The 50,625-nt window shown below is 54.5% G+C and carries 36 protein-coding genes, 1 tRNA gene and 1 pseudogene; 6 read left to right on the top strand and 32 right to left on the bottom strand.

Translation table 11 applies throughout. From position 1 onward, the window contains the following. Positions 1-272 precede the first annotated feature (272 nt). The gene (locus tag ABJM11_RS16445) at positions 273-713 is read left to right on the top strand and encodes a hypothetical protein (RefSeq protein WP_348292703.1); all 441 of its coding nucleotides are present in this window, start codon (positions 273-275) and stop codon (positions 711-713) included. A 195-nt stretch (positions 714-908) separates the two neighbouring features. Next, complete coding sequence (locus ABJM11_RS16440) at positions 909-2,060, top strand: tyrosine-type recombinase/integrase (RefSeq protein WP_348292702.1); 1,152 nt, start codon at positions 909-911, stop codon at positions 2,058-2,060. A 171-nt stretch (positions 2,061-2,231) separates the two neighbouring features. Here ABJM11_RS16440 and ABJM11_RS16435 read toward each other — a convergent pair whose 3' ends face one another. The 22 genes from ABJM11_RS16435 to ABJM11_RS16330 form a co-directional block, all read right to left on the bottom strand. Beyond that, positions 2,232-6,788: a chemotaxis protein CheB gene (locus tag ABJM11_RS16435; protein WP_348292701.1), complete on the bottom strand. Its 4,557-nt coding sequence runs from the start codon at positions 6,786-6,788 to the stop codon at positions 2,232-2,234. Between the two features lie 239 nt (positions 6,789-7,027). Next, a complete protein-coding gene (locus ABJM11_RS16430) occupies positions 7,028-7,393 on the bottom strand; it encodes a MerR family transcriptional regulator (protein ID WP_348292699.1) in 366 nt (121 codons plus the stop codon). Continuing rightward, entirely contained in the window at positions 7,374-7,676 is a 303-nt protein-coding gene (gene ihfA / locus ABJM11_RS16425) for an integration host factor subunit alpha (protein WP_007151838.1), read from the bottom strand. The genes ABJM11_RS16430 and ihfA overlap by 20 nt, the downstream gene beginning before the upstream one ends. Positions 7,677-7,679: 3 nt before the next feature. Next, the gene (gene pheT, locus ABJM11_RS16420; protein ID WP_348292697.1) at positions 7,680-10,052 is read right to left on the bottom strand and encodes a phenylalanine--tRNA ligase subunit beta; all 2,373 of its coding nucleotides are present in this window, start codon (positions 10,050-10,052) and stop codon (positions 7,680-7,682) included. Positions 10,053-10,111: 59 nt separating this feature from the next. After that, positions 10,112-11,110, bottom strand: a complete 999-nt coding sequence (gene pheS / locus ABJM11_RS16415) for a phenylalanine--tRNA ligase subunit alpha (RefSeq protein ID WP_348292696.1) — start codon at positions 11,108-11,110, stop codon at positions 10,112-10,114. A 138-nt stretch (positions 11,111-11,248) separates the two neighbouring features. Next, positions 11,249-11,602 (bottom strand): 50S ribosomal protein L20, encoded by a 354-nt coding sequence (gene rplT, locus ABJM11_RS16410; RefSeq protein ID WP_027831417.1) that lies wholly within the window; start codon positions 11,600-11,602, stop codon positions 11,249-11,251. Positions 11,603-11,652: 50 nt separating this feature from the next. Continuing rightward, positions 11,653-11,844, bottom strand: coding sequence for a 50S ribosomal protein L35 (rpmI, locus tag ABJM11_RS16405; RefSeq protein ID WP_114613684.1), 192 nt, complete (start codon positions 11,842-11,844; stop codon positions 11,653-11,655). 92 nt (positions 11,845-11,936) lie between these two features. Continuing rightward, positions 11,937-12,482 carry a translation initiation factor IF-3 gene (gene infC, locus ABJM11_RS16400; protein ID WP_150993986.1) on the bottom strand — a complete coding sequence of 182 codons (546 nt, stop codon included), beginning with the start codon at positions 12,480-12,482 and terminating at the stop codon, positions 11,937-11,939. Further along, a complete protein-coding gene (gene thrS / locus ABJM11_RS16395) occupies positions 12,479-14,404 on the bottom strand; it encodes a threonine--tRNA ligase (RefSeq protein ID WP_348292693.1) in 1,926 nt (641 codons plus the stop codon). Before thrS ends, infC begins: the two co-directional genes overlap by 4 nt. 144 nt (positions 14,405-14,548) lie before the next feature. Beyond that, on the bottom strand, positions 14,549-17,146 hold the full coding sequence (locus ABJM11_RS16390) for a TRAP transporter permease (protein WP_348292692.1): 2,598 nt from the start codon (positions 17,144-17,146) through the stop codon (positions 14,549-14,551). 84 nt (positions 17,147-17,230) lie between these two features. Continuing rightward, positions 17,231-18,214 carry a TAXI family TRAP transporter solute-binding subunit gene (locus ABJM11_RS16385; protein WP_348292691.1) on the bottom strand — a complete coding sequence of 328 codons (984 nt, stop codon included), beginning with the start codon at positions 18,212-18,214 and terminating at the stop codon, positions 17,231-17,233. A gap of 188 nt (positions 18,215-18,402) precedes the next feature. Then, entirely contained in the window at positions 18,403-20,787 is a 2,385-nt protein-coding gene (locus ABJM11_RS16380) for an MMPL family transporter (RefSeq protein WP_348292689.1), read from the bottom strand. Between the two features lie 46 nt (positions 20,788-20,833). Beyond that, positions 20,834-21,982 carry a YCF48-related protein gene (locus ABJM11_RS16375; RefSeq protein WP_348292688.1) on the bottom strand — a complete coding sequence of 383 codons (1,149 nt, stop codon included), beginning with the start codon at positions 21,980-21,982 and terminating at the stop codon, positions 20,834-20,836. A 154-nt stretch (positions 21,983-22,136) separates the two neighbouring features. Beyond that, positions 22,137-23,525, bottom strand: coding sequence for a DUF1329 domain-containing protein (locus ABJM11_RS16370; RefSeq protein WP_348292687.1), 1,389 nt, complete (start codon positions 23,523-23,525; stop codon positions 22,137-22,139). A 176-nt stretch (positions 23,526-23,701) separates the two neighbouring features. Beyond that, positions 23,702-26,359, bottom strand: a complete 2,658-nt coding sequence (gene pepN / locus ABJM11_RS16365) for an aminopeptidase N (protein ID WP_348292685.1) — start codon at positions 26,357-26,359, stop codon at positions 23,702-23,704. A gap of 30 nt (positions 26,360-26,389) precedes the next feature. Beyond that, positions 26,390-27,193: a DUF2797 domain-containing protein gene (locus ABJM11_RS16360; RefSeq protein WP_407070005.1), complete on the bottom strand. Its 804-nt coding sequence runs from the start codon at positions 27,191-27,193 to the stop codon at positions 26,390-26,392. A 35-nt stretch (positions 27,194-27,228) separates the two neighbouring features. After that, positions 27,229-27,528, bottom strand: a complete 300-nt coding sequence (locus ABJM11_RS16355; protein ID WP_348292683.1) for a DUF1315 family protein — start codon at positions 27,526-27,528, stop codon at positions 27,229-27,231. A 148-nt stretch (positions 27,529-27,676) separates the two neighbouring features. Continuing rightward, a complete protein-coding gene (locus ABJM11_RS16350) occupies positions 27,677-28,552 on the bottom strand; it encodes a rhomboid family intramembrane serine protease (RefSeq protein WP_348292681.1) in 876 nt (291 codons plus the stop codon). A gap of 3 nt (positions 28,553-28,555) precedes the next feature. After that, on the bottom strand, positions 28,556-29,569 hold the full coding sequence (locus ABJM11_RS16345; protein ID WP_348292679.1) for a metallophosphoesterase: 1,014 nt from the start codon (positions 29,567-29,569) through the stop codon (positions 28,556-28,558). Positions 29,570-29,573: 4 nt separating this feature from the next. After that, complete coding sequence (locus tag ABJM11_RS16340) at positions 29,574-30,458, bottom strand: NAD(+) kinase (RefSeq protein WP_137437754.1); 885 nt, start codon at positions 30,456-30,458, stop codon at positions 29,574-29,576. 131 nt (positions 30,459-30,589) lie between these two features. Then, complete coding sequence (locus ABJM11_RS16335; RefSeq protein WP_348292677.1) at positions 30,590-31,840, bottom strand: DNA repair protein; 1,251 nt, start codon at positions 31,838-31,840, stop codon at positions 30,590-30,592. 221 nt (positions 31,841-32,061) lie between these two features. Beyond that, entirely contained in the window at positions 32,062-34,128 is a 2,067-nt protein-coding gene (locus ABJM11_RS16330) for an NADPH-dependent 2,4-dienoyl-CoA reductase (protein WP_348292675.1), read from the bottom strand. 132 nt (positions 34,129-34,260) lie between these two features. Between ABJM11_RS16330 and ABJM11_RS16325 the strand changes: the two genes are divergently transcribed. Continuing rightward, positions 34,261-35,319, top strand: coding sequence for an AraC family transcriptional regulator (locus ABJM11_RS16325; protein ID WP_348292674.1), 1,059 nt, complete (start codon positions 34,261-34,263; stop codon positions 35,317-35,319). A 203-nt stretch (positions 35,320-35,522) separates the two neighbouring features. Here ABJM11_RS16325 and ABJM11_RS16320 read toward each other — a convergent pair. Both ABJM11_RS16320 and ABJM11_RS16315 read right to left on the bottom strand, forming a co-directional pair. Next, positions 35,523-35,599 (bottom strand) — tRNA-Asp (locus tag ABJM11_RS16320). A gap of 125 nt (positions 35,600-35,724) precedes the next feature. After that, entirely contained in the window at positions 35,725-36,756 is a 1,032-nt protein-coding gene (locus ABJM11_RS16315; protein WP_348292672.1) for an AraC family transcriptional regulator, read from the bottom strand. Positions 36,757-36,918: 162 nt separating this feature from the next. Here ABJM11_RS16315 and ABJM11_RS16310 point away from each other — a divergent pair, with 162 nt between their 5' ends. Further along, entirely contained in the window at positions 36,919-37,794 is an 876-nt protein-coding gene (locus ABJM11_RS16310) for a MaoC/PaaZ C-terminal domain-containing protein (RefSeq protein WP_348292670.1), read from the top strand. Positions 37,795-37,798: 4 nt separating this feature from the next. On the opposite strand, the gene ABJM11_RS16305 is transcribed toward ABJM11_RS16310, so the two are convergent. The 3 genes from ABJM11_RS16305 to ABJM11_RS16295 are packed head-to-tail and all read right to left on the bottom strand — an operon-like array spanning position 37,799 to position 42,507. Further along, positions 37,799-39,388 (bottom strand): response regulator, encoded by a 1,590-nt coding sequence (locus ABJM11_RS16305; protein ID WP_348292669.1) that lies wholly within the window; start codon positions 39,386-39,388, stop codon positions 37,799-37,801. Between the two features lie 45 nt (positions 39,389-39,433). Then, on the bottom strand, positions 39,434-40,060 hold the full coding sequence (gene fixJ, locus ABJM11_RS16300) for a response regulator FixJ (RefSeq protein WP_348292667.1): 627 nt from the start codon (positions 40,058-40,060) through the stop codon (positions 39,434-39,436). 38 nt (positions 40,061-40,098) lie between these two features. Then, positions 40,099-42,507, bottom strand: coding sequence for an ATP-binding protein (locus ABJM11_RS16295; protein WP_348292665.1), 2,409 nt, complete (start codon positions 42,505-42,507; stop codon positions 40,099-40,101). Positions 42,508-42,674: 167 nt separating this feature from the next. Here ABJM11_RS16295 and ABJM11_RS16290 point away from each other — a divergent pair, with 167 nt between their 5' ends. Both ABJM11_RS16290 and ABJM11_RS16285 read left to right on the top strand, forming a co-directional pair. Then, positions 42,675-42,959: a hypothetical protein gene (locus tag ABJM11_RS16290; protein WP_348292664.1), complete on the top strand. Its 285-nt coding sequence runs from the start codon at positions 42,675-42,677 to the stop codon at positions 42,957-42,959. A gap of 179 nt (positions 42,960-43,138) precedes the next feature. Continuing rightward, positions 43,139-43,516, top strand: coding sequence for a PilZ domain-containing protein (locus ABJM11_RS16285; protein ID WP_348292663.1), 378 nt, complete (start codon positions 43,139-43,141; stop codon positions 43,514-43,516). 7 nt (positions 43,517-43,523) lie between these two features. Here the strand turns inward: ABJM11_RS16285 and ABJM11_RS16280 are convergent, their stop codons facing one another. The 5 genes and pseudogenes from ABJM11_RS16280 to ABJM11_RS16260 form a co-directional block, all read right to left on the bottom strand. Beyond that, the gene (locus ABJM11_RS16280; RefSeq protein WP_348292661.1) at positions 43,524-43,991 is read right to left on the bottom strand and encodes a flavodoxin family protein; all 468 of its coding nucleotides are present in this window, start codon (positions 43,989-43,991) and stop codon (positions 43,524-43,526) included. A 32-nt stretch (positions 43,992-44,023) separates the two neighbouring features. Next, positions 44,024-44,461 (bottom strand): annotated as a pseudogene (locus tag ABJM11_RS16275) (DNA recombination/repair protein RecA); the annotation flags it as partial. A 129-nt stretch (positions 44,462-44,590) separates the two neighbouring features. Further along, on the bottom strand, positions 44,591-46,120 hold the full coding sequence (locus tag ABJM11_RS16270; RefSeq protein WP_278349913.1) for a hypothetical protein: 1,530 nt from the start codon (positions 46,118-46,120) through the stop codon (positions 44,591-44,593). A 218-nt stretch (positions 46,121-46,338) separates the two neighbouring features. Beyond that, positions 46,339-48,219, bottom strand: coding sequence for a UvrD-helicase domain-containing protein (locus tag ABJM11_RS16265; RefSeq protein WP_278349912.1), 1,881 nt, complete (start codon positions 48,217-48,219; stop codon positions 46,339-46,341). Further along, the gene (locus ABJM11_RS16260) at positions 48,220-50,175 is read right to left on the bottom strand and encodes an ATP-dependent endonuclease (RefSeq protein WP_278349911.1); all 1,956 of its coding nucleotides are present in this window, start codon (positions 50,173-50,175) and stop codon (positions 48,220-48,222) included. Between the last annotated feature and the right edge of the window lie 450 nt (positions 50,176-50,625).

Below are 50,625 nucleotides of genomic sequence, written 5' to 3'. Positions count from 1 at the left end.
GACTCAATGGGGGAAAGGGGGCCGTGTGTCCGGACAACAGGAATTGATCGATTATTGATCAGTCACGGCCGCCAATGAGCGGTAATGGCGGTAACCCGCACAGTCTGCGAGACTTGCTGGGGACCTATGAGAAATCCGGGCTAGGGGGACCATTTACATTAATCTATTCAACATGGTCTCCTTAATTATTTTCTTGGTCGAATATTTATATATAGTAAAATATCTACTATGGATTAGAAGTAAAGTTGCAATATAAATCTATAGAGGTATTTATGCTAGAAAATTCTTATGCAATCTACTCTGACAACCCCTATTTGAGGGAAATGGCAGAGCGGATATTAAAAAACAAGCTTAATCAAACTATTTTTTCAGTAGAGTTCACCGGTCCTGTCATTGAGCTTTACGCGGAGAACGACAACCCAAAAAAAAGAAGTCATATATTCATTAGGTCAGACGCCAATGTAAAACTGACCGATCTTATAAAATTAAATTGTAAAATAATTAGATTGTCAGATGAAAGTTTGCCTCAGCAATCGATTATAAAAAATTCGGCTCACCTCAATATCACTGGAATTAATAACTATAGGCTTTGCACCTACGCACTTTCATTAGCAATCAGGATAATTGAAAGCAATCAGGAAATAAAAAAAGCACTAAATCTAATATTATTGCCAAATGCTGGAGATGGAACAAATGAACAAATCAATAAATGACGTCCTCAATGAGTCAACTATCTCCATTGACCTGGAAGCCCTGGATTGGCTTCCACACCAGCGAATCTGCGAAATTCTCGGAAAAGGCCCCCACTGGGCCAAAGGCAAGATCAAAGATGGCAAGTGGAAAGCAGGAGAGCAATACGTCCACGATCCGGACGGAAATATTTGGGTTTCGATCAAAGGAGTAAAAACATGGCTGCTAAACAGTTTCCGACCGGCATACGACCCCACGGCTCCGGCATTAAAATCCGATTCACCTGGAACGGCAGCCGCTTGGAGCCAATCTGGCCGAGGAAACCGACCAAGACCAACGTCGTCCAGGCAGCCCGTTTACGAGCTGAAATCACGAACAAAGCCAAATTCGGAACACTGACATGGATCGAACTTGCGGAGCATTTTCCGCAGTTCGATCAACCCCAGTATCTGGTTAGCGATGTACCCCTCTTCAGCGAATATGCACAACTTTATCTGGATACCGCCTCAATAGGCGATAACACACGGAACACATATAGAAAGGCTCTCATGAAGTACTGGCAACCCCTATACGCGACTCGTCCCATCGATTCATTTTCTGTGTCAGAGCTCAAACAAGACGTTGCTGAAATCGAATGGAGTTCAATGAAAACCAGAAATAACTGTCTAACACCGCTGCGCAGGGTGTTTGAGCTGGCGGTCGATGACGAAGTCATTGACCGGAATCCTGCCGAAAAGCTCAAAAACATGAGACATCAGAAGCCTGAGGTAGACCCCTTCAGCAGCGAGGAGGCTCAACAGATTATTGATTACCTCTACAACAGGCATGGAGACAGCGGGGAGCGAATCTATGCCATTTACGCTCAGTTCGCATTCTGGACAGGGATGCGAACTTCTGAAATGCTTGCCCTCACTTGGAACGACATTGATTGGAACCGGGGCGTCGCCATGGTAAATAAAGCCAGGATTCGAGGCCAACTCAATAAACAAACGAAAACCAAACGCAGTCGTGAGGTCTTTTTGAATGACCATGCACTTGCTGCCCTGGAAGAGGCTAAGGCGCTGACCTATCAGTTTGGAGAACAAATTTTCAGGAGCCCGCGGACCGGCGAATCATGGCTTACAGACAAACCGCCCAGAGTCGTGTTCACGGCGGCTCTGAAGGCGTTAAGGATAAGACATAGGCGAACCTATAACACCCGACATACCTACGCCACACATTGCCTCATGGCTGGGATGAACCCATCTTTCGTAGCAAGCCAACTAGGCCATAGCGTCATAGTTCTGCTGACGACCTATTCGCGTTGGTTACACGGGGAGGAGAGTTCTCGGGAAATGGAGAAATTAAAGGTCGTGAATGAGAAGCGATGATGTCCCAATATTTGTCCCAATTACACCCCAGAGCCACACGCAACCGCACCTAACCATTTGATTTACCGTGCGAGAAAGGACGACATAGAGGATAAAGTAAATTCAAATCCTACCGTCCCGACCAAATCCTCGAATAAAGCCCGGCACCAATTGGTCCGGGCTTTATTTTTTTCAGGCCGGCGTATCCAGGAGGGCCATTTCCAGGATTGCCGCTTCCCGCACTGGCCGGCCCAGATGGAAACCTTGCAGCGTACTACAGGACATCTGATTTAAAACCCTGTGCGCTTCCTCGGTTTCGATACCTTCCGCAACCGTTTCAAAGCCCATGGATTTCAGCATCTGCATGAGCGCTGCCATTTTTTTCTGTTTATCAGAATTGCACTCCACTTCCCTGAAGAGCTTTCCATCCAGCTTTACTTTCGAGACATAGCCAATTTCGGTCAGGTAACTGAAATTTGAATATCCCGCACCGAAGTCATCTATCGCCAGCTGGACGGACTTGGAAGTAAGATACGCGAGCGACTCGTCAAGCTCTTCGGTACGCACGAGCAGCGCCTCCTCCGTCACTTCCACAGTCAACCAGTCGATCACGTCGTACTCGTCCAGAATTTTATGCATCCCATACCGGGGGTCATGGAGCTTCGACAGATTCTGGGGGTGGATGTTGATAGAGATTTGCACGTTTTTCATCCGCTCGTCCGCACTGACCCAGGCGTTGCGTTGTTCAATGGCCCGAGTCAGCACCCAGCAGTCCAGGCTTTCCTGAAGATGAGCGATTTCCGCCGCCTTGAGAATAGGCCCTGGCCCCAGTTCACCCAGCTCCGGATGACTCCACCGAATCAGGGCCTCTACACCCAACAGCTGTCTGTCACCCCCATTACGGAAATACGGCTGAAAAACGAAATGAAGCCCGTTGTCGACGCCTTGTTGAAGCGTGGTTTTCAGTTCGTACTCAACCCTAAGCTGCTCCAGCATTTCATCACTGCGCCCGGGATCAACAAAACTGAACTTCGCACGGCCAGTCTGCTTCGCCCGGTACATTGCAATGTCTGCATTACGGAGCAGAATATCCTGTCGCTCACCATCCTCAGGGTATATCGCGATACCAATACTTGAGGAGATGAACAGTTTCTCCCCGACAATCTCGATCGGATTCTTCAGGCTTTCCAGAATGCGGGCGGCAAACGTCTGGGCACACTCCATCTCCTCCAGTTCGTCCATGATCACCACAAACTCATCCCCGCTTATCCGCGCAAAGAAGTCACAATCACGGATCAGTTGCTGCAGAGTGGCCGCAAAATGCTTGAGTATGGAATCTCCTACCGCGTGGCCAAGAGAATCATTGATCCGCTTGAACTTGTCTATGTCCAGAAACAGCAGTGCGAACCGGGTGCCAGCACGAGCATGCCGCAGCACCGTATCGGTCAGGTGATCGTTAAGATGCAAGCGATTGGGCAGCCCTGTCAGCTCGTCGAACATGGCCATCTCGTGGAGTTCTTCCTCCCGGACCTTGAGTTCTGCTATGTCGTTGCACACGAAAACCCAGCGAACCGATCCGTCCAGATCATCATAGAGCGGGCTCACCGACACATAGTGTGGCTCGATGGCGCCGGCGTTAACGAACAGAAGCTCCCCACGCCATTTGCCATCGCGTTCGGCCATTTGCCAGATTGTATCCAGCGAAAGCTCCTTGTCGGTGGGATGGAAAAAACTCTCGATATCAAAGGGTGCGGAGTCAGACGCCGGCCTCAGTGAGTCGGACAATGCCCGGTTGAGGAAAACCAGTTGCTTTTTATCATCAAACACCGCGATTTTCTCGTGGGTATTGTTGAAAACCTCTTCGGCCAGGGCCATTTGCTTCTGCCGGTACACCATGTCCGAGACATCGCTCTGGATGCCAAGGTAGTGGGTAAGCTTGCCCTCGCTGGTCACCGGCGCCACGCTGAGCCGATTCCAGAACGGCGTACCGTCCTTTTTGTAATTAAGGATCAACTCCCTGCAAGCGCCCTGCTCTTTGATGCAGGACCTGATCGAATCGACAGTTCCAGGGGCGGTATCAGGCCCCTGCAGAAACCGGCAGTTCCGCCCCAGTGCCTCTTCGCGGGCGTACCCTGTCATTTCCGTAAACGCCCGGTTGACGTACAAGATGGGCATGTCTCCGGACTGGGCATCGACGATGATAATGCCCTGATCGGCAGCCTCCATGGCACGGGCCTGCAGAGAGTTGTCGCGCAGCGCCTGCTGCAGGGAGTCATAAAGCTTCAGCAGTTCGGTGTTGTCCCAGAACAGCAGAATAACGCCGCTGAGTTCACCGCTCTCGCTACGATAACTGTTCACGGAAAGCTCGAAGCTGCGCTCACTTCCCTTGATCTGTACGAATTCCGCGCGTTGACTTTTAAATGCCCGGTCAATCAACAGCTTGAGGTTTGGCAACTCCAGCCTGGGCTCCATCTGATCCACCGGTTTTCCCACGCTTTTTTCGTCAAACGCAAATATCTCCGTGGCCGCCGGATTGAAATGTAACACCTTGAGGTCGGCATCCAGCGCCAGCAGCGGATGCGGCAAGCTTCGCTGAAGGTTGCTCAGATCCGCGTGCAGCGCAGCAATTTCGCTCGCCTTGACCTGGATTTCCTGATTGACCGTGGTCAGTTCCTCATTGGTCGACTGCAGTTCCTCGTTGGAGGTTTCCAGCTCCTCATTGGTAGAATGCAGCTCCTCGTTGGCGGACTGAAGTTCTTCGTTCACCGCCTGCAGCTCCTCATTGGAGGTTTCCAGCTCCTCGATCACGGTCTGCAGGTGCTCTCTCATACCGGTCAGCTCAAACTGCAGCTGCTCCACCTGATCGTCGGCCTGTTCCACCGGAATCGGCGGCGTATCGCCTTTGCTGGCCGTCAAATCATAGCGAACCAGATACAGGAACTCCTGCTCGCCCTGCTCAGATAACGGGATCACTTCAAAGTGGAAAAGATGCCCCTCGTGGGCAATCGGCCGGGATTTCTGCACCGAACCGTCTTTACGGGCCTTGAATAGAAGGCTTTTCAGCTCTACCTGAAGACTGCCGTGGACAATATTCTGCAGATTCAGGCTTGCCTTGCCCTTGCTTATTCTGGTGATTTCCCGAAGATCACCGTAGATGAACTTGATATCCATGGCGGCGTCGACCACGAACGCATTTTTCGTAACGTGCCGGGAGATGGCCCGGTTCACCCTGTCACTCAGGGTCTCATAGTTGTTGCCTGCGCGCTCCTCCGCAACAGGGGGCCGTGAGTGCACCGACCGGTTACTCAGTTTGTAACGGCGGTAGATCTCGCTGCCAACGTCATCGTTACGAATCAGCACCCGGCTATCGGTGGAGGAACTTTCGAAGAGTTCACTGCCCGGCAGGGATTCTGATTTGCCCAGAAACAGATAACCTCCGGGGCGCAGAGCGTAATGGAACGTAGCCTGGATTTGCTTCTGAAGTTCCGCTTTCATATAAATCAGAACGTTTCTGCAACTCACCAGATCCATACGCAGAAATGCGGGGTCGCCGACCAGATTCTGCCGCGCGAAAGTCACCATCTCACGAATGTGTTTCTTGACCTGGCAGCCATCACTGGCGGGGGTAAAGTACTTCTCGAGCCGGTCTTTGGACAGGTCCTTGACCGACACTGCCTCGTAGCGCCCGCGTCGGGCTATGGTGAGTGCCGGGATATCGATATCGGTGGCAAAGATCTGAACGTTGTAATCAAAAATATCCGCTCCCAGGGTCTCGTGCAGAAGCATTGCAATCGAGTACGCCTCTTCCCCCGTGGCACAGCCTGCCACCCAGATGCGGATTTCATCACCTGGCCGTTTGTGCTCTACAATATTTTTGAGAGTCCGCCCCAGCTTCTCGAACGATTCGCCATCCCGGAAAAAGGCCGTTACGGAAATCAGCAGATCCTGATAGAGGTGTTGCAACTCAGCCGGGTGCGCCCTGACGAACGTCTCGTACTCCAGCCAGCTTGACGTCTCCGTAGCAACCATACGGCGCTGTATCCGGCGCTGAAGCGTATTTTCCTTGTACTCGGTGAAGTCGACGCCGGTTTCCTGTGAGAGCAGGTCGAGAATACCCACCAGTGCCTCGTTTTTGCCGCCCCGTTCCAACTGCTCTGCAGGTAACTCCGTTTGTGTGGCCAACCTCACCACTTGCCTGGCGATGTCGTTTACCGTCAACACTCTATCGACACAGGCGGTCTCGATGGCTGCTCGCGGCATGCCATCGTACTTCGCTTCCGCCGGGTCCTGGGCGAAGGTAAACCCTTCATACGCTTTTATGACCCGACACCCCTGCGCGCCATCACTCCCGGTACCCGAAAGCACAACGCCAACTGCGCGGGTGGAATAGGCTTCAGCCAGCGATACAAACAACTCATTGGCCGACGGCTTGGGCACGCCGTGTTGCTCTGTGACAGTCAGTCTGACCCGGTGGTCCTGAACCGTGGCATTATGGCCAGGAGGGATCACATACGCAGTGCCAACCTCAACCGGCGCACCGTCTATCGCACTCCGCACCCGGAGCTTTGTCTCCCGCGACAAAAGCTTGGTCAGCATGCTTTCATGATCCGGTGACAGGTGTTGGGCGATGATGAGAGACAGCGCTGCTGACGCATCCAGTTGTTTGAGCAGTTGTTTGAGCGCATCAAGGCCGCCGGCCGATGCGGCAATCCCGACAACCAGTGGATCAGGGGTAGTCTCGGCGGTCATAATTCCAGTCCGTGTTGGTTTGCTAGTGAGATTTCAGCGAAACAAGCAATCGCGCTCAAGCCACTAGCTACAACCGTGATCGCTAACAAGTCAGAGAACTGCGTCTTTCAACGTCAGTCCCATATAGCATGCTACTTTCATCCAATCCGTTAATGGGAACAAGGCCTATTACTGAATAGTCACAAGACATAAAAAAACCGAAGGCGTACCTTCGGCTTTATCTGGCCCCATTGTTTGAGTCAGCGCACCGGCGCGTTCAACACGTCCAGGACATCTTCGAGTTCGGTAATCATCTGACGAATCAATTGCTTATACTGCGAGGTGTCGTCTTTAACCTCATGACTACTGAGCTTCTGCTTCGCACCGCCGATGGTATAGCCCTGATCGTAAAGCAGGCTTCGAATTTGACGAATGGTAATAACATCGGCACGTTGATAATAACGACGGTTACCACGTCGCTTGACCGGCGACAACTGGGGAAACTCCTGCTCCCAGTACCTGAGAACGTGCGCCTTTACCGCGCAGAGTTCGGCCACCTCACCAATGGTAAAGTAACGTTTACCCGGTATCGTGGGTAATTCGTTGTTATGACTGGGTTCCAGCATACGCTTCTACTTTCTGTTTCAGTTTTTGTCCTGGGCGAAACGTAACTACACGCCGTGCACTGATGGGAATTTCCTCACCAGTCTTCGGGTTCCGTCCCGGCCGCTGCTTCTTGTCACGCAGGTCAAAGTTGCCGAATCCGGACAGTTTGACCTGTTCATTATGGCTGAGAGCGCCCCTGATCTCGTCGAAAAAAGCTTCTACCATTTCCTTGGCTTCGCGTTTGTTGAGCCCCAATTCTTCGTACAAGCGCTCCGCCATTTCCGCTTTCGTCAAAGCCGCCATCTGTTAACTCCTCAGTGTTGCCCCCAACTCTTCCTGCAATGCCTCGATGACACCGTTGAAGAGTGAATGCACCTCTTCTTCATTTAGTGTGCGCTCAGGATGCTGCCAGAACAGGCTGAGGGCAAGGCTGCGATTACCTTCGCCCAGGCTTTCACCTTCATAGACATCAAACGCACGCAACGCTGTGAGGTGCTCGCCAGCGTGCTTTTCAGCGACACGCTCAACGTCTGCGAACCCCACATCGCTTCCGATAATGATAGCCAAATCTCGCCGAACTTCAGGGAATTTTGAAATATCTTTGAAATTAGGCACATATCCAGAAACGATCGAATTCAAGAATAGCTCAAACATCAGAATCGTGCCATTAAGTTCCAGTTTTTTCTGAACTTGTGGGTGCAACGTGCCCAGCCAGCCTACATGTTCCCCGCCCCGCAGCAATTCCGCGGTCTGGCCCGGATGCAGGGCGGGGTGGTGGCTGGCAAGGAACTGCACTTCGATCCCGAGAAGACGGAAGAGGCTCTCCATTTCTCCTTTTACATCAAAGAAATCGGCATTTCTGCGACCATTCGCCCAGTTTTCGGGGAACTGAGTGCCAACCACCACACCGGCAAGCATGGGCTGCTGATCGATCCGATCGCCCTCTTTCACAAACCTGAGGCCGGTTTCGAATAGCCGAATCCGTGGTTGCTGCCGATTCTGGTTGTGTGCCACTGTTTTCAGCAATCCGCTCCACAGGGTGGTGCGCATAACCGACAGATCGGCGGAAATGGGGTTCGCAAGAGCGATGCCTTCCCGCTCCGGGTCGACCAGACTCTGGACCTTCGGATCCACAAAGCTGTAGGTGATCGCTTCCTGATAACCACAGGACACAAAGTAATCCTGGACGGCAGACACCGGGCGAACCGCTTCTTCCTGAGGCCGTAGGCCGAGAGACCCTGTGGGCTCTGTCACGGGGAGATTGTTGTACCCGAAGATTCGACCAATCTCTTCAATCAGGTCTTCTTCGATACTGATATCCGGGCGGAAGCTGGGAACATGCACCCGCCAGCCATTTTTCAGGAGCTTATCGATATGAAGTCCCAGCCGCGTCAGAATTTCCTCAACCGTGGTCCGGTCGATTTCGAGCCCCAACACATCAGCAACGCGCTGCTCCCGCAAATCTACCGTGCGGTCTTCCGGCAAGTCCTTCTTGCTGACAACTTCAACAACCTCACCGGGATCGCCACCGACGATGGTCATCAGCAATGCCGTGGCACGCTCCATGGCATCACGGGCGAGCTCGTAGTCCACGCCTCGTTCAAAGCGATGTGAGGCGTCGGTATGAAGACCATAATGGCGAGCCTTGCCGGCCAGGGTAATCGGGTCGAAGTAGGCAGCTTCCAGAATAAGGTCCCGGGTTTTCTCGCTGACACCGGAATGCTCCCCACCCATCACACCGGCAATGGCAATGGGTTTGGCGTGATCCGCAATGACCAGAGTCTCGCTGGTGAGCTCCACTTCCTGCCCGTCAAGCAATACCAGCTTTTCATCCGGCTTTGCCATGCGAACGACAATACCACCCTCAATCTCGTCCCGGTCAAACGCATGCAGGGGCTGACCCAGCTCAAGCATCACATAATTGGTCACATCCACCGCGGCGTCGATAGAGCGAATACCGGAGCGGCGCAGCTTCTCCTGCATCCACAGTGGAGATTCCACGCTCAGGTTCACATTGCGCAGAATCCGGCCCAGGTATCTGGGGCAACCTTCGGGTGCTTTAACGACAATCTCTGGCACCTCAGAGTGCACCGCTTCAACAGGGGCGATCTCCGGGCCTTCAACCACCAGGCTGTTTAACACACCGACTTCCCGGGCGATCCCTTTGATGGAAAGGCAGTCACTGCGGTTCGGTGTCAGATCCACATCGATCGTAACATCGTTCAGCTTGAGAAAATCAGCAAGTTCCTGGCCTACAGGGGCATCCTCGGGCAGCTCCATCAGGCCATCATGGTTTTCCGAGAGGCCCAGCTCGGCTTCCGAACACAGCATGCCTTCCGATGCCTGCCCACGGAGCTTCGCTTTCTTGATCCTGAAGTCACCCGGCAACACGGCGCCTACCACGGCAAAGGGCACCTTGAGTCCATCCCGGACATTGGGGGCACCACAAACCACCTGCACCGTCTGGTTTCCATCACTAACCTGACAGACCCTGAGTTTGTCTGCATCCGGATGGGGCGCTACGGAGACGACTTCACCCACCACAATGCCGCTGAATTTGCCGGCTACAGGCTCGAATCCATCCACCTCCAGTCCCGCCATGGTGATCTGGTCCATCAATGCCTGGGTGTCGTTCGCCGGATTGACCCATTCCCGTAGCCACTGCTCACTGAATTTCATGGTATCTGCCTTGTCCTGGTGCGGTTTTGCCTGTTAATTCGATTGCCCTGATGATGCGCTCAACGGAACTGCCGCAAAAAACGGAGGTCGTTCTCGAAGAACATACGCAGGTCACTCACGCCATAGCGAAGCATGGCCAGACGCTCGACGCCCAGTCCGAACGCAAAGCCACGATACTCCTCGGCATCGATACCGCAATACTCGAAGACTTTGGGGTGAACCATGCCGCAACCCATCACTTCCAGCCACTTGATGCTGCCATCTTCTTCACGCCCCCACTCGATATCCACTTCCGCGGACGGCTCTGTGAAGGGGAAATAGGAGGGACGGAAGCGCACTTCCAGGTCCCGCTCGAAGAACACTCTCAGGAACTCCTCAACGGTGCTCTTCAGATCGGCAAAACTGACGTCTTTTTCCACCAACAGCCCTTCAACCTGGTGAAACATGGGCGTGTGGGTCATATCTGAATCGCAGCGATAGACACGCCCGGGACAGATCATGCGAAACGGTGGCTTGCCATCCTCCATTGTCCGGATCTGCACCGGGGAAGTATGCGTCCGCAACAGAGTGCCCGGATTAAAATAGAAGGTGTCGTGCATGGCGCGGGCCGGGTGGTGCCCCGGAATATTCAGAGCCTCGAAGTTGTGATAATCGTCTTCGATTTCGGGCCCCTGCTCCACGGTATAGCCAGCGCGGGAGAAGAACTGTTCGATACGCTGCAGGGTTCTGGTAACCGGGTGCAGCCCGCCCAGGTCCTGGCCGCGGCCAGGCAAGGTTACATCAATGGATTCACTGGCCAACTTCTGCTCAATGGCGGCTCGCTCGAGGTCCGTACGGCGGGTGTTGATCGCCTGCTCCACCTGCCCCTTGGCTTCATTGATTTTCTGGCCGGCAGCCGGGCGCTCTTCCGCAGACAGCTTGCCCAGTGTCTTTGCCTGTTGGGTGATCACACCCTTCTTGCCAAGGTATTCAACACGAATCTGGTCCAGCGCCTGCAAGCTGTCTGCGCTGTCGACTGCCGCCAGACCGTCCTGAACGAGTTGATCCAGGTTTTCCATTGACCCTGCTCCAATCCAGAAATGGAATCGCTCTAAACAAAAATAGGGGAAGAGCGCGCCCTTCCCCTATCAGAAAGCGTCCTCATGAACCCATGGAGACGCCTGAATCGATCGGTAACCGATGAAAGAGCTAAGCGATCACAGAGACGCTTTTGCCTTCTCAACTACAGCGGTAAACGCCTGCTGTTCGTTCATGGCCAGGTCAGCCAGAACTTTGCGATCGATCTCAACATTGGCCTTTTTCAGACCTGCAATCAGACGGCTGTAGGACAGACCGTTGGCACGGGCGCCGGCATTGATACGGGCGATCCACAGTGCACGGAATGAACGCTTGCGATTGCGGCGGTCACGGTAAGCATACTGACCGGCCTTGATCACCGCCTGCTTGGCTACACGATAAACGCGGCTACGCGCTCCGTAGTAACCCTTGGCCTGATTCATGATCTTCTTGTGACGACGACGTGCTACCACGCCACGTTTTACACGAGCCATACTTTAATCCTTCTACCTTTAAACCTTTACAGGAGTGGTTAGCGGCTGAATCAGCACGCCGTCATACGCTTGATGGAAGCCACATCGGCCTTGGCAATCAGCTTGGTACCGCGGAGCTGACGCTTACGCTTGGGGCTCTTCTTGGTCAAGATATGACTGGTGAAGGACTGCTTGTGCTTGAAGCCGGTGGCGGTTTTCTTGAACCGCTTGGTGGCCCCGCTTTTGGTTTTCATCTTGGACATTTTTAAAACTCCGCATTCTGTTTTTAAGTGATATCAATGTGTCCCTGAACGACAAATCCCCCGCGACCGCGGGGGATCTCACCGGATCAGGTTCACTTCTTCTTGCGGGGAGCCACAACCATGGTCATCTGGCGGCCTTCCATTTTCGGCCGCTGTTCTACCTGGGCAATCTCTTCAATATCCGCTTCGATCCTGTTCATGAGCTTCATACCGATTTCCTGGTGTGCCATCTCACGCCCACGGAAGCGAATAGTGAGTTTGCCGCGGTCCCCGTTTTCAAGGAAACGTACCAGGTTGCGTAGTTTGACCTGATAATCCCCTTCTTCAGTTCCTGGACGGAACTTAAGCTCTTTGACCTGGGTCTGCTTCTGCTTTTTCTTCGCAGCAGCCTTGGCCTTCTTCTCATCGAAGATTTTCTTGCCGTAGTCCATTATCTTACAGACGATCGGATCGGAATCCGTAACCTGAACCAGGTCAAGAGACGCTTCTTCGGCCTGCTTGAGTGCATCTTCGATCGATACGACACCGACCTGATTGCCTTCGGCATCGATCAGACGGACTTCCGTTGCGTCAATATTCTCATTGATCGGCGCTTTTGGTGTACGCCCACCCCGATTCGCTCGCTGTTTAATAATCAGATCTCCGTTTTGGTTCTGCCTTTACGATTGATTTCATCAGCCATCAGCTGCTCAAACGCGTCCAGCGATAAAGTCCCTAAATCTTCGCCTTTACGGGTTCTCACCGCAACGGCGTTGTTCTCGACTTCTTTGTCACCGACAACCACAAGGAAAGGGACTTTGTTAATAGTATGCTCGCGGATTTTAAAGCCGATCTTCTCGTTTCTCAAGTCGGCATTAACCCTATAGCCAAGGGAATCCCATTTTTTTGCCAGATTCTGGCAATAATCCCGCTGATTGTCGGTAATATTGAGCACCGCAATCTGCGTTGGGGCCAGCCAGGTCGGGAACGCACCCTCGTATTCTTCAATCAGAATACCGATAAACCGCTCAAACGACCCCAGAACCGCTCTGTGCAGCATCACGGGCGTCTTACGCTCGGAGTTGTCCGCTACATATTGCGCGCCCAGACGTCCCGGCATGGAAAAATCGACCTGAATGGTACCACACTGCCATACCCGGCCGATGCAGTCTTTCAGGGAAAACTCGATTTTCGGGCCATAAAAGGCGCCTTCGCCCGGCAACAGCTCCCAGTCAACACCCTCGCGATTCAGTGCCTCTTCCAGGGCGGCTTCCGCCTTGTCCCAGACTTCATCGGACCCAACTCGCTTTTCCGGACGGGTTGAGAGCTTGTAGAGAATCTCGGTAAATCCGAAATCTTTGTATATCTCGTGGAGCATCTGGATGAAGTCAGACACTTCCTGCTGAATCGCATCTTCTTCGCAGAAAATGTGGGCGTCGTCCTGGGTAAATCCACGCACACGCATCAGGCCGTGCAACGCACCAGAGGCCTCGTTGCGGTGGCAGGAGCCGAACTCCGCCAGCCTGAGGGGCAGATCCTTGTAGCTCTTCAGGCCCTGGTTGAACACCTGAACATGGCAAGGACAGTTCATGGGCTTGATGGCGTAATCGTGCTTCTCGGACTCCGTGGTAAACATGTCATCCTTGAACTTGTCCCAGTGCCCGGACTTTTCCCACAGTGAGCGGGAGACTACCTGCGGCGTCTTGATTTCCTGGTAGCCATGCTCATGCTGTTTGCGGCGCATGTACTGCTCGATTTCCTGGTACAGGGACCAGCCATCAGGATGCCAGAACACCATGCCTGGTGCTTCTTCCTGCATGTGGAACAGGCTCAATTTCTTACCGATCTTGCGGTGGTCCCGCTTCTCCGCCTCTTCCAGGCGATGGAGGTAGGCCTTCAGGTCTTTCTTGTTGCCCCAGGCAGTACCGTACACACGCTGCAGCTGCTCGTTGCTCGTGTCACCACGCCAATAGGCACCAGCCACCTTGGTCAGCTTGAATGCCTTGAGCTTGCCGGTGCTGGGCACATGAGGGCCACGACACAGGTCGATAAAGTCGCCCTGGCGGTAAAACGACAGATCTTCATCGCCGGGAATGTCCTCAATGATGCGTACTTTGTATTCCTCCCCCATGTCATCAAACAGGCGCACCGCTTCGGCACGGGACATCACCGAGCGAGACACCGGAATATCCTGTTTTGCCAGCTCTTCCATGCGCTTTTCGATCCGGCCCAGGTCTTCGTTGGTAAACGGCCGGTCGAACTTGAAATCGTAATAGAACCCGTTATCCACAACCGGGCCGATGGTCACCTGGGCGGAAGGAAACAATTCCTTAACAGCCATGGCCAACAGATGAGCCGTGGAGTGACGGATAATATCAACGCCGTCGTCATCCCGCTCGGTAACAATGGCGAGATCGACGTCGTCGTCGATGGGGAAGCTGGTATCAACCAGCTTGCCGTTAACACGGCCGGCGATGGCGGCCTTGGCGAGACCCGCTCCGATGTCGGCGGCAACATCATGAACGGTGACTGATTCGGCAAAACTGCGGTGGCTGCCATCAGGCAGGGTTACTACTGGCATAGTTAGCTCCTTGAGTCCCAGAGGTGATCCGTACCAAAGACCACTTGTTGACGGTTGGCCGCGACACAAACCGCGGACCGTTGCGGGCAGGAGTTTAACAGAAAAAAACCCGGCAGGTTAATGCCGGGTTTCCACATAAGGCGATCAGCCGTAAGCACTGGCCTCTTCCGGCGATCGTCGTCGTAATTGACCAAAGGCCACAAGCCCCAGCAGGATGAGAGCAGGAATGAACATCAGCTCTTTTGGCGGGCGCTCAAGCTCAACCTGCACTGAGTCAATCGTCCAGCCAAAGCTGATACCGGCGTCCTCAGCCGCACTACCATAACCGACGAAGTCCACCACCATGGCATCTTCCTGAGGGGACAGCTCCAGGCCGGCGCTTTCAAGCCTCGCCTCGGGCGACTCACCGGCTGGCAGCTCCAGACTCAGGTAAGTAGACACTTCATCACCACTCAGTGACATACCGGACGCCTGAAGCACGATGGAGCCACCGGCAGGTACATTCTCAACATGCTCCATCACTTCAGTTGCCGGCCTGTCCGCCGTTGCCGGGTAGACCATATCCCACCAGTAGCCCGGACGGAACAGGGTAAAGGTGATCAACAGCAGCAGCGCCGACTCCCACTTATAGCTCTTGGTAAACCAATAGCCCTGCGTCGCTGCGGAGAAGACCAGCATGGCGGTGACCGCACTGGCTATGGTGACCAGCAAGTCAACCCAGCCCGTCAACCCGATCAGCAGCAGCTGCGTGTTGAATATGAACATGAATGGGAGAATGGCCGTCCGGATATCGTAGGTGAAACCCTGGATACCCGTTCGTATGGGGTCCGCCCCCGAGATGGCAGCCGCAGCGTAGGCGGCCAGACCCACGGGCGGCGTATCATCCGCCAGAATGCCGAAATAGAATACAAACAGATGGACCGCAATGAGCGGCACCAACAAACCGCTCTGGGCACCGAGGGTCACGATCACCGGCGCCATCAGCGTGGAAACCACGATATAGTTGGCCGTGGTGGGCAGCCCCATACCGAGGACCAGACTGATAATGGCGGTAAAGATCAGCATCAGCAGCAGATTGCCGCCCGATATGAACTCTACGAACTGCGTCATTACCAGACCAATACCGGTCAGTGTTACAGTGCCTACCACGATGCCGGCTGTCGCCGTCGCCACGCCGATACCTACCATGTTCCGGGCACCCGTCACCAAAGAATGCAGCAGGTCGACAAAGCCGGTTTTTGTTTCCGCCAGGAAGTTACCCTTTTCATGAAAAAAGGCCTTTAGCGGCTGCTGTGTGACGACGATGAAAATCATGAACACTGTGGCCCAGAATGCAGACAGTTGGGGAGAAAAGCGCTCAACCGTCAGACACCAGACCAGCACCACCACCGGCAAAAGGAAGTAGAGACCAGTCTTCACCGTGGGCGCGACGTCCGGAAGCGTATCCATTGAGGACTCGGGATCATCCTGCTCAAGCGCAGGAAAGCGGGTTGAATACCAGACCAACCCGATGTAGACAATGAGTAGCAGGGGCCCGAGCACCCACACAGCTGACTCGCCAAGGACCACTTTCAGCCAGCCAATGCCGTAATAAACGATAAAGGTAAGAGCGCTCAGGCCTAGCAGAATCACCACCCAGTTCAGCAGGCGCTGAGCCAGTGTTGGACGATTCGGACGTTCAATGCCCTTCATCTTCAGCTTGCAGGCTTCAAGGTGAACGATGTAAATCAGTGCCACATAGGAAATCAGCGCCGGCAGTATCGCGTGCTTGATGACTTCGAGATAGGAAATCCCCACGTACTCCACCATCAGGAAGGCTGCCGCGCCCATGATTGGCGGGGTCAGCTGACCGTTGGTGGAGGCGGCCACTTCAACAGCACCCGCCTTGGTGGCCGGGAAGCCAACCCGTTTCATCAACGGGATGGTAAACGTACCTGTGGTTACCACGTTGGCGATGGACGAGCCGGAAATGACACCGCTCAGACCACTGGATACCACAGCGGCCTTGGCTGGCCCGCCACGCATGTGGCCGAGCATGGCGTAGGCAACCTTGATGAAGTAGTTACCCGCCCCTGCACGCTCCAGTAACGCACCAAAGAGGACGAACAGGAAGACGAAGCTGGTGGATACGCCCAGGGCGACACCGAATACACCTTCCGTACCCAGCCACATATGGGACGATAGCTTGCTCAAGCTGGCGCCCTTGTGGGAGATCACATCCGGCATGTAGGGGCCGGCCAGTGCATAGATGAGAAATACGCCCGCCACAATAGTCAGCGGCAACCCCAACGCCCGGCGGGTAGCCTCAAGCAGCAGTACCATACCACCAAGGGCGACGATCAGGTCCTGGGTTATGGGCGAACCCGGGCGTGTGGCCAGTTCGTCGTAGAAAAAGTACAGATAGGAAGCTGCAAACGCGGCAGCCAGTGCAAGAATCCAGTCGTAGAAAGGAACGTGATCGACATTCCTGCCCCGAATCATCGGGTAGGCAGCAAACGCCAGGAAGGTGGCGAATGCAAGATGGATAGATCTGGACTCCGTCGAGTTAAAAACGCCGAACTCGACAATGTAAGGCAGCGGCGACGCTATCCATAGCTGAAAAAGTGACCAGAACAGGGGAACAATAAAGAGTATCCGGGCAGCCGTTCCAGTCGCAGCTCTTCCGCCGGTTTCGGTCTGAAGAACTTCTGCAACCTTCTTGCTGTCCATGGTATCCCCGGCTCTCGGTTCGCTATTGGCCATAGCTGGGTCCTGTAAAATATAGCGGGTCGGAGATCAAAACACCGCAGGCTGGAATGCCTGCGGTGCTGTTTACCGGTTACAGAATCAGTCGATCAGGCCGGCTTCTTTGTAGTACTTCTCGGCGCCAGGGTGCAGCGGTGCACTCAGAGCGTCGGACACCATTTCTTCCTTGTTAAGCACGCCAAACGCCGGGTGGAGGCGCTTGAAGCTGTCGAAGTTCTCGAATACTGCCTTGACCACCTCATACACTACGTCCTCCGAAACATCGGTGGAGGACACGAATGTGGCGGCAACGCCGAAGGTCGTGGTGTCTTCGTCGCTTCCCCGATACATTCCGCCGGGGATAGTGGCTGCCTTGTAATACGGGTTCTCATCGATCAGCGCCTTTGTCGCTTCATTATCGACGCTGACGATCACACTGTCGCAGGAGGTCGTTGCTTCTTTGATGGCGCCGGAAGGGTGGCCAACCGTATAGAAGAAAGCGTCGATGTTGCCGTCACAAAGCGCCTGGGATTGCTCGGCCGCCTTCAATTCCGCGGCCAGGGAGAACTTGTCCATGGTCCAGCCCATTTCTTCCATCAGAACTTCTGCGGTAGCCCGCTGACCAGAACCGGGGTTGCCCACGGAAACCCTCTTGCCTTCCAGGTCTTCAAAGGTCTTGATGCCGGAGCCTTTGCTGGCTACAACGGTAAACGGTTCAGGGTGAAGCGAAAACACGGCGCGGAGCTTCTCATTCTTGCCGTCTTTTTCAAACTCACTGGTACCGTTATAGGCATGATATTGCCAGTCAGACTGGGCAACAGCCAGATCCAGTTCACCCTGGCGAATCGCGTTCAGGTTATAGACCGACCCACCGGTGCTCTCAACAGAGCAACGGATACCATGTTCTTTGCGATCCATATTAACCAGGCGGCAAATTGCACCGCCGGCCGGGTAGTAAACGCCGGTTACACCACCGGTGCCGATGGTGACGAACTGCTGTTCCTGCGCATTCACCGCGGTAGAGGTCGCTCCAAAGCTGACTGCGGCCGCAACCGCGAGTGCGGAAAATTTCTGTTTCAGTGCCATGACTTTTCCCTTTTGTGTTCGTTATTGCTTTTTTTCGGTCTGTGCGTTTACACAGACACTCTCCACGTTCGCCTTAAAACATAGACCAATTCCGGCCATAAATAAAGCCAGGATTAGCACGCTAACCGCTTGAGCGAAAAACAAAAAAGCCCGCAGCGCGGGCTTTTCTGTTCAGGCATTTGCGAATCTTATTTGTTCGCGCGGGCCTTGGCAACCATACGGTCCGGGCGCAGCAGGAAGCGCGCCAGGGCCGGCAGCAGCCAGATGGAACCAACCATGTTCCAGATGAACATGAAGAACAACAGCAGGCCCATATCTGCCTGGAACTTGATGGGGGAGAAGATCCAGGTCACCACACCAATACCTAGAGTAACACCGGTAAAGATAACGGCCTTACCCGTGGACCGCAGGGTTTCGAAATAGGCTTCCTGAAGCGTCTTGCCCTCAAGCAGGAACTTCTCGAGCTTGCTGTAGATATAGATGCCGTAGTCGACACCGATACCCACACCCAACGCGATAACCGGCAGTGTGGCAACCTTTATACCGATACCGGACACCGCCATGATCGCCTCAGCCAGAATGGACGTGAGCCCGAGCGGAATCAGGATACACAACACCGCCCGGATTGACCGGAAGGTCAGCAGGCACAATGAGGCGACCACGCCATAGACGAAGATCAGCATCATGTTCTTGGCGCTGGAGATGACGTCGTTGGTTGCAGCCTCGACGCCCGCGTTGCCGGCACCCAGCAGGAAGGTGTGCTCTTCGTTATTATTGTTGCTGGCAAACTCCTCGACACGTTCTGTTACCGTCTTCAGCGTTTCAGCCTTGTGATCCTCAAGGAATACAAGCACTGGTGTCAGGTCACAGTTCGTATTGATCAGACCCGCCGGGGCTTCACGAATGGAGGCATTGATGATGGTCTGGTTGCGTGAGATTTCATACCACTTCCAGTTACCCTCATTCAGCGCCTTTGTCACCAGCTTGGACACATTCGCAAGCGAGGCGGAAGACTGGACACCTGGCGTATTCTCCAGCTCCCACTGCAGCGTATCCATGGCCCTGAGCGTGTTGTACTGGGTACACTGCTCTTCCTCGGTCTTCACCATCACTACCAGGACATCGGCACTGGTGGAGTAATTATCGATGATGAAGGCGTTGTCCTTGTTGTAACGGGAATCAGCCCTCAGCTCGGGGGCACCCTGATCAAGGTCACCGACCTTCAGACCCTGCTTGTAGTAAAGACCAAGCCCAAGGCCGATCACCGCAATCAGCAGCGAAATCGGAGCCACCCCCGGGTGCGCAAAATAAGACATGATGCGCCACTTCCGGTCCTGCTTCTCACCATGGTTCTGCACATGACGGACGCCACCCCTGGAAATGCCCAGATAGGACATGATCAGGACGTGCAACACCAGGTTGGTCAGGATAACGAACGCCACACCGATACCGGCGGCAACCGCCAGGTCGCGGATTACATCAATTTCGATGAAGAACAGCGTCAGGAAACCGAAGGCATCGGAAATCAGTGCCAGCATGCCCGGAATATAAAGTGCCCGGAACGCCAGCCGTGCAGCGGTAACCGAATCGAATCCTTTCGCGGCCTCAACGGCCATGGCATTAACAATCTGAACGCCGTGACTGATGCCAATGGCAAACACCAGGAACGGAACCAGCACCGAGTACGGATCCAGCCCGTAACCCAGCAGCCTCAAAGTACCCAACTGAAGGAACACAGCAATGATGGAGGTAAATACCGGCACCAGCGTTCCGGTAATGCAGCGGGAGTAACCAAACAGCAGTAGTGTGGTGAGAATGATGGTAATACCGGCAAACCAGGCAATCGAGCCGATGCCTTCAATCAGGTCACCCACTTTCTTGGCAAAACCGACAATGTGAATATCAATGTTCGGGTTCTGCGCTTCGTACTTGTTCCGTATTTTCTCTTCCAACTGACGCGAAAACTCGCCGTAGTCCAGCGGCTCGCCGGTTTCAGGGTTATTTTCGTACAGGGGTGCATATACGATGGTGGAACGGAAGTTGTCTGAGATCAGACGTCCCACTTCGTTCGACCGGAGCACGTTCTGGCGCAGACGCTCGAGGCTGTCCCGCGAACCGTCGTAGTTGTCCGGAATTACCGTACCACCCTGGAACCCCTGCTCGGTGACTTCCACCCAGCGAACGTTGGAGGTCCACAAAGACTTCAGCCCGGAACGATCAACCCCGTTGAGATAAAACACCTCGTCGGTGATCTGCTTCAGGGTCTCCATGTACTCTTTCGTAAAGATATCGCCTTCTTCCACTTCTACGGCGATACGAACGAAGTTGCCCAGGTTTTCCAGGTCGTTGCGGTGCTCCAGCATGTTAACGATGTACGGATGCTCAAGCGGAATCATCCGCTCAAAACTGGCATCAGGCTGGATTTTGATGGCGTTGTAGCCAAGAAACAGGGTCAGGAAGAAAAATGCAATCAGGATAATGGCCCGATTGTTGAAGATCAGCCGTTCCAGAAACGGTTCTGCCTTCGGTGTAGTCAGGTAATGCTCGCCCTTGTCATGCTTCGGGTTCGACATTCAAAAGCCCCTCTCGTTTTCGATCTGTTGGTGCCGCATCAGGGCGTTATTGAAGGTTCTTGCCGCGGGCATCGGTATGCTTCACGCCACCCTCGCCCACAATCAGGAGATTGGTTCCGGATACCGGCACTACATCCATGACGCCTTCCCGGTCATCCCTGGAGTATGGCCGGAAGGATTCTCCGCCATTGGTGCTCATCAGAACCGTACCGCCGTTACCCACCAGAGTAATTCTGCCGTCATCTGCCACAGCACCATCATTGAGCGTTGCACCCGCTTCGTTCGGAACCACTTTCCAGCTCTTGCCCAGATCGGTGGAGAGGAACATGTTGCCGCGCAAACCAAACGCCAGAATCTCATTCACCTGGCCTGTACCAATGGCACCAAACAGGGAACCTTCATAGGGGCTTTCACGTTTTTCCCAGCCGTCTCCGCCATCAACGGAGACAAAGATCTGGCCCGCCTCACCCACAATCACCAACGCACCTCCGGTGATCCGGGTAATGCCGTTCAGGTGGAACCCGGTGGGGTTGTCAAGCCTGGGCGCCCAGTCACGCCAGTTTTCGCCACCGTCGGTGGTGCGCAGGAACATGCCGTAGGCACCCACCACAAAGCCGTGATCTTCGTTTTCAAACCAGACGTCCAGGAACGGGTTTACCGGCCCGATTTCGAGGTCGGATTCCATGTTTTCCAACGAGAAAAACAGATCGTCCAGAGCCCACTCCAGGTCGGCTTTCTCCTCTTCCGGGGCCTCCTCGATCTTCTGTTCCATCTCTTCGACCTGCTCCTGGCGGCTTGCAATAGCCAGTTCGGCCGCGTCAATACCAGTCAGTTGCAGCTCCCAGGTTTCGCCAGCGTCGCCGGAATGGAGAACCACGCCACTGTGGCCCACGGCCCAGCCGTGGGTGTCTGTGCCAAAGTCAACGCCGGTCAGGGTTGCACGAACCGGCACCTCGGCCTGAACCCAGCTTTCACCCTGATCGTCGGAATAAATGATATGACCACGCTCACCGGCCGCCACAATACGATCTCCTGCCCGATCCGCATCAGTGAGCAGATTCTCTGGCGCAAGAGTGGTGGGCCGGGAAGGGGTTTCGATGATATCTGCAAGCGCAAACACCGAGGGCGCGGACATTGCCATGGACACTCCAAGACAGGCCGCTCCCAGAGTCTTGCACATCAACCTTGTAGCCATTCAGATTGCCTATATGTTGTGTTGAACTGTGTCACTCTGATTACGCCGGTAATACCGGCCGATACTATGAATATACCGGTGACCTTGCGGCCACCGGTATATTCGTCGCCACTCGTCTCTGGCGAAAGTCTTTTCCTGCCAACTGGCGCAGTCGCTAGCGTACACTCCTGCGACGGAGGGATGCTGGTGAGAAATAGCGGCGGTTGGGCACATCGTTCGTGAACTTTCGTGTGGAGGGCTCTTCGGTATCAAGGCCCAGCACGTGATAGCGACGAGCCTGGAGGTCGTGATACACATCCAGAACGGTCCAGACGCCCGGCAGTTCATAATAATTCTTCGCCATGCCCATGGTCACTCGCCACAGTTCACCGCGACCGTCATACTGGTCCAGCAGCACGGTGTTCCAGCTGTCCGCGTCCACATAAAAACGACGCTTGCCATAGATGTGGCGCTCACCCTGTTTCAGGGTAGCCTCAACAACGTGCACACGGTGCAGCTCCCAGCGGGTCAGGTCAGGGTTCAGGTGGGAAATGCCAAGTATTTCTGAGTAGGGAGTGCCCTTCTCACCAAGGCGGTAGTTGTTGTAAGGAATGTAGATCTCACGCATTCCTTCGTAGTTCCAGTTATACCGGTCCAGCGCGCCGTTAAAGATATCGGTATCGTCGGCGGTTCTGAGGTTGTCGGCTGCTGCAATCGGAGAATCATAGCCCAGGTTCGGGGCACGACGAACACGACGCTGGCCAGCATTATAGCCCCATCCGTTACGGGGATTGATAATCTGGTTCAGGGTTTCGTGAATCAGGATGGCGCCGCCGGCGAGACGGGGCGGAGACTGAGTGAACGACAGGTAGTAGAAAATGACGTTATCCAGCTCGTCCTCGCTGCCTTCCGGATTGTAGTAATTGAAGAAAGCTTCCTGCTGCGAGGTGACCAGGGAGTAATCCCCGTCGGTCTGAACCGCAACTTCACTGGAGCGACGGGTTACGGAAACCCCGCGCCAGCGGGTCAGGTGGTTCCAGATAACCTGCCAGGCCTTCTCTTCATTGTTGCCATGCAAAATGGGAAACGGATAACCCGCAAAGGCGCCATCAATACCCTCGCCTTCACCGACAATCTCTGCCTCAACCGCGTTCTCTCTGGTATTTTCAGCAACCCAGTCCGGTACCGCATGGGTGCGCCGACTCTTGTAGATGGGGATACGGAACGTGGTGGGATAGGTATCGAGCATGGCACGAAGGCCATCCGTCAGGTACTCGTCGTACTGCTCCATGTTCGAGGCGTTGATGGTGAACAGCACTTCATCATCCGGGAACGGATTGATGTGATGCTGACCACTACCCTCATAGCCGGCAGGAGCTTCAGTCAGGCCGCCCGTCCAGGGCGGGATGGTTCCCGCATCATTACCAGCTTTCACCGAGCCGAAAGGAGTCAGATCCTGCCCGAGGCGAGCAGCTTCGCTCGATGAAACACCAGCACTGACTGGCATGGCAAAGACAGAAAACGCAAACAGACTGCCCAGAATTACATTGTTTTTGTACTTCATTGTTTAACCTTCAACCTGTCTGAAAGCCTTGTTTAAGGCCTTTCTTATTGTGTCATCATGGAATATCGGCTCCTGACAGGTTAGCCGATTGGCCGATATTGTCTATCGACCGAAAGTGCGATTTTGTATCCGCCCGGGACAGGTTCTGTAAACGGCCGGGCGAATACTATGTCAGCCTACTCTCCCGCCTTGCCCGCAAGGCTTTTGTGGACCACCTCGTAGACATCCCGCGACAGGCCGGATTTGTCCCTGATGGCTTCAAGCGCGGTCTTCATCTGCTCACCATGCTCCGGTGCGAATTTGCGCCACCGGGTCAGCGGAGACACCAACCTTGCAGCAATTTGGGGATTGCTGTCGTCCAGTCGGCGCACCTGCTCCTCCAGGAACCGGTAGCCCGAGCCATCCTCGGCGTGGAACGCTGGCAGGTTCTGGCCAGCAAACACCCCAATCACCGAGCGGATCTTGTTGGGATTTTTCCAGTCGAACGCCGGGTGAGCCAACAATTCGTGAATCGCCGATAATCCGCCCGTACGGCTGCTACCGGCCTGGACAGCAAACCACTGCTCCACCACCTGCGGGTCGTCTTTCCATTGTTCATAGAAAGTGTTCAGTGCTGCTTCACGTTCCTGGTCATATCCGGAATTCACAAGGGCCCGCAATGCGCCCATGCGGTCGGTCATATTATCCGCATTTTTAAACTGGCTTACCGCCAGCGCCCGGCCCTGCTCGTCGTCTGAGTGAAGCAGCCAGGCAAGTGCGGTATTTCGCAGACTTCTGCGGGCGACAGCCTCTGGCGTCACCTCGTAGCGGCCCTCTAGGGTGTTGCGCTGATAACAGGTAATCAGATCGTCACGCAGTGCAGTTGCGAGGTGTCCAAGCACTGTTTCCCGCGCCTGGTGGATGGCGGGCACATTCGGCTTGTCTGCCAGTTCAATCAGATAGGCTTCAGAGGGCAACTGCAGCATTTTCGCAACCAGTGCCTGGTCCAGGGATGCATCGGTTAACAGGCCGCGATAGGCTTCCGTCAATCCGGAGTCAACAGCCGTGCCCGCGGTGTCTCCCACCAGCCCGTTGATCACGTCCACAGCCAGCCGCTGGCCTGCGTCCCAGCGATTGAAGCCGTCCGGGTCGTGGCTCATGAGGAACATCAACTGGTCCCGGGTCCAGGGATAATAAACCCGTACTGGTGCCGAGAAGTTTCTCAGCAGTGACGGGACCGGACGCTCGGACACACCATGGAACTCAAACGTGTGACTGGACTCGGTCAATTCCAGTACCCGGTCTGTGGGCGCGTCCATTTCGCCAGAGCTCAGTTTCAATGGCAAGGATTCGCCGTCAGCCCCCAATAACCCGACAGCAAACGGAATGTGCTGGGGTTTCTTGCGGGTCTGGCCCGGAGTATCCGGAATAGCCTGGTCGATTGTCAGGCGATAGATACCGGCTGCCTGGTCATAGTCATCCCGCACTGTCAGTTCTGGCGTACCAGCCTGTTCATACCAGAGGCGGAACCGGGACAGATCCCGGCCACTGGCATCTTCCATGGCCCGGACAAAGTCGTCGGTAGTCACGGCCTGGCCGTCGTGGCGCTCAAAATAGAGGTCACTGCCCTTGCGGAACAGGTCGGGGCCAAGCAGCGTATGGATCATCCCCACCACTTCGCACCCTTTCTCGTAAATCGTAAGGGTGTAGAAGTTGGTAATTTCCATGTAGGACTCAGGGCGAACGGGATGCGCCATTGGGCCGGAATCCTCGGCAAACTGGGCTGTTCTCAGCATGCTCGCATCTTCGATCCGCTTGACGGTGGGCGAGCCCATATCCGCGGAGAACTGAGAGTCCCGGAAAACGGTAAAGCCTTCTTTCAGGCTAAGCTGGAACCAGTCCCGACAGGTGACACGGTTACCGGACCAGTTGTGGAAATACTCGTGGGCGACAATCGACTCGATACGCTGGAATGCCAGATCCGTTGCGGTTTCCTGGCTGGCCAGCACACAGGATGAGTTGAAAATATTCAAACCCTTGTTCTCCATGGCCCCCATGTTGAAGTCATCCACTGCCACGATCATGAAGATGTCGAGATCGTATTCGCGGCCATACACCTCTTCGTCCCAGCGCATGGAGCGCTTCAGGGAATCCATGGCGTGATCGCACTTTTCGGCGTTGCGGGGCTCCACATACATGCGCAGATTGATATCCCGGCCGGACATGGTCCGGAAGCTGTCCCGTTTCTCCACAAGGTCTCCGGCAACCAGGGCAAACAGGTAGGACGGCTTGGGGAACGGATCTTCCCAGGTCACAAAGTGCCTGCCATTATCCAGGTCACCCATTTCCACATCGTTGCCATTGGAAAGGAGGATCGGATATCGGGCCTTGTCCGCCTCAATGCGGGTGCGGAAGCGGGCCATGACGTCGGGACGGTCGGGGAAGTAAGTGATACAGCGAAAACCCTCGGCTTCGCACTGGGTACAGAACATGCCGGAAGACTGGTAAAGACCTTCCAGACGGGTGTTGTTCTGAGGCTCTATCCAGGTCACCACGCCCAGGTCGAAGCTGTCCGGCACTTCGTGGACCACCAGTTTGTCGACGCGATCCTCAAAGGCCTCTTTCGCCAATTCACGGCCGTCCAGACTCAGCGACTCCAGGGTGGTCAGGGTGTCGCCATTGAGCTCAAGACTTTTGTCCGGGCTGTCGCTGTCAGGGTTACGGCGCATGGACAAGGTACTGTGTACCCTTGCCCCATCCTCAAACAGTTCGAAACGCAGGTCCACGTGGTCCACCAGAAAAACGGGGACGCGGTAATCTTTCAGATATATGGTCTGTGGCTGGCTGGTACGCATTCGCTTTCTCCAGAATTTGTGGGGTCTGTGTCAGTTCTTCGGATAGACCCGGAAGCGGACTTCGTAACCAGTGTACTTACGTATGTTGATTACGCCTGTGTCGAGGATGAGATACTGGCCCTTGATGCCCTGAAGGACGCCTTCGGCAGTCGGTGATTTGTCCAGATTATGGGCTTTCACCTTCTGGGGCCACACCTGCACCGGATAACTCAAAGCAAGGCTGCCTTCCTCCACTGCCCGGATGGCGCTGTCACCATAGGTAGCCCTCAGCTCGACCAGGTCCTCGGCTATCAGCCCCAATATGCGGCGGCGCTCTTCCAAAAGATTCAGCTCTGGCACCTGGCCCTTCAGCATCGCCTGCCAGTTTGTGCGATCCGCAACGTATTTCTTGCAGACTACCTCAACAAATCCCGCCAGCTGACGGGTGGCGACCCTTACCATGGGAATAGCATCGACAGCCCCCTGATCAATCCAGCGCGTGGGCACCTGCGAGCCTCTGGTAATGCCGACCTTCAGCCCGGAGGAATTGGCCAGATAAACCACATGCTCAATCATACAGTGGGTTTCGCCCCACTCTGGCTCGCGACAGGTTCCTTCATGATAATGGCACTTTTCCGGACTCATGATGCAACTGTCACACGCCGCCAGCTTGCGAAAACAGGGGTAACAATAACCCTGATTGAAACTCTTGCTGGTTTTTCGGTCGCAGTTGATACAGCGTATCACGCCATCAAAATCGAGCTGTAGCGGAAAGCCCACCATCTCGTTCAGAGGAATTCGCGTATCCCCTACACGGATGGTATAGCTGACTGGATCACCGGGCTCGGCCGGCATCTTGCGAAGGCGACCGGCAATATCAACCAGTGCGGTCAAGACTTCACCTCGAAGAACTTGTCAGAGTCCGCCGCCCCGTTAGTGGAGCTTCCGGCTGTGCGAGCCACGCTCGGATCACAGGCAGTCCCGGCCTTTTTTCCCCGATCAAGATACCCGACCCGCTCTTCCATGGGGATCTGGTGATGATCCTCGTAATAGATAACGGCCTCCATGCAGATCGAACGCTGTTCATCATTCAGTTGGCGGCCGTCTGGCCACTTGCCCAGTTCCAGGGCGCGCTTGAGGCTCTGGTAGACCGCCGGGTCCAGCCGCTTGATCAGCTCTTCGTATGTCATCTCACTCTCCAGTCACTGTCCATTCGCTCTCTAACAAAAAAATGAGCAAACCCGTTGACAACAATAAACGATAATGATTATCATTAACTCACCAAATGACCGAGGTCGTGTTCATTTGGTCTCTCTCATCAGGAGCTAAACGCTCTTTTCATGCCCCGCGATTTCGCGGGGCTTTTTTTGATACCGGCAAAATCGCTGCCAGGGCCAGGCCCGCCACAAAACCACCCAGGTGAGCCTCATTCGCCATTCGTCCCAATCCCAGCATCTCCGGCAAGGGTGTAAACCCGATGACCATCCAGGCTACTGCAAAAGTCACCAATGCAGGAGGGAACTGGAACCTGGGCACCCGCCTCTGGCTGAGCCAGCAATAGCCAAGAATGCCGTATACAACACCGGACAATCCGCCAAATAACGGACCGGAGACAATGTACTGTAATCCGTTGGACAACAGGCTGGTGAACACAAACAGCACGAGCAAACGGGCACGGCCATCAAACCACTCGATCTGACTGCCCAGAAACCAGAGCATGACCGAATTAAAGATGATGTGAGTCCAGCTGAAATGCAGAAAATCCGGCGTAAACAGGCGCCAGAGCTGGCCACTCGCCAGCGTAGATGACAGCGCCTGGATACGCTCCGCCATGCTGCCCCATTCGTAAAACCGGGGGTCCACAAACATCAGTAGAGTGGATAGCTGATTCTGGCCCATGGCCGTAACCCAGGCCATCACCAGCGCCAGCAGGATCATCCCCAGCACGACGGGTGCATGCCGTGGTGACGGCTGCCAGCGACCACCCACAAACACCGGAGACCGTGCGGTGGTGTTCACTGCCTGCTGGATTTCCGGTTCACTCAGGAAACGCTCAAGGGCCTGAAGTACTGGCTCGGTATGCTCGGGGTTGTCCAGCCAGAGCACCTGGTAGCCACCCTCCTCGGTGATACGGTGCCCCACTCCCTGCTCTTTCAGCCAGCGACTGAAGCCTGCCAGGTTCACCGTAGTGTCGATCTGCTTGATCCGGTACACAGGCTACCTCGCTATGCTGTCTTCGCTGGTGGGATACTCCGGCTGCTCAGGACGTTCCACATCCACCCAGACAAACTTGTCGCGGGACAGGGTGCGCTCTCCATCCAGTCGATAAGCCACCAGCTTGCCATATTTGACGGCACTGAAGTCGATACAGGCCACGTTGTGCTTGAGCGGTGCGGGCTTTCCTTCCATCCAGTAGTGCCCTACGAACACCGGCGGCGCCGATGCCGGATAGCTGATGAGCTGGCTGCGTTCGGCATCGGTCAGCTCGCGGCAGGCAACCTCTTCAGGCAGCGGGTCCGGCTGGAAAACCACGTCGGCGTACGTCCTGGGGTTGTCGGCCCAGAACTTGGTGCGGAAAAACTCCCGCACATAACCGTCCTTGCCTGTAATCTTTACCCCTGGTGGCAGCCGCAGGTCAGTGCCGCGCAGCAGCGTATCCATTACCTGTCCGGCGAAAGACTCAATGGCCGCGGAGGCATGAAGGAAATCATCGTCGATACAGGCCCCGCCCTGGCTTTGCTTGAATTTGTTGATCAGGTCGCTATCCCAGCAGGCATGCACGGCCCGGAAATCCGGCTCGTCTATAAACAGCGGGATTGTGTAGAACCATTCCAGAAACTCGTTCCACTCGTGGGGGTGGTGCTCGAACTGCTCAAGGGTTTCACGGATCAGCCGATCATGGCGGGCATTGTGCTCGCGCAGAAACTTCCTGCCACTGCCTGGCCGGGCACGGGTGCAGTAACCGAGGGCATTGTACTCATGGTTACCCATGACGATGCGGGCGGAACCATGTTCAACCATGTCCCGAACCAGATGCAGGGACTCACGAATGCGCGGCCCCCGGTCAATGATATCGCCGATGAAAATGGCCTGCCGCCGTACATGCTCGTAAATTCCGTTTACCTTGCGGTATCCCATCTGCTTCAGCAGTCTTTCAAGAGTATGTGCGCATCCGTGAATATCGCCGATAATATCGTAGCCGCGGCTTGCGGATCTTGCCTGTCCTGCCATGTTTTTAACTCGCTGAAATCTCACTGGCCCAGCCCAGCTTGTCCCGGCATGTGGCGTAAAAATTGTGATCCGCGGGGTGAATAAGGCGAATCTTGAAGGGCTTCTTGGTGATACGAATAATATCGCCAGGCGCGCAGGCAATATTCATCTGCCCATCGAAACTGATCTGTGGATAGGTTTCGTTGGTTTCCCCGATCACCAGTTTGATCTCGCTCTTGCCATCTACCACGATGGGGCGACTGCTAAGGGTGTGCGGGAACATGGGCACCAGCACAACCGCATCGAGCTTGGGATGCATAATCGGCCCACCCGCTGACAGCGAGTAGGCCGTCGAGCCGGTAGGTGTGGACACAATAAGCCCGTCTGACCTCTGGCTATATACGAAATGTCCGTCGATATACAGATCGAAGCCGATCATCCGGGTAGATTTGCCGGGGTGAAGTACCACATCGTTCAGTGCCGTTCCGAAACCAAGGGGCTGACCATTACGCTCAACATGTCCATCCAGCAGGAAGCGGGTCTCTTCGATGTACTCACCTTGCAGGACCTTGCCCAGCCGTTCCTCCAGATCGGACGGTGATATGTCCGTCAGAAAGCCCAGGCGGCCGCGATTGACCCCCAACAGGGGGATCTTCGATTTGGCCAGCTCCCTGGCCGCGCCAAGCAGACTGCCGTCGCCGCCAACAACAATTACCAGATCACAGATTTCCCCCAGAAGTTTTTTGCTTGCCACCTGCAGGCCATGGCCCGGCAACATGCTTGCCGTGTCTTCTTCGATAATCACGTGGTAGTGGTTATTCGTCAGGTATTGTTTGAGCTGACGCAGCGACTCGACCACCTTGACGCTGCCCATGCGGCCAATCACGCCAATGTTTCTGAATTGATCCATGTAGCTTCCTGTGGATATCTGTATGGGCCGGAATCAATCTCACGAATATCCCGGGCACGTCTGGAAGACCATAGTAACGAAATACGGCCGGATTCTGAAAAAAGATCCCGCTCAGGGCAGGCAGTAAAGCGTTAATTCTTACTCTGGGGCTGGTGGTTTTCACAGCGGTCATCGATTCCCGCCTGGAAGTCGGCGGGCTGGCTGACACGCATCACCGGTTCGTTACATACGCTTCCGTCATCATGCTTATGGTGACAGACAGGGTTCTCGTAATGCTCGAGCCACTCTCTGTAGGCGGGTTCGTTGAGGCCACAACGTTCTGCGGCATAGGCGACCGGGTTGCGGAAATAGGTCTCGATATCATCGTATGGCAGGGTTATGTGGCCAACGCCAGGGTGGTACGCCACCAGAAAAACCGAATGGCTCTGTAGGTGCTCCATCACTGAATTTTCCGTGGGTGTCTGGTTACGCAGCTCGTAGTTTTCCTGATCGAGGGCCACGATTTTCTCATCCCGGAGTTCCAGTTCGCGCTGCCTGCGCTCCAGTTGCTCCCGTAACAACACAACCTCGGCGTCTGTCGTGGCCTCCTCGCGCTGCTTTTGCTCATCGCCGCCAGCAATCTGCTCCTGCATCGACAGATACTGTTCGTTGCGCTCCGCAAGACGTTTCTTCAGTTGCTCGTTACTCAGTTTCTGGCGTTCGAATTTCTGCTGGAGCTCCGCCATTTCATTGCGCAATGCCTGCATTTCATGACGATTTTCCCGCTGGATGTCAGAGAGGGCATCCCGGTGAACACTCTGCAGGGTTTTGATGCGAAGCCGCTGTTCGCGAATGACACGCGCCAGGCGGACGCGATCGGCGGAGGACTCGAGGTCTTCAGGGCTACGGGACTCATCGCCAAGAACCGGAATATTCTCCTCCGGTGCGGGTTCCACTTTCCGGAGCTTCAGGCTGTTTGCTTCCAGGGCGCGGCGAATCGCCTGAAAATGGTTGCTTCCGGGGGTCATATCCGGGTCCCATAGCTCTTCGGCGTTGGCCGATTTCGGACACTGGCTGCGGCATACCAGACGAATCGGTCCGGCCCCCATATCGGGGCCCTTCGCCCCCTTTCTCGCAAGCTTCTCCACCGGCAAGTTCCAGTGGCTGTCAGCGCGACCTTCTTCGTCGAAGTAGATACGGAAAAATACCAGGGAGCGCACCAGAAGATCCGTACCCATAAGCACGTAAACTGCCTTGACGTCGGTGTCTGCCAGGTCCGACAGCCCTACATAGCCATCCAGGAAGGCACCAAATTCCGACGCACGCATCTGCCGTGACACCTGGCTGCCATCCATGAAAAACACCGCCGAGTAACCATCATTTGCCTGGTCGGCAGACCCCATTGCTCACTCCCCGCTCCGCGAAAACCTGACAGCAACACGGTGAACGCCACCCTAGCGTTCCGTTTTTACCGCCAGACACCAAAAACCGGCCACGCACGGTCAGTACGGGCCGGTTTCAAACTGACAGACTTCCGGATAATAGTCTAGCGGCTCAATGCCCGCTGGACAGGGGAAAACTGCAACGTTTTGTGATCATGGGGCATAAGCCACGGTTCTGGCTGTCAGAGCTCCGCTGCCAGACGACTTCCCTGGTCGATGGCGCGCTTGGCGTCCAGCTCCGCGGCCACATCGGCACCACCGATCAGATGAACCTGCACGCCCGCCGCTTCCAGACCACCCTGCAACTCACGCAGCGGCTCCTGACCGGCACAGATGACGATGGTATCCACCGGCAGTACGCGGTCTTCACCCTGCTCAGCACCTTTCGGGGTCACGGTGATATGCAGGCCATCATCGTCGATCTTGCGGTAACTGACACCCGGTACCATCTGAACCTGCCGGTTCTTCAGGGACGTGCGATGGATCCAGCCAGTCGTCTTGCCCAGGTTCTTGCCCACCTTGGAGGTTTTGCGTTGCAGCAGATACACCTCCCGGGCCGGTTCAGGCACTTCGGGTGTCATTCCCTGGATACCTCCGCGATGCTCAACACTCAGGTCCACACCCCATTCCCGCATGAAGTGCTCAGGATCCAGTGCCGCCGAAGTTCCCTTGTGAACGATAAACTCGGAGACGTCAAAACCGATACCACCCGCACCGATAACCGCCACTTTCTGGCCAACGGGCTTGCGCCCCAGCAAGGCATCCAGGTAGCCGATAACCTTGGGGTGCTCGACGCCCTCGATTTCCGGCGTGCGAGGACTGACACCCGTGGCCAGAACCACGTGATCGAAACCACCCGCCTTCAGGTCATCGACATTCACCCGCGTGTTCAGGCGAACGTCGACTCCGTGCTTGTCCAGCATCACCCGGTAATAGCGCAGGGTTTCATAAAATTCTTCCTTGCCTGGAATCAGCTTGGCCACGTTAAACTGGCCACCGACTTCGCTGCCAGCATCGAACAATGTGACCCTGTGGCCTCTCTCTGCCGCTACGGAGGCGAACGCCAGCCCGGCGGGACCGGCGCCCACGACCGCGATGGCTTTGGGCGCCGCGGTTTTCACATAGGCTAGCTCGGTTTCATGACAGGCACGAGGGTTCACCAGGCAGGATGTCAGCTTGCCACTGAAAGTGTGATCCAGACAGGCCTGGTTGCAACCGATGCAGGTATTGATCTCGTTCGCGCGGTCTTCCGCGGCTTTAAGCACCAGATCTGCATCTGCCAGGAAAGGCCGTGCCATGGAAACCATGTCGGCATCGCCCTCCGCCAGAATCTTTTCGGCAACATCGGGCATGTTGATGCGGTTGGTGGTTACCAGGGGAATGCTGACCTCGTCTTTCAGACGGGCTGTCACCTTGGTGAAGGCCCCTCTTGGTACCGAGGTGGCGATCGTCGGCACCCGCGCCTCATGCCAGCCTATACCGGTGTTGATGATGGTTGCTCCAGCCTTTTCAATCTCTTTGGCCAGCTTTACCACCTCTTCCCAGGTACTGCCATCTTCAATCAGGTCCAGCATCGACAGCCGATAGATCAGAATAAAATCACTGCCTACACGCTCGCGGACCCGACGAACAATCTCGATCGGCAGGCGGATGCGGTTTTCATAACGGCCGCCCCACTGATCGGTACGGTGGTTGGTATGGGCCACGATGAACTGGTTGATGAAATAGCCTTCCGAGCCCATGATCTCAACGCCGTCGTAGCCCGCTTCCTGCGCCAGCCCGGCACAGTTTACGTAGTCTTCGATCTGCTTTTCGATACCCGCTTCGTCGAGTTCCTTCGGCTTCAGCGGGTTAATGGGTGCCTGAATGGCGGACGGCGCTACCAGTTCCGGATGGTAGGCATAGCGCCCGGCATGAAGTATCTGCATGCAGATCTTGCCATCGGCTTCGTGCACTGCCCGGGTTATCACTTTATGTTTTTCCGCTTCTTCCTCGCTGCTCATCTTGGCAGCATGCTGGAATACAGCGCCTTCGACGTTCGGGGAAATACCGCCGGTAACGATCAGTCCGGCGCCACCACGGGCACGTTCTGCATAGAAGGCTGCAAGCCGCTCAAAACCGTTTCTGGCCTCTTCCAGGCCGGTGTGCATTGAGCCCATCAGAGTACGGTTGCGAAGGCGGGTAAACCCAAGGTCCAGTGGTTCCAGCAGATTGGGGTAGCGCTTAACACCGGGTGTCGATGCGGTCATGGTCTCTCTCCTCTTATTGGGCCGGCGGAGCCGAATCGTGGGGTCTAAAGTAGCCCTCTGACTTGCAGCGAACAATATCCCCGGAGCACAATCTGATATCCTTGGCTAACTTGTAAGACAATACTGAAATCTATGCGACCCCTTAGCAGACACAAGAATCCCCTCGGTGATATCAGCGTGCTGTATGTCGCCGTTATGGTGCGAGCCATCCGTGCGGAGGGCGCAGACCCCACAGACCTGCTCCAACGTTTCGGGCTGGATGAACAGGCATTGGGTGAGCCCGAAGCCCGCATCAGCATTCCCCGCTTCATGCGCATGGGCCAGGCAGCTATCGTCCTCACCGGTAATCCCGCATTCGGCCTTACCATGGGGCGACTGTCGAGGCCGGTGGACGCCGGTATTGCCGGGTTGGCCGCCCAATGCGCGCCGACAGGCGGAGAAGCCATCAGCACTCTGATTCACTATGCCCTGCTTACCAGCCGCAATAGCCGTGGCATCCCCTGGACAACCAATGGCGGGCGGGAAGCCCATTTCTACTCGATCAGGCCCTACAACGTGTTCAACTTTTTCGTGGTGGATTCCGTTCTGGCAGCGTGGGCACAATTTCTGAGGACGGTTACCGGCCACGACGGGGTCATCGAACGGGTAACCGTCGAGTACCCCTCCCAGGGCCATGACGAGGTGTTCGAACAGTGGTTCGGATGCCCGGTAAGGTTTGGCGCCGAGGGCAACAGCCTGAGACTTGCGCCAGGCATACGGGAGACAGGTTCACTGCAGGCGCAAGCGGCGATGTACGAGAAATTGTTCGGCGAATGCCAGCGCGATCTGTTACGAATCCGTGCTGGCTGGAGTACCGGAGACCGCGTGAAAGACATGCTACCGCCACTACTACAGAAAGGCACTCCCACCCTGGCAGCGGTTGCGGAAAAGCTCGGTGTCGCGCCCTGGACACTTCAGAGACAGCTCGCCGACGAGCAGACAGGTTTTCGGGAACTGGTGGACGAAACACGCCGGGAACTGGCGCTGGAGTACATCCGGGAGACCCGGGCATCCCTTTCGGAAATTGCCTGGCTACTAGGCTTTGCCAATCCCGCGGCTTTCCACAAGGCGTGGCGCCGATGGTTCGAGACCAGCCCGGGGGAACACAGAAAACACTATCTGGCCGAGCAGGCCATCAAAGGTATTCGTTAAGCCCTCCAACAGGTGCTAGAGTTCCGTTGCGTCATCCAGACCATCGTCGTCGTCATATTCTTCAAACTGATAATCCATCAGCTCTTCTTCGTAATCAGACATGATTCATCTCCCTTGTATCAAACAGGAAAACAATAACATGCCACTGTTACGTGGAGATGAACCAGGAATGACAATCAGAAAAGGTGGTACAGGAGGGAAAATGGCGGAGCGGACGGGACTCGAACCCGCGACCCCCGGCGTGACAGGCCGGTATTCTAACCAGCTGAACTACCGCTCCGCGTGAGCCGTCACCTCGGGCGCAATCAAGGGTGTGATTGCTCGGTGACAACGAGGGCGCATTATAAAGAGGCGGCCCCGCATGTCAACGTTTTTCATGAAAAAAATTGGTTTAACAGGGCACCGTCACATGGCATCAACCATGGCGTCCTTTCCCTGTGCGGTTTTGCGGTATTCAATGGGCGTCATTCCGGACCAGCGCTTGAACGCACGGTAAAAAGTACTGGGTTCCGAGAAGCCTGTGAGATAGACGATCTCATCAATGGATTCATCGGTCGTCGCCAACAGTTGCCGGGCAAGGCGATAACGGAAATCCGCCAGCACCTGGTTAAAACTGGTCTCAGCTTCGGTCAGGCGGGTACGCAGGGTTCGTGGCTTTATGCCCAGGCGCCCGGCCACTGCATCGAGGGTAACCTCTCCGCTGTCCAGCAGCTCTGCCACAATGCGTTCCACCTGCCCCACGATGTCCTTCTTCTCAAGGCGGGCCACCTGTTCACTGGCAAACCGCTCGTGGAGGTCCAGTAATTCCGGTTCTGCATGGGGTGATGCATGGGATAACAGGGACGCCGGGAAATACAGCCGGTTCTCCTCAGCGCCAAACACAACGTTACACCCCAGCACCTCGCTCACGTGAGCTTCGCCATGGTCGCGCTCATGCTCGAACTCGATCCGCGAGGGATAGAACTGGTCATCGGTAATGGATTTGAAGAAGGTAATCAGACCCTGGACAAAGCATTCGTTAAAATGCCGTAGGCGGCTGACCTCATCCGAGGCAGCATCCAGCACCATGCAGGCCTCGTCTCCCTCAATAAAGAAGTCCGTATTGGCGGCATCGCTCAGGAGTCGCTGGTAGTTCTGAGCCCGCCGCAGACCTTCGCCAAAAGTGGGACTGCTGAGAAACAGATATTCCAGAACCTGCCCTTTGTACGCTGGCAGAAGCTGCCCCAGATGAAGACCGGCGTCCGGGTCACCGGAAACGTCCTCCACCACCTGCCAGAAATAAAGCTGGGCGCTGTGGGGAGTTCTCAGTTGTTCGGTGTAGACATACCCTTCATCCACACCCAGTCGGGCAAAAATAGCATCGGTATCAATCCCTTTGCGTTTCATGGCCTGATAAATCAGGCGCAACATCACACCCGCATCGCGAAGTTCCTGCATGAATGTCCCGCTTTATAGTTGTTTATTAATCGGCTTGACCTACCGGACAACCTTGCCGGCACGCCAGGTCAATGCTCATACTGACCGGGTTTGCCAGACTTAAGTCTAATATTAGAGCATATCAGGCCAGAGCCGCACAGGTGTACCAGGAGAGTCAAGAATATGACAGATACTGCAATCTATCGTAATCACCCGCCAGGCCTATGGTCGCTTTACAGCAGGGCACTTCTCCCCAAAGAGAAACGATCCGGCGGTGATATCAGCATTCCCGGACTTTCCGCCAGACTGATTGGCGTCAGTACGGCCAACGACAACCTGAAACGCTACCAGAAAGTCTGCGGATTCGGTACACAAACCACGGTACCAATCACCTGGCCGCATATTCTGGCATTTCCCCTGCATCTGAAGCTGCTGACGGATAAAGCGTTCCCGCTGCCACTGCTGGGCCTGGTACACCTTCGCAACCACATCACCCAGCACCGCCCGCTCGGAGCAGGGGAGAGCGTGGATATAACGGTGCAACTGGAAGGTCAGAACAATACCCCGAAGGGCCTGGAATTCGATCTGGTAACCGAGGTGTGGGCGGCTGGCCGTCTGGTGTGGGAGGAAACCAGCACCAATCTGTTCCGGCAGCCGGACAAAAACAGCAAAAAATCCGGTGGCAAGCCACCCGAACTGCCCCGCTATGCGGAGTCGACCGAGATAAGTGCCGCGGAGTCCATTGGCCGGCAATACGCCAGCGTTTCCGGAGATCGGAACCCGATACACCTGCATGCGCTGACAGCGAAGGCGTTCGGGTTTCCCCGCGCTATCGCCCACGGAATGTGGAGCAAGGCCAGAGTACTGGCGTTACTGGAACAGCAGAGCGGCTGGCGCCCGGATGCCGTCTCGGTATCCTGCCACTTCAAGAAGCCGTTGTTCCTGCCCGGAACTGCACAGCTCAACTGGCAGACAGGCAAGGCTGGCTGGGACTACCAGCTGCTGAATGCTTCCGGCGCGGCCCCTCACCTGAGTGGTGAGATTCGCTGGAGCAAATGAGGGGTTACTGCGCCGGCGCCGGGGTATCGGCGTCAGGCGCGCAGGGAGCGCCTTCAGCGCCCGCCACGGGCAGGGTAAAATAGAAACAGGCACCACCATGCTCCGGGCGCTCGAATCCGATATCCCCACCCTGAGCCTGAATCAGCGAGCGGCACGTAGGCAGACCGATCCCCATCCCCTCCTCCTTGGTAGTGTAAAACGGTAGGAACAGCTTTTCTTCGGCATCATCCGGCAAACCAACCCCATGATCGGCCACTGCAATCCTGACACAACGGCTGTCAGACATGGTCACAGTCACTTCCACCGGTGCCGACGAATCGGCACTGCGGGTAGATTCCAGGGCGTTACGGATCAGATTCAGTGCCACCTGCTGGACCTGAATGGGGTCGGCAAGCACCTCGGGCACATCGTCGGCCACATAGATTTCAACGCCACCCTCATTGTTACGGATATCCACTTCCGCGAACTGGCGGGTATCCTCCAACAAAGCAGCGATGGACAGTACGTCCTTTCCCGCCGCCGGCTTCTTCATGAACCGCCGGATTCGCCGGATCACCTCACTGGCCCGGTGTGACTGGGCTTCAATCTTTTCCAGGGTTTCTTCGAGCAACCTGTGATCCGGCTCTTCCTTCGCCAGCACGCGCCTGGCAACCCTCGCATAGTTGGTAATGGCCGTCAGCGGCTGGTTCACCTCGTGAGCCACCCCCGCGGCCATCTCACCCATCGTGGTCAGGCGCGAAAAATGGGCTATCTGCTCACGCTGCTCCTGAACCACATTGCGGGCATCTTCGAGCGCCTTCTCACTCTCAAGCTCGGTGGTGATATCCCGAAAAACCACCACAGCCCCATGCAGTTCGTCACCGTCGAGTTTGGGCGTGGAGCGGTACTCCACGGGAAACGCACTGCCATCGGCCCGCAGCATTTCAATATCGCGCTGATTTTCCGCAACCCCCTGGCTGCAGGTGGCATATACGGGGAGCGATTCGCACCCCTGGCCTGCCGTGCGGAAATGCAGGTCAAAGAAGTTCTGACCGACCAATTCATCAGTAGAACTGCGCATGATCAGGGCAGCAGCGGGATTGGCGAATACGATGACGCCAGTCGCGTCCAGGCCGTAAATACCTTCACTGATGGAGTTCAGTATGCGGGCCTGGTCGTTCTCAAGCTGGCGGTTGCGCGCCTGCAGCTCCCGCTCCAGGCGTATAACCCGGGCATGGGTTTTCACCCTGGCAATGACTTCCTGAGCCTGGAACGGCTTGGAGATATAATCTGCGCCACCGAGGGAAAAACCACGGACCTTGGCCTGAAGGTCGTCAAGCGCGGAGAGGAATACAACAGCACTGTCGGAAGTAATCGGGTCGGCCTTGAGGCGTTCACACACCTGATAGCCGTCCAGCTCCGGCATCATGATATCCAGAAGGATGACCTCAGGCTGATGCCGGTGAGCGAGGTCCAGCGCCTTTTCACCATCGTTGGCAATTAACAGGCGATAACCCTTGTCTTTCAGGGTTTCATAAAGCACTTTCAGGTTCTGCGGATTGTCGTCAACAAGCAGAACCGTTACGTCTGTTGTCTCCGGGACAGCATCTGTCATATGAGTACGGCCGGTTACGATGGTGACTGCATGATGCCGGCCAAATCAGCGCGGGTCGATAAGGTCCTTTACGGACAGAACCATACGGACCAGATGTGCCAGTGAATGGGTTCCCATCTTGTGCATGACTCGTGAACGGTGTATTTCCACGGTTCGCTGACTGATTTCAAGCTCGATGGCTATGACCTTGTTGGCCTGCCCTGCAATCATCCGGTCCATGATTTCGTGCTCCCGCGGCGTCAGGCTCTTTACCCGGCGCAGGATCTCCTGTTTCTCTCCCAGGGTTTTACGCTGATCCCGGTCCTGCTCCAGTGCTGCCTCAATCTTCTGCAACAGGGCTTCTTCACGATAAGGTTTCTGAATGAAGTCCACTGCGCCTTCTTTCATGGCATCCACAGCCATCGGCACGTCACCATGCCCGGTAACAAAGATGATGGGCAGTATGGAGTGCTTCTCGTTCAGCTTTTTCTGGAGTTCCATGCCGTCCATGCCGGGCATACGGATATCCAGCACAATGCAGCCAGCCATCTTTTCGGAATACTCCTTGAGGAAGGCGTTGGCATTTTCGTAAGTGCTGACGGGCTTGCCATCGGATTTCAGCAGCAACTCCAGCGAGTCGCGTACCGCCTCGTCATCTTCAACTACGTACACTGTTTGCTGGGTATCAGTCATGGGCCTTGTCTCTCCTTTATAATTGCCGCCAATACACCTCAGTGAATCGACGGGTCTTTGTGGTCATCCCGGGCATGTTCCTGGCGCTCGTGTTCGCGCATCTTCTCCAGACGTTGCTGGATCATGCCAAATACACTCTGTTTGGGATACCTGCCTTTATTGTCCGCCTTGCCCGCCGGCTTACCCAGCAAAAGCGTGATGGCTTCCTCTGCGCGGCTCACCGCGTGAACATGGAACTTGCCGTTGCGTGCCGCCTGAACGACTTCCTGGTCGAGCATCAGGTTCTGAACATTGGTTGCAGGCACAATAACACCCTGGGTTCCAGTCAGGTCTCCGACCAGTTTACAGGTGCTGTAGAAACCTTCGACCTTCTCGTTAACGCCGCCAATCGGCTGGACCTCGCCAAACTGGTTGACGGACCCTGTAATTGCCAGGTCCTGCCGCACGGGCAGCCCCGACAGCGCCGAAACCAACGCGCACATCTCTGCCAGGGAGGCGCTGTCGCCATCCACTTCGCCGTAGTTCTGCTCGAAGGTCAGGCTGGCCGACAAGTGCATCGGGTCCGTAACGGCAAAATGGGCTGAAAGCCAGGAACTGAGGATCATCACGCCCTTGGAGTGGATGTTGCCCCCCAGCTTCACGTCACGCTCAATATCCATCACAGCACCATCACCATAATAGCAGGTGGCAGTAATCCTGTTGGACAGACCGAACTCGAAGCCGCCGGTTGAAAGCACTGACAACGCATTCACCTGCCCCACGCAGGTACCAGTGGTGGACACCAGCGTCGATCCGTCCCGAATGGAGTCGTAGAACTGATCCCGGATCCGGCTGCTGCGATAACGGGCACTTTCCAGCGCCTGATCCACGTGGGAGTTCTGGATCAGGCGGGCATTGGCCTGCCGGGCCCAATAGTCTGACTCGCGCAACAGGTTGGCTATATCCGCGGCATGCAATGACAGGCGATCCTGATGCTCGGCCATGCGCGCGCTGTGCTCAATGATACGGGCGACCGCCTTGTTGCTGCAGTGAAGGAGCTTCTTTTCATCCACCAGACTGGCGATGAACTTCGCATAAAGCACCTGGCTTTCATCCGTACGCATCATCTCGTTCTCAAAATCCGCCGTCACCCGGAAGAGCTCGGCGAATTCCGGATCGTATTCCTGCAATAACATCCAGGTTTCCCGGTCGCCGAAAAGGACGATTTTCACATCCAGTGGAATTTCCTCAGGTTCCAGCGAGATAGTCCCGGACAGAGTCAGCTCCCGTTCCAGCGAATTGATCTGGATGGTTTTGGAGCGCAGAGCCCGCTTGAGACCATCCCAGACGAACGGCTGCTCCAGAACCTTGATCGCGTCCATCAACAGATAACCACCATTGGCGCGATGAATACTGCCGGGGCGAATGAGGGAGAAATCCGTAAACACGGTGCCCTTGAAGGTGACGCTTTCGACGTAACCAAACAGATTGTGATACGTGGGGTTATCCTCCACCACTACCGGCACTTCATCGGTTTTCTGGTGGACCAGAACATTCACCAGGTAACGCCGGGGCATTTTTTTATCCAGGGACGCATAGGCAATGGCAGCCTGTTCTTCATTGTCTTCCAGGAAAATTTCCAGGCTCTCTGATAGATCCTTACGCACGGCCTCGAAGTAGGACACCACATCCGGCTGGTCCTGATATTTGTCCACCAGCTCATCGATCTGGTGGCCCGAGATCCCCTCCAGCGTCTCCTCATTAAGGGCCTGCTGATCCTCGGCGTATTCCTGCTCCCAGTCCGCCAGCTTCCGCAATGCTTGCCTGAGCTTCTTCTCAAGCTTGTTGATCTCGGTTTCAAACTTGTCCCGCTGCGCCTCGGTCAGGGCCTGGAACGACTCGGCAGTATGGGGCTCATCTCCATTCATGGCCACCAGGCGATAGCCACCCGGGGTTGTGATGTTCAGGCTCACTTTCTTTCGCCTGGCCTGGGCGGCCACCTTTTCCAGCTCGTCTTCCTGCTTTCTGCCGTAGTCGTTCTTCAGTTTCTCAGCACGCTCCAGGAAACTGTCGCTGTCGAACGTCTGGGGAATCATCTTCATCAGACGCCCCATCAGCTTCTCCATATCCTGCTTCAACTCGGTGCCCTTGCCCGCAGGGAGCCTGAGCACCCTGGGCACGCGGGGCTCCTCGAAGTTGGCCACATAGCACCAGTCGTGGCTCTGATTCTCCGTGTCCACATGATGTTCAAGGTAACGAAGCATCATGGTGCGCTTGCCTATCCCGTTGCGACCCACCGCATAGACATTGTAACCACCGTGGGGCATGGCCAGGGCAAAACGCACCGCGGCCTGGGCCCGATTCTGACCGACAATTTCTGCCAGGGGTTCGAGTTGACGGGTCGTCTTGAACGGTAAATCTTTTAAAACACAGGCTTTATAAAGCTGGTTCAGGGACAGTGACTTCAAGGTTCGGTCCTGTAACGGTATGAAAGCATTTGGTTATGGGCGGTCATTGTAGAATCTGGGGCTCGCCCTGTCGCGCTCGGGCTAAAGTTTTAGCGCAACTTGTCGATAAATTGATCAATCGGGCATAATTATCCACCGCATAAAGGCGCAGCCAGGACACTCACCGAATGGATATTTACCGGAATCAATCGCAACCGCTGACAGTGCTGGAATCACTCCGCAAACACAAACCCTTTACACTGCCTGAACCGCAGCAACCGACCCCGTCGCCGGAAAAACCACTGAGAGATCGTCGAGTACAACCCGACCGGCGTCGTGCACAGGTGGCTTTTGCCGGGCCTGACCGCCGCAAAAAACGCTCCAGGCGCAGCCCTCGCCTGCTCAACCCGAAGACCGGGCAGGAAGCTCCCGCTGAGGACCGGAGAGGCAGGCTGGTCAGCACCCGGGCATAGTCAATGCAGACCCGTATGGGCATGGTTTATTGACACAGGTGCTGGCGTTGCGTTTTTGATAACCTGATCACAGTTCTTTGTTTGGTCATTTTTCAGCCACCCCTGTGGGAACTAAACTCCATGTCCCGCTGGGAAAACGGGCCGATAACAATCACAAGATCAGCAACGGATGCCAACCTATGACGAATGATTCCGCAGATCGCAGAATCAAGGACCGCTACCCTGCCATGTGCCTGAAGGTACGGCTGCAGGAACGTGGTTTTTTTGGTCGGGGTAAGAATTCGATCGCTGTAACCTGCATTGATATGAACCGTTACGGAATGGCAGTGCTTTGTCCGAGGCCGGTAGAGCCCGGCGCACGCCTGTATATGGACTTTGATGGCAAGTATATCCGCGAATCCCGCGTGGCCGCCCAGGTGGTCAACTGCCAGCCTTTCCAGGCCGGCTTCCGGATAAGTCTTCAGTTCAGCTACTGCTTCGAGAAAAGGGGGTATTCGAGAACCGTGGATAATGCCCTTTCACGCATTGAAGGCTTCTATAACCGCTTTGCCAGTTGACCCTTTCCTAGAACAAACCGGCATCCAGGCTGGCAGCCATGTAAAGTCCCAGTTCACGGCACTGCTCCTCGAATTCATCCCGATACTCGCCATGACAGAGCAATGGCTCCTGAACCAGGCGCCAGCGCAGACCAGTGGTGATGGATTCGATGGCCCGATGGGTGCCAGTGCCATCCAGGCCGGCACGGATATAGAAGGTGAAAGGCAGCCCCTGGGTTTTCTCCAGGCAGGGATAGTAGCTGCGGTCGAAGAAATCCTTGAGGGCTCCACTCATGTAAGCGAGATTTTCAGTGGTACCGAGGATAATGGCATCACAGGCCAGCACATCGTCCGGCCCCGCTTCCAGGGGTGGGAGGACGGTCACCTCCACATTTTCGATGTCTTCGTGCTTTGCGCCCTGCTCTACCGCTTCCCGCAGCTTGAGGGTATTCGGGGAGGGGGCGTGCGCTACGATCAACAACTTTTTCGCCTCCATGACACCCCCTGTAATCCGAGAAAATACAGCGCTTAGAGAAGCTCGCCATTAGCGTCTGCTGTTGCCTCTTCAGCCGCTTCTTTCTTTACCGGCTTGGGCATCAGCTTGTCGCGTACAGCGGCTTCGATTTCATTGGCAATCTCCAGGTTCTCTTCCAGGAACTTGCAGGCATTGGCCTTGCCCTGGCCGATCTTGTCGCCCTTGTAGGCGTACCAGGCGCCGGACTTGTCCACGAAGCCTTCCTTCACGCCCATGTCGAGCACTTCGGCCATGTGGTAGATACCCTTGCCGTACATGATCTGGAACTCCGCCTGCCTGAACGGCGGGGAAACCTTGTTCTTGACCACTTTTACGCGGGTTTCGTTGCCCACCACTTCGTCGCCGTCTTTCACCGAGCCGATGCGACGGATGTCCAGGCGCACGGAAGAATAGAACTTCAGGGCGTTGCCACCGGTTGTGGTTTCCGGGCTAAATGTGTCCCATGCCAAAACAGCCCTTTTTGTATGAGAGAAGCTAACATCATAAGAGCAACGATTCCAACAGAAATACCGGAGCTGAGGACCTAATCTCAACTCAGGCGCGTTCGGTAAAAAACCAAACTATTCTTCAGTCGCGATTTTAGTCAAAGGATGATTGAAGTAGTGTTCCCTCAAGATGTTCTGTATCGCCTTATCTCTCACTTTTTTCGAGTACTTTTTTACAGCCACCCCATCTCTCCATCCAACCGAGTAGCCTTCATCCTCAAACTCAGTTTTTCTACTATCCAGCCAAGCTAAGGCCGTTGGGTGAAAAAGACCGTTCGTCCACATCTCAAATCTTAATCTCCGCTCAGAGTAGTAGGGATCTGAGCGCAGTATTTCTACAATGCGCAATATTTTCTTTTCGTACCATTTTCGTACCTCGGCTTCACTGACCTTCGAGCCTGGGACTTTGGCTTTACACTCAATAATCAACGTATTGTTGCAATCTTCGGAATTGAGCCGCACATCAAGCTCCGCTTTCAGTGCTTGAGTTCTGTGTTGGATCTCCCTGCCTACGGATAATGATCCCTTTTCAACCGCCTTTACAACATTGCCAATTACCAGCTCGAAAAGGTCTCCACGTAAATTTTGGGCTGCTCCCTCGATTCTGGTTAGCTCATTTAAGACCATTTCAATTTTCTCGGCGTTAACAGCAGCCGTGGCCCCCAGGTCCGACAATATCTGTACTAACGCCTGTAAAGCTGTGGCTAATGTCTTTCCCAATAGCTGCTCGACCGTCACCGCGATAACTCCGGCGGATCGCGCAGCATCGTAAGCCTCCTGGTCAAACCAGTTTGCCACTAGAAACGGCATGATCGGAGCAACGCCCAAGGGGGCAGATGCCATATCATGCTTCCGGATAAAGACTTCCACAGCTTCTACCGAGAGCCCGTCTCCAAGAACAACATCGCTCACAATGAAGCCAGGCTTCATTTGTCCATTCGAGAAGCGAGCCAAAGGTCTTGCATAGCTTGGCGCAGTTATATCCCATGCCACGGAGGAAACCACGGGAAGCTCACTTACGTTTCGAAGCCTGAAAGCGCCGTAGCTACCCAAACCGACACGACGCGCCCATTCGTGGATAGCATGAATGGCTACATTTTCGGCGACGTTAAAAGCTCGCAAATCGCTTGTTTCGACGACGCCGAAATTCATCGGGTTCAACGTGACCACTGGTTCAGAGAAGTTCTCTTCAGCAATCTCTTTCAAAACACCTGCGGCCTGTAGTCGCTCTAGAATGGTATCAGGCGCAATCTGGCCCTTGCGCATTAAGGGAGCGCCACAGACGATGGGAAACTGTGACTTGAGACAGGCTCCCCCTCTGCTCCTCAATCCGGCAATTGCACACCAGTAAGACATACCGTGCTCCCGGAAGGCACGCTCAAGGCCCTCCCAATAGTCTTGAGTGGCGAATTGAGAATCCAAATAAATGAATCGAGCCCGTTTTTCGAACTGGATTCCTGCAAGCTTGGTGTAAGAAGACTTTGCCCTACTTAGCCTCTGGCGGGCAGCAGCAGGCGAAACGCCCTCATCAATCATGACCTGGATAAGATCAGAAGTCAGACAAGGGCCGCGAGACTTCAGCAGGTTGACAACATACGCACTCATGCTTAGAACCTACCATGTCACACTGCTCTATTTATAACATTTACTGAATTACACATGCATAATTTTCAACTTCGTCGCAATATCAATTTTTATTCATATTTATCAGAACTTTAGAGTTATTCCATTTCACAGATTTTTTATCTTTTGTCACAGCATACGCCCGAGATTCTGTCACACAGGCCTGATTCCAACCCCAAATTTGAGGATTTTCGCTCTCCTCATACTAGCTGAACTATCCATCCGTGCTGCTCTAGCTGCGTCCTTACGTCAGGCTGAACCCGGTCCTGGTGGGCAGCCATACAAAGGAGCCTACGAGGTCTGCTAGCGGCTACGTAAAGTTGTCTGGCAAATTTTTGCTTCCGTGCTCCGGAAATTAACCCGTTTTCCATAAACGCCAACCTTCCGGCTAGCGACTCTAGATCAAATTGGTGATTTTTTGTCTCCAGTACCAACGTCGCATCATGTGTTTCGCCTTTTACAGAATGGATCGTTCCAATTTCTATTTCACGCCCGGAAGCTGAGCGATATATATTCGCTGCTCCGGCCTGAGCGATATCGTTATATTCGCCATTATTCTCTGAATAGGCCAAATAGTCGTTAACTGCTCCCTCTTTACCGTCAATTCCCAGTAGAGACAACAGCTTATTACATTGTGCCTCCCATAGCTCCTCAGTGGGGGGGCCATCCATAATCCAGGACGTGAGCAGACCTCTAAACTCTTCGTATGCCCCCACGGTTCTCAGATGTCTACCGAGGCTGGTCGCGGAATAGTGCCTTGTATAGTCTCCGACGCTTTCAGTAACATCGCCCCTACGCAGCAAATCCAATATGCACTGCATGACTAGTGCATATTGAGAGGCCGCATCAGCTTCAGTCGCCCACCACTTGCGTGATACCGCCTCAATGAGCAATTGGGGCCTCGGCGTCTTAACGGACTTTCCTCTACCGTAGCTAGGCCAATACTCGCTTATAAACCCTCCCTGACCTTCTGTACCCCCTACAGCCTTTGCACAACGAGCTTGATTATCTATCTCCAAGGAATCGAGCAACTCGCAAAATCTCTCCAATACAAGCTCTTTTGTATCATCTGTGTAGAGGAACATGGTGTGAGGCGTGTCATCTGAGGCCTGTCTGAACGACTGAAGTTCACCTATCCCGGTAACGCTCAAACCGGATATTTTGGCTGCTATATCAACAGGAAATCTATGTGTGCTTTTGAGGGGAACAAGAGCGCTATTGCCATTGAATGTTTCATTCGGGCTCTCTCCTCCCATATTGTCGAAAATGGCCTGGTCCGGATCCCCTAGCCTTTGCAGCATAACGCTATCGCAAAGGAACAATTCGTTAATGAGATCGTCCTGAAACTTTTGCGTATCTTGCATTTCATCCACTAGGACATAGGAAAAACGTTTTCTGAGGGCGCTTACAACCTCGGCATTCTCTTGGATGCACTGCTTTGCGAAGTAGTACATCTCTGAGTAAAAGAAGTATCCTCGATGAAGTCGCTCACAAAATATTTCTATAAGATTCTTATAAGAAGGTTTAGTCGATTCCTTTTTGAAGCCTGGAACCTTAACCTCCCCCGTCTCATGGTGAATCTTTAGCTCGGATATAGATGCGTGCTTATTTTTAGCTAGAAAGCTCTTCGTCCTATAACTAATCCGGTCGCTCATCAGCGCTGCGCAGGCATCATCATCTATCCGGACAGGGTTCATCTCGTTTGATCGCAAATAGGGTGTTGCCAAGTATCTGTTAACAAACTCCTGAATGGTCCCAATAAAGTTTGGGTACTGCGTGAGTCGAAAGCCCGAGGGATGGCTCTCAATTCTGGAGATAATCTCATTACGGGCCACGTTGGTATGCGTCAGAACGCATACCCCCAGGTCCGCAGACCTCAGCTTCTTTTCAAGAATGAGAAGCTTGGCCGCGACAATCGTCGTCTTTCCGCTACCAGGGCAGGCTTGAACATCGTCCCAAGCTTTGATGATGGCGCGCCTATCGTCGTCAAATTCGAGAGCCATCGACGGGTCTGAAAGCCTTTGGTTGTAGTCCTGGAGGAACTCCTCGATATCGTTATCAGTAATCTTTAGTTCAGGCACCTACTCTCCTCCCGTACCGGATCCTGCTTTAGCCGCTTCCTCGGCAACGGGGGGCGTGCTGAACGGTTCGGTAACATACGCAATAGCGGCCTTAATATACGCGGGCATCTTTTCCAGAAGTCGATCTTTACCATCCGCATTGGAATAGTTTTCAATCAGCTTTTGGCTTAGACGGTAAGCCACATCCGTCTTGAGACTGCTTGATTCAATGAGACTGTATATTTTTATGGCCCGCAGTTCCGGATCAGCGGGGAGACCCGCGAATGCCGGATCATCTTCTCCCTTCACGAGGTCATATATATCTTCATCAAGGCCGCTTCGGATAAGGCAATACTCAAACGTCCATTCATCAGACACAAAGACCTGCGTGTTTTGTAAATCTTCAAGAACAAGCTTTCCGCCCTCGTGCTGTATCTCAAAAGACTGGAGAGACTTCTTCTTATCAGCTACGGCAGTTCCGCAGTCCTTTCCATCGGGCCCCTTGCGCGGTAACCAGAAACGCTTGTTTCTGGTCTTAAATGTCTTGAACCCCACCTCATTATTGACGGCTTTATCGGCAGACTCCGGCCAGAGGTCAATGTCTCTAAGGCAGGCAACGCGAATAGGCAGCTCGGATGTGTCGCTGTTCAGAGCAGCCCGTCTAAGGAATATTTTTGCATATCGGGTGTAAGCGGTGTTTCCAACGTTGACAACGCTTACACCGTAATCTTCTAGAGGCCTTCCGAGGAGATTTGAAATCGTAGGAAGAAGGATATTCTCACCATCACCCTCCACAACGAGAACTGACTTAGCGAAAAACAAATTCGACTTTGTTACGTCGAGAAATTTCTCAAGAAACACATAGTCTTCCGGATCGAGTAATGTCTCGCTTTTGGTTAGCGGAAACGCGGCCCCATTTGACACTAGGATCATGCTTTCAAGGGGTGCTTTAGAAGCCAGATTGGGACTATGGGTGGTAAGGATCGTCTGAAATGTGGCTGATTTGGTGCCCGAGTAGGTGTCTCGGATAAATTTTAAAAGCTTCATTTGTAACTGCGGGTGCAAATGGGCTTCGGGCTCTTCGATTAACAAGAGCGGGAAGTCACTTTTCTCCTGCTCAAGCAATATCATCTCCGTAGCCATGAAGAGGATGTTGCTGTATCCAAGCCCTTGCGTAGGCTTGGACTCATCTAGCACCAGGCTCAAGCGCCGCAAAATATCCTGAAACGCACGCTCTCGCTCTAGTGAGTTAAGCGTGTCAAAGTCCTGACTGCCAAGCATTTGAATGGACAAATCAAACTTGTCCGTATTGAAAGTAAGTTTTTTAACGTAGCGGTCAATATGTGACCGACTATCTTTTAACCCCTGATTATTCTTCGCTTCACTACTCGCTGCGATCAATCCCCTGAGCAATGTCTCGAAATGCATTCCATCACGTTTGAAGTGCTTCGAAGAGGAAAGTATTTGTGCAAGCCTGGATCCTCGCCCAGAGGACAGCTCCGCCTCTGCATCTCTAAGCGGCTTCAAATACGTTGACGAAAGATAATCCCGAGTTTCTCTTTCGATAGGGAGACCGTCACCATTTATCCCAGACCTCAACTCAGTTCGTATTAAGCGGCTACCCCGCCGAATCACTTCGGTTCGGCGAGCAGTCAAAGTCACATACAATACAGAATGTCTTGTACCATCATTCTGCTCCTCATGCGTAAGATGCTCTACAAAGGTACGGGCCTGATCCGGCGTAATTCCGTCAAACTTGAGCTTAATGGAAAGCGTGTCAGAAGAGTTCTGGAAATCGGATTCAACTATGCGGGTCCATTCAGCTGAATTCGTATCCAGAGTGAGACGTATAGCATCAATTAGCGCAGTTTTTCCGGAGTTGTTTTCGCCGACAAGTACATTAAGCCCCGGATTCAAAGATAACTTTAAAGTCTCAAATATCCTAAAGTTCTGAATATGTAGCTCAGAAACATACATTACAGAAATTCCTTTTATTAATTACACCGTCTTTTATTTCATAGGGTTCACGGTTATAAGCAGTGCTTGCGCTTATAACGTCAGCTTGTATGACCAGATTGTCCTTCACTCAACTGGCCAATCAACTTCCGCTTCGGATCAAAATTGGGCTTACTACGCCCACCGTTTACCAAAGACCGGACCGAACTCTAATTAAGCACGCACCGATTTAGGGATGGTTACACCAACACTCACAAACCTATTGAGCTATCATCCGCTGCAAACTCTGCATCCAAGCAGCCTTAAAGGCACCGTCGCCGGCAAACAATTTCCTGAATCAGTGACTTCAATCGGCTAAAACTGCGCTTAAAGCCTGCAATAACAGAGCCTTAAGCGATATAATGGCACCTGACATCCATTCACCCAGTCAGTGCATTTGGCTCATGCGTACTTTCACTCTCCAGCAATCCC

Origin of the sequence: Marinobacter sp. (genome assembly GCF_039977835.1) — a bacterium.
GTDB lineage: Bacteria > Pseudomonadota > Gammaproteobacteria > Pseudomonadales > Oleiphilaceae > Marinobacter.
The sequence above is the reverse complement of the archived record's forward strand: the minus strand, read 5'-3'. Positions and strand labels throughout refer to the sequence as shown.

What these genes read in the sequence shown, in the direction of transcription:
- rplT (WP_027831417.1), bottom strand. Translation starts at nt 11,602, where the DNA reads ATGGCTCGTGTAAAACGTGGCGTGGTAGCACGTCGTCGTCACAAGAAG.
- thrS (WP_348292693.1), bottom strand. Translation starts at nt 14,404, where the DNA reads ATGCCAGTAGTAACCCTGCCTGATGGCAGCCACCGCAGTTTTGCCGAA.
- ABJM11_RS16440 (WP_348292702.1), top strand. Translation starts at nt 909, where the DNA reads ATGGCTGCTAAACAGTTTCCGACCGGCATACGACCCCACGGCTCCGGC.
- ABJM11_RS16380 (WP_348292689.1), bottom strand. Translation starts at nt 20,787, where the DNA reads ATGTCGAACCCGAAGCATGACAAGGGCGAGCATTACCTGACTACACCG.
- ABJM11_RS16330 (WP_348292675.1), bottom strand. Translation starts at nt 34,128, where the DNA reads ATGACCGCATCGACACCCGGTGTTAAGCGCTACCCCAATCTGCTGGAA.
- ABJM11_RS16370 (WP_348292687.1), bottom strand. Translation starts at nt 23,525, where the DNA reads ATGAAGTACAAAAACAATGTAATTCTGGGCAGTCTGTTTGCGTTTTCT.
- rpmI (WP_114613684.1), bottom strand. Translation starts at nt 11,844, where the DNA reads ATGTCCAAGATGAAAACCAAAAGCGGGGCCACCAAGCGGTTCAAGAAA.
- ABJM11_RS16305 (WP_348292669.1), bottom strand. Translation starts at nt 39,388, where the DNA reads ATGACAGATGCTGTCCCGGAGACAACAGACGTAACGGTTCTGCTTGTT.
- ABJM11_RS16325 (WP_348292674.1), top strand. Translation starts at nt 34,261, where the DNA reads ATGCGACCCCTTAGCAGACACAAGAATCCCCTCGGTGATATCAGCGTG.
- ABJM11_RS16390 (WP_348292692.1), bottom strand. Translation starts at nt 17,146, where the DNA reads ATGGCCAATAGCGAACCGAGAGCCGGGGATACCATGGACAGCAAGAAG.
- ABJM11_RS16445 (WP_348292703.1), top strand. Translation starts at nt 273, where the DNA reads ATGCTAGAAAATTCTTATGCAATCTACTCTGACAACCCCTATTTGAGG.
- ABJM11_RS16285 (WP_348292663.1), top strand. Translation starts at nt 43,139, where the DNA reads ATGACGAATGATTCCGCAGATCGCAGAATCAAGGACCGCTACCCTGCC.
- ABJM11_RS16335 (WP_348292677.1), bottom strand. Translation starts at nt 31,840, where the DNA reads ATGGGGTCTGCCGACCAGGCAAATGATGGTTACTCGGCGGTGTTTTTC.
- ABJM11_RS16270 (WP_278349913.1), bottom strand. Translation starts at nt 46,120, where the DNA reads ATGAGTGCGTATGTTGTCAACCTGCTGAAGTCTCGCGGCCCTTGTCTG.
- ABJM11_RS16385 (WP_348292691.1), bottom strand. Translation starts at nt 18,214, where the DNA reads ATGGCACTGAAACAGAAATTTTCCGCACTCGCGGTTGCGGCCGCAGTC.
- ABJM11_RS16430 (WP_348292699.1), bottom strand. Translation starts at nt 7,393, where the DNA reads ATGCTGGAACCCAGTCATAACAACGAATTACCCACGATACCGGGTAAA.
- ABJM11_RS16290 (WP_348292664.1), top strand. Translation starts at nt 42,675, where the DNA reads ATGGATATTTACCGGAATCAATCGCAACCGCTGACAGTGCTGGAATCA.
- ABJM11_RS16260 (WP_278349911.1), bottom strand. Translation starts at nt 50,175, where the DNA reads ATGTATGTTTCTGAGCTACATATTCAGAACTTTAGGATATTTGAGACT.
- pheT (WP_348292697.1), bottom strand. Translation starts at nt 10,052, where the DNA reads ATGAAATTCAGTGAGCAGTGGCTACGGGAATGGGTCAATCCGGCGAAC.
- ABJM11_RS16435 (WP_348292701.1), bottom strand. Translation starts at nt 6,788, where the DNA reads ATGACCGCCGAGACTACCCCTGATCCACTGGTTGTCGGGATTGCCGCA.
- ABJM11_RS16375 (WP_348292688.1), bottom strand. Translation starts at nt 21,982, where the DNA reads ATGGCTACAAGGTTGATGTGCAAGACTCTGGGAGCGGCCTGTCTTGGA.
- ABJM11_RS16360 (WP_407070005.1), bottom strand. Translation starts at nt 27,193, where the DNA reads ATGCCGGCCGAGCCCGGTGATCCAGTCAGCTATACCATCCGTGTAGGG.
- ihfA (WP_007151838.1), bottom strand. Translation starts at nt 7,676, where the DNA reads ATGGCGGCTTTGACGAAAGCGGAAATGGCGGAGCGCTTGTACGAAGAA.
- pheS (WP_348292696.1), bottom strand. Translation starts at nt 11,110, where the DNA reads ATGGAAAACCTGGATCAACTCGTTCAGGACGGTCTGGCGGCAGTCGAC.
- pepN (WP_348292685.1), bottom strand. Translation starts at nt 26,359, where the DNA reads ATGCGTACCAGCCAGCCACAGACCATATATCTGAAAGATTACCGCGTC.
- ABJM11_RS16315 (WP_348292672.1), bottom strand. Translation starts at nt 36,756, where the DNA reads ATGCAGGAACTTCGCGATGCGGGTGTGATGTTGCGCCTGATTTATCAG.
- ABJM11_RS16355 (WP_348292683.1), bottom strand. Translation starts at nt 27,528, where the DNA reads ATGACATACGAAGAGCTGATCAAGCGGCTGGACCCGGCGGTCTACCAG.
- ABJM11_RS16340 (WP_137437754.1), bottom strand. Translation starts at nt 30,458, where the DNA reads ATGGATCAATTCAGAAACATTGGCGTGATTGGCCGCATGGGCAGCGTC.
- ABJM11_RS16310 (WP_348292670.1), top strand. Translation starts at nt 36,919, where the DNA reads ATGACAGATACTGCAATCTATCGTAATCACCCGCCAGGCCTATGGTCG.
- fixJ (WP_348292667.1), bottom strand. Translation starts at nt 40,060, where the DNA reads ATGACTGATACCCAGCAAACAGTGTACGTAGTTGAAGATGACGAGGCG.
- ABJM11_RS16345 (WP_348292679.1), bottom strand. Translation starts at nt 29,569, where the DNA reads ATGGCAGGACAGGCAAGATCCGCAAGCCGCGGCTACGATATTATCGGC.
- ABJM11_RS16280 (WP_348292661.1), bottom strand. Translation starts at nt 43,991, where the DNA reads ATGGAGGCGAAAAAGTTGTTGATCGTAGCGCACGCCCCCTCCCCGAAT.